This window comes from Mesorhizobium sp. M0518 (genome assembly GCF_040321125.1).
Classification (GTDB): Bacteria; Pseudomonadota; Alphaproteobacteria; order Rhizobiales; family Rhizobiaceae; genus Mesorhizobium.
This window is the reverse complement of sequence record NZ_JAMYQY010000016.1, coordinates 1-54,574: the sequence shown is the minus strand read 5'-3', so window position 1 is coordinate 54,574 and position 54,574 is coordinate 1. Positions and strand designations below refer to the sequence as shown.

Annotated in this window: 61 protein-coding genes and 1 riboswitch (1 of these 62 cut by a window edge); of the genes, 30 read left to right on the top strand and 31 right to left on the bottom strand. The window is 63.1% G+C overall.

The genetic code is table 11. The features are described from left to right. The 3 genes in view from NKI66_RS22270 to NKI66_RS22260 are tightly spaced (each overlapping or abutting the next) and all read left to right on the top strand, a layout consistent with a single transcriptional unit that may run on beyond the window. On the top strand, nt 1-41 hold the 3' portion of the coding sequence (locus NKI66_RS22270) for a hypothetical protein (protein ID WP_352752964.1). Its footprint begins 403 nt before the window's first position; only the last 41 of its 444 coding nucleotides appear in the window; the start codon falls outside the window, past its left edge; it ends in the stop codon at nt 39-41. After that, nucleotides 38-700 (top strand): lysophospholipid acyltransferase family protein, encoded by a 663-nt coding sequence (locus NKI66_RS22265; RefSeq protein WP_352752962.1) that lies wholly within the window; start codon nt 38-40, stop codon nt 698-700. The genes NKI66_RS22270 and NKI66_RS22265 overlap by 4 nt, the downstream gene beginning before the upstream one ends. Next, nucleotides 700-1,635 carry a phosphatidate cytidylyltransferase gene (locus NKI66_RS22260; RefSeq protein ID WP_352752960.1) on the top strand — a complete coding sequence of 312 codons (936 nt, stop codon included), beginning with the start codon at nt 700-702 and terminating at the stop codon, nt 1,633-1,635. The genes NKI66_RS22265 and NKI66_RS22260 overlap by 1 nt, the downstream gene beginning before the upstream one ends. Before the next feature lie 64 nt (nt 1,636-1,699). Here the strand turns inward: NKI66_RS22260 and NKI66_RS22255 are convergent, their stop codons facing one another. After that, the gene (locus NKI66_RS22255) at nt 1,700-2,128 is read right to left on the bottom strand and encodes a Fur family transcriptional regulator (protein ID WP_023813521.1); all 429 of its coding nucleotides are present in this window, start codon (nt 2,126-2,128) and stop codon (nt 1,700-1,702) included. A 144-nt stretch (nt 2,129-2,272) separates the two neighbouring features. Here NKI66_RS22255 and NKI66_RS22250 point away from each other — a divergent pair, with 144 nt between their 5' ends. The 4 genes from NKI66_RS22250 (at nt 2,273) to NKI66_RS22235 (ending at nt 5,863) form a co-directional block, all read left to right on the top strand. Next, a complete protein-coding gene (locus NKI66_RS22250; protein WP_502900958.1) occupies nt 2,273-3,220 on the top strand; it encodes a metal ABC transporter substrate-binding protein in 948 nt (315 codons plus the stop codon). A 77-nt stretch (nt 3,221-3,297) separates the two neighbouring features. Next, nucleotides 3,298-4,158, top strand: coding sequence for a manganese/iron ABC transporter ATP-binding protein (locus tag NKI66_RS22245; RefSeq protein ID WP_023813519.1), 861 nt, complete (start codon nt 3,298-3,300; stop codon nt 4,156-4,158). After that, nucleotides 4,155-5,015 carry a metal ABC transporter permease gene (locus NKI66_RS22240; RefSeq protein WP_352553882.1) on the top strand — a complete coding sequence of 287 codons (861 nt, stop codon included), beginning with the start codon at nt 4,155-4,157 and terminating at the stop codon, nt 5,013-5,015. The genes NKI66_RS22245 and NKI66_RS22240 overlap by 4 nt, the downstream gene beginning before the upstream one ends. Next, entirely contained in the window at nt 5,015-5,863 is an 849-nt protein-coding gene (locus NKI66_RS22235; RefSeq protein WP_502895153.1) for a metal ABC transporter permease, read from the top strand. Before NKI66_RS22240 ends, NKI66_RS22235 begins: the two co-directional genes overlap by 1 nt. Before the next feature lie 24 nt (nt 5,864-5,887). Here the strand turns inward: NKI66_RS22235 and NKI66_RS22230 are convergent, their stop codons facing one another. The 3 genes from NKI66_RS22230 to NKI66_RS22220 form a co-directional block, all read right to left on the bottom strand. Then, complete coding sequence (locus tag NKI66_RS22230; RefSeq protein ID WP_352753049.1) at nt 5,888-6,874, bottom strand: FecCD family ABC transporter permease; 987 nt, start codon at nt 6,872-6,874, stop codon at nt 5,888-5,890. Between the two features lie 135 nt (nt 6,875-7,009). Further along, entirely contained in the window at nt 7,010-7,957 is a 948-nt protein-coding gene (locus NKI66_RS22225) for an ABC transporter substrate-binding protein (RefSeq protein WP_352629671.1), read from the bottom strand. A 45-nt stretch (nt 7,958-8,002) separates the two neighbouring features. Next, nucleotides 8,003-8,791 (bottom strand): ABC transporter ATP-binding protein, encoded by a 789-nt coding sequence (locus NKI66_RS22220; protein WP_352442481.1) that lies wholly within the window; start codon nt 8,789-8,791, stop codon nt 8,003-8,005. Between the two features lie 162 nt (nt 8,792-8,953). Beyond that, nucleotides 8,954-9,160, bottom strand: a riboswitch (cobalamin riboswitch). 293 nt (nt 9,161-9,453) lie between these two features. On the opposite strand from NKI66_RS22220, the gene NKI66_RS22215 reads away from it, so the two are divergent. Further along, on the top strand, nt 9,454-10,287 hold the full coding sequence (locus NKI66_RS22215) for a GyrI-like domain-containing protein (RefSeq protein WP_352752957.1): 834 nt from the start codon (nt 9,454-9,456) through the stop codon (nt 10,285-10,287). Nucleotides 10,288-10,291: 4 nt separating this feature from the next. On the opposite strand, the gene NKI66_RS22210 is transcribed toward NKI66_RS22215, so the two are convergent. From NKI66_RS22210 to NKI66_RS22200, 3 genes are read right to left on the bottom strand one after another with little or no spacing between them, the layout of a single operon-like run. Beyond that, nucleotides 10,292-11,431: a DSD1 family PLP-dependent enzyme gene (locus tag NKI66_RS22210; RefSeq protein ID WP_352752955.1), complete on the bottom strand. Its 1,140-nt coding sequence runs from the start codon at nt 11,429-11,431 to the stop codon at nt 10,292-10,294. Next, nucleotides 11,428-12,729, bottom strand: coding sequence for a D-arabinono-1,4-lactone oxidase (locus tag NKI66_RS22205; protein ID WP_352752953.1), 1,302 nt, complete (start codon nt 12,727-12,729; stop codon nt 11,428-11,430). Before NKI66_RS22205 ends, NKI66_RS22210 begins: the two co-directional genes overlap by 4 nt. 13 nt (nt 12,730-12,742) lie before the next feature. After that, nucleotides 12,743-13,930, bottom strand: a complete 1,188-nt coding sequence (locus NKI66_RS22200; protein WP_023813510.1) for an MFS transporter — start codon at nt 13,928-13,930, stop codon at nt 12,743-12,745. A gap of 123 nt (nt 13,931-14,053) precedes the next feature. Here NKI66_RS22200 and NKI66_RS22195 point away from each other — a divergent pair, with 123 nt between their 5' ends. Then, entirely contained in the window at nt 14,054-14,680 is a 627-nt protein-coding gene (locus NKI66_RS22195; RefSeq protein WP_023813509.1) for a TetR/AcrR family transcriptional regulator, read from the top strand. Between the two features lie 67 nt (nt 14,681-14,747). Here NKI66_RS22195 and NKI66_RS22190 read toward each other — a convergent pair whose 3' ends face one another. After that, complete coding sequence (locus NKI66_RS22190; RefSeq protein ID WP_023813508.1) at nt 14,748-15,599, bottom strand: ATP-grasp domain-containing protein; 852 nt, start codon at nt 15,597-15,599, stop codon at nt 14,748-14,750. Between the two features lie 72 nt (nt 15,600-15,671). Here NKI66_RS22190 and NKI66_RS22185 point away from each other — a divergent pair, with 72 nt between their 5' ends. The 3 genes from NKI66_RS22185 (at nt 15,672) to groL (ending at nt 18,716) form a co-directional block, all read left to right on the top strand. Beyond that, nucleotides 15,672-16,466 (top strand): class I SAM-dependent methyltransferase, encoded by a 795-nt coding sequence (locus NKI66_RS22185; RefSeq protein WP_023813507.1) that lies wholly within the window; start codon nt 15,672-15,674, stop codon nt 16,464-16,466. A 233-nt stretch (nt 16,467-16,699) separates the two neighbouring features. Then, nucleotides 16,700-16,996, top strand: a complete 297-nt coding sequence (gene groES / locus NKI66_RS22180; RefSeq protein ID WP_006203049.1) for a co-chaperone GroES — start codon at nt 16,700-16,702, stop codon at nt 16,994-16,996. Nucleotides 16,997-17,060: 64 nt separating this feature from the next. Next, on the top strand, nt 17,061-18,716 hold the full coding sequence (gene groL, locus NKI66_RS22175) for a chaperonin GroEL (RefSeq protein WP_352553866.1): 1,656 nt from the start codon (nt 17,061-17,063) through the stop codon (nt 18,714-18,716). Between the two features lie 82 nt (nt 18,717-18,798). Here groL and NKI66_RS22170 read toward each other — a convergent pair whose 3' ends face one another. Then, on the bottom strand, nt 18,799-19,407 hold the full coding sequence (locus tag NKI66_RS22170) for a TetR/AcrR family transcriptional regulator (RefSeq protein WP_023814150.1): 609 nt from the start codon (nt 19,405-19,407) through the stop codon (nt 18,799-18,801). 118 nt (nt 19,408-19,525) lie between these two features. On the opposite strand from NKI66_RS22170, the gene NKI66_RS22165 reads away from it, so the two are divergent. After that, complete coding sequence (locus tag NKI66_RS22165; protein ID WP_023814149.1) at nt 19,526-19,972, top strand: OsmC family protein; 447 nt, start codon at nt 19,526-19,528, stop codon at nt 19,970-19,972. A gap of 16 nt (nt 19,973-19,988) precedes the next feature. Then, a complete protein-coding gene (locus NKI66_RS22160; RefSeq protein ID WP_023814148.1) occupies nt 19,989-20,375 on the top strand; it encodes a nuclear transport factor 2 family protein in 387 nt (128 codons plus the stop codon). Between the two features lie 61 nt (nt 20,376-20,436). Here the strand turns inward: NKI66_RS22160 and NKI66_RS22155 are convergent, their stop codons facing one another. From NKI66_RS22155 to NKI66_RS22125, 7 genes are all read right to left on the bottom strand, one after another. Beyond that, entirely contained in the window at nt 20,437-21,048 is a 612-nt protein-coding gene (locus NKI66_RS22155) for a LysE family translocator (protein WP_031213900.1), read from the bottom strand. A gap of 81 nt (nt 21,049-21,129) precedes the next feature. Then, nucleotides 21,130-21,495 (bottom strand): YkgJ family cysteine cluster protein, encoded by a 366-nt coding sequence (locus tag NKI66_RS22150; protein WP_023814146.1) that lies wholly within the window; start codon nt 21,493-21,495, stop codon nt 21,130-21,132. A 4-nt stretch (nt 21,496-21,499) separates the two neighbouring features. Continuing rightward, entirely contained in the window at nt 21,500-21,667 is a 168-nt protein-coding gene (locus NKI66_RS22145) for a hypothetical protein (RefSeq protein WP_023814145.1), read from the bottom strand. Nucleotide 21,668: 1 nt separating this feature from the next. Further along, nucleotides 21,669-22,076, bottom strand: a complete 408-nt coding sequence (locus NKI66_RS22140) for a hypothetical protein (protein WP_013532398.1) — start codon at nt 22,074-22,076, stop codon at nt 21,669-21,671. After that, a complete protein-coding gene (locus tag NKI66_RS22135; protein WP_013532399.1) occupies nt 22,076-22,303 on the bottom strand; it encodes a hypothetical protein in 228 nt (75 codons plus the stop codon). The genes NKI66_RS22140 and NKI66_RS22135 overlap by 1 nt, the downstream gene beginning before the upstream one ends. Before the next feature lie 365 nt (nt 22,304-22,668). Beyond that, nucleotides 22,669-22,878: a cold-shock protein gene (locus NKI66_RS22130; RefSeq protein WP_010915421.1), complete on the bottom strand. Its 210-nt coding sequence runs from the start codon at nt 22,876-22,878 to the stop codon at nt 22,669-22,671. Nucleotides 22,879-23,303: 425 nt separating this feature from the next. Beyond that, nucleotides 23,304-23,957 (bottom strand): glutathione S-transferase family protein, encoded by a 654-nt coding sequence (locus NKI66_RS22125; RefSeq protein ID WP_023814142.1) that lies wholly within the window; start codon nt 23,955-23,957, stop codon nt 23,304-23,306. A gap of 195 nt (nt 23,958-24,152) precedes the next feature. On the opposite strand from NKI66_RS22125, the gene NKI66_RS22120 reads away from it, so the two are divergent. After that, nucleotides 24,153-24,332, top strand: coding sequence for a CsbD family protein (locus tag NKI66_RS22120; protein WP_023814141.1), 180 nt, complete (start codon nt 24,153-24,155; stop codon nt 24,330-24,332). A gap of 57 nt (nt 24,333-24,389) precedes the next feature. Here the strand turns inward: NKI66_RS22120 and NKI66_RS22115 are convergent, their stop codons facing one another. Beyond that, nucleotides 24,390-25,520: a metallophosphoesterase gene (locus NKI66_RS22115; RefSeq protein WP_031213899.1), complete on the bottom strand. Its 1,131-nt coding sequence runs from the start codon at nt 25,518-25,520 to the stop codon at nt 24,390-24,392. Nucleotides 25,521-25,577: 57 nt separating this feature from the next. Between NKI66_RS22115 and NKI66_RS22110 the strand changes: the two genes are divergently transcribed. Continuing rightward, entirely contained in the window at nt 25,578-26,153 is a 576-nt protein-coding gene (locus tag NKI66_RS22110) for a hypothetical protein (RefSeq protein WP_031213898.1), read from the top strand. Nucleotides 26,154-26,412: 259 nt separating this feature from the next. Here NKI66_RS22110 and NKI66_RS22105 read toward each other — a convergent pair whose 3' ends face one another. Continuing rightward, on the bottom strand, nt 26,413-27,087 hold the full coding sequence (locus tag NKI66_RS22105) for a TetR/AcrR family transcriptional regulator (protein ID WP_023814138.1): 675 nt from the start codon (nt 27,085-27,087) through the stop codon (nt 26,413-26,415). A gap of 156 nt (nt 27,088-27,243) precedes the next feature. On the opposite strand from NKI66_RS22105, the gene NKI66_RS22100 reads away from it, so the two are divergent. Next, the gene (locus NKI66_RS22100) at nt 27,244-27,963 is read left to right on the top strand and encodes an NIPSNAP family protein (RefSeq protein ID WP_245273314.1); all 720 of its coding nucleotides are present in this window, start codon (nt 27,244-27,246) and stop codon (nt 27,961-27,963) included. On the opposite strand, the gene NKI66_RS22095 is transcribed toward NKI66_RS22100, so the two are convergent. Both NKI66_RS22095 and choX read right to left on the bottom strand, forming a co-directional pair. Further along, a complete protein-coding gene (locus tag NKI66_RS22095; protein ID WP_023814136.1) occupies nt 27,960-28,802 on the bottom strand; it encodes an alpha/beta fold hydrolase in 843 nt (280 codons plus the stop codon). The two genes, NKI66_RS22100 and NKI66_RS22095, sit on opposite strands and share 4 nt — an antisense overlap. Further along, a complete protein-coding gene (choX, locus tag NKI66_RS22090; protein ID WP_023814135.1) occupies nt 28,799-29,737 on the bottom strand; it encodes a choline ABC transporter substrate-binding protein in 939 nt (312 codons plus the stop codon). The genes NKI66_RS22095 and choX overlap by 4 nt, the downstream gene beginning before the upstream one ends. 115 nt (nt 29,738-29,852) lie before the next feature. Here choX and betI point away from each other — a divergent pair, with 115 nt between their 5' ends. Then, entirely contained in the window at nt 29,853-30,455 is a 603-nt protein-coding gene (gene betI, locus NKI66_RS22085; RefSeq protein ID WP_031213897.1) for a choline-binding transcriptional repressor BetI, read from the top strand. A gap of 122 nt (nt 30,456-30,577) precedes the next feature. Further along, the gene (locus NKI66_RS22080) at nt 30,578-31,336 is read left to right on the top strand and encodes an SDR family NAD(P)-dependent oxidoreductase (protein WP_128306039.1); all 759 of its coding nucleotides are present in this window, start codon (nt 30,578-30,580) and stop codon (nt 31,334-31,336) included. On the opposite strand, the gene NKI66_RS22075 is transcribed toward NKI66_RS22080, so the two are convergent. Next, nucleotides 31,321-32,319: a LysR family transcriptional regulator gene (locus NKI66_RS22075; protein ID WP_128306040.1), complete on the bottom strand. Its 999-nt coding sequence runs from the start codon at nt 32,317-32,319 to the stop codon at nt 31,321-31,323. The genes NKI66_RS22080 and NKI66_RS22075 overlap by 16 nt on opposite strands. Before the next feature lie 111 nt (nt 32,320-32,430). Here NKI66_RS22075 and NKI66_RS22070 point away from each other — a divergent pair, with 111 nt between their 5' ends. The 4 genes from NKI66_RS22070 to NKI66_RS22055 all read left to right on the top strand — a co-directional run bounded on the left by NKI66_RS22070 (nt 32,431) and on the right by NKI66_RS22055 (nt 35,794). Then, a complete protein-coding gene (locus NKI66_RS22070; protein WP_023814131.1) occupies nt 32,431-32,904 on the top strand; it encodes a cupin domain-containing protein in 474 nt (157 codons plus the stop codon). Between the two features lie 276 nt (nt 32,905-33,180). Continuing rightward, nucleotides 33,181-34,578, top strand: a complete 1,398-nt coding sequence (gene fumC, locus NKI66_RS22065; protein WP_023814130.1) for a class II fumarate hydratase — start codon at nt 33,181-33,183, stop codon at nt 34,576-34,578. Between the two features lie 235 nt (nt 34,579-34,813). Continuing rightward, entirely contained in the window at nt 34,814-35,233 is a 420-nt protein-coding gene (locus tag NKI66_RS22060; protein ID WP_023814129.1) for a DoxX family protein, read from the top strand. A 156-nt stretch (nt 35,234-35,389) separates the two neighbouring features. Continuing rightward, nucleotides 35,390-35,794, top strand: coding sequence for a DoxX family protein (locus NKI66_RS22055; protein WP_031213894.1), 405 nt, complete (start codon nt 35,390-35,392; stop codon nt 35,792-35,794). 235 nt (nt 35,795-36,029) lie between these two features. Here the strand turns inward: NKI66_RS22055 and ppx are convergent, their stop codons facing one another. Together ppx and NKI66_RS22045 are read right to left on the bottom strand one after the other, a co-directional pair. Further along, nucleotides 36,030-37,565, bottom strand: a complete 1,536-nt coding sequence (gene ppx / locus NKI66_RS22050; RefSeq protein WP_023814127.1) for an exopolyphosphatase — start codon at nt 37,563-37,565, stop codon at nt 36,030-36,032. Next, nucleotides 37,565-39,766: an RNA degradosome polyphosphate kinase gene (locus NKI66_RS22045; protein WP_023814126.1), complete on the bottom strand. Its 2,202-nt coding sequence runs from the start codon at nt 39,764-39,766 to the stop codon at nt 37,565-37,567. Before NKI66_RS22045 ends, ppx begins: the two co-directional genes overlap by 1 nt. A 246-nt stretch (nt 39,767-40,012) precedes the next feature. Here NKI66_RS22045 and NKI66_RS22040 point away from each other — a divergent pair, with 246 nt between their 5' ends. Both NKI66_RS22040 and NKI66_RS22035 read left to right on the top strand, forming a co-directional pair. Continuing rightward, nucleotides 40,013-40,258 carry a zinc-finger domain-containing protein gene (locus NKI66_RS22040; protein WP_023814125.1) on the top strand — a complete coding sequence of 82 codons (246 nt, stop codon included), beginning with the start codon at nt 40,013-40,015 and terminating at the stop codon, nt 40,256-40,258. A 19-nt stretch (nt 40,259-40,277) separates the two neighbouring features. Beyond that, a complete protein-coding gene (locus tag NKI66_RS22035) occupies nt 40,278-41,519 on the top strand; it encodes an FAD-dependent monooxygenase (RefSeq protein ID WP_352752950.1) in 1,242 nt (413 codons plus the stop codon). Between the two features lie 228 nt (nt 41,520-41,747). On the opposite strand, the gene NKI66_RS22030 is transcribed toward NKI66_RS22035, so the two are convergent. From NKI66_RS22030 to NKI66_RS22000, 7 genes are all read right to left on the bottom strand, one after another. Then, a complete protein-coding gene (locus NKI66_RS22030) occupies nt 41,748-42,416 on the bottom strand; it encodes a TIGR02117 family protein (RefSeq protein ID WP_031213893.1) in 669 nt (222 codons plus the stop codon). Between the two features lie 102 nt (nt 42,417-42,518). Beyond that, nucleotides 42,519-43,268: an amino acid ABC transporter ATP-binding protein gene (locus NKI66_RS22025; RefSeq protein WP_031213892.1), complete on the bottom strand. Its 750-nt coding sequence runs from the start codon at nt 43,266-43,268 to the stop codon at nt 42,519-42,521. Between the two features lie 80 nt (nt 43,269-43,348). Further along, on the bottom strand, nt 43,349-44,506 hold the full coding sequence (locus NKI66_RS22020; protein WP_127289116.1) for an amino acid ABC transporter permease: 1,158 nt from the start codon (nt 44,504-44,506) through the stop codon (nt 43,349-43,351). A gap of 9 nt (nt 44,507-44,515) precedes the next feature. Then, nucleotides 44,516-45,703 (bottom strand): amino acid ABC transporter permease, encoded by a 1,188-nt coding sequence (locus NKI66_RS22015; RefSeq protein ID WP_128305379.1) that lies wholly within the window; start codon nt 45,701-45,703, stop codon nt 44,516-44,518. A gap of 63 nt (nt 45,704-45,766) precedes the next feature. Beyond that, nucleotides 45,767-46,795: an amino acid ABC transporter substrate-binding protein gene (locus NKI66_RS22010; RefSeq protein ID WP_023814120.1), complete on the bottom strand. Its 1,029-nt coding sequence runs from the start codon at nt 46,793-46,795 to the stop codon at nt 45,767-45,769. 441 nt (nt 46,796-47,236) lie between these two features. Next, nucleotides 47,237-48,082 (bottom strand): DUF2182 domain-containing protein, encoded by an 846-nt coding sequence (locus tag NKI66_RS22005; protein WP_352752947.1) that lies wholly within the window; start codon nt 48,080-48,082, stop codon nt 47,237-47,239. Nucleotides 48,083-48,091: 9 nt separating this feature from the next. After that, a complete protein-coding gene (locus tag NKI66_RS22000) occupies nt 48,092-48,727 on the bottom strand; it encodes a DUF1326 domain-containing protein (protein ID WP_023814117.1) in 636 nt (211 codons plus the stop codon). Nucleotides 48,728-49,240: 513 nt separating this feature from the next. Between NKI66_RS22000 and NKI66_RS21995 the strand changes: the two genes are divergently transcribed. From NKI66_RS21995 to NKI66_RS21975, 5 genes are all read left to right on the top strand, one after another. Then, nucleotides 49,241-50,419 (top strand): cystathionine beta-lyase, encoded by a 1,179-nt coding sequence (locus NKI66_RS21995; protein ID WP_352752945.1) that lies wholly within the window; start codon nt 49,241-49,243, stop codon nt 50,417-50,419. A gap of 232 nt (nt 50,420-50,651) precedes the next feature. Continuing rightward, complete coding sequence (locus NKI66_RS21990) at nt 50,652-51,713, top strand: HPP family protein (RefSeq protein ID WP_023814115.1); 1,062 nt, start codon at nt 50,652-50,654, stop codon at nt 51,711-51,713. A 130-nt stretch (nt 51,714-51,843) separates the two neighbouring features. After that, complete coding sequence (locus NKI66_RS21985; RefSeq protein WP_023814114.1) at nt 51,844-52,518, top strand: RNA polymerase sigma factor; 675 nt, start codon at nt 51,844-51,846, stop codon at nt 52,516-52,518. A gap of 117 nt (nt 52,519-52,635) precedes the next feature. Further along, nucleotides 52,636-53,160 (top strand): DUF4142 domain-containing protein, encoded by a 525-nt coding sequence (locus NKI66_RS21980; RefSeq protein ID WP_023814113.1) that lies wholly within the window; start codon nt 52,636-52,638, stop codon nt 53,158-53,160. 11 nt (nt 53,161-53,171) lie between these two features. Further along, nucleotides 53,172-53,480, top strand: a complete 309-nt coding sequence (locus tag NKI66_RS21975; RefSeq protein ID WP_023814112.1) for a cupredoxin domain-containing protein — start codon at nt 53,172-53,174, stop codon at nt 53,478-53,480. 67 nt (nt 53,481-53,547) lie between these two features. On the opposite strand, the gene NKI66_RS21970 is transcribed toward NKI66_RS21975, so the two are convergent. Beyond that, nucleotides 53,548-54,402, bottom strand: a complete 855-nt coding sequence (locus NKI66_RS21970) for a LysR substrate-binding domain-containing protein (RefSeq protein WP_023814111.1) — start codon at nt 54,400-54,402, stop codon at nt 53,548-53,550. Nucleotides 54,403-54,574: the final 172 nt, after the last annotated feature.

The following is a 54,574-nucleotide window of genomic DNA, read 5'->3' as shown; positions in this document are numbered from 1 at the left end:
CCGCAGCACTTCTGGCGGCAGGGTTTTGGGCGCCGCGATGAACAGGCTTTCGCTCAAGACCTTCACCTTGCTGCAGACGGTAACCTCGGTCGGCCTGTCGGCGCTGGCCCGGATGGTGACGGGCGTGCGGCCGATCTGGAACGGCAGCCTGCCCTCCGACCGCCAGCGCATCTATTTCGCCAACCACACCAGCCATGGCGACTTCATCCTTTTGTCGGCCTGCCTCAGCGAAAGGGAGCGCGCGATCACCCATGCTGTTGCCGCAGGCGAATATTGGGGGAAGTCGCGGCTGCGCCGCTTCATCGCGCAGGACATGCTGTCGTCGGTGCTCATCAACCGGCAGTGGACGAGACCTGAGGAAAATCCGATCAAGATCATGCTGTCGGTTCTCGACCAGGGGCACTCGCTGATCCTGTTTCCCGAAGGCACACGCAACATGACCGAAGAGCCGCTGCTGGCATTCCGCTCCGGGCTCTACAATTTGTCGACGGCGCGGCCTGAGGTCGAGCTGATCCCGTGCTGGATCGAGAACATGTCGCGCGTGCTGCCCAAGGGCCAGTTCCTGCCGGTGCCGCTGCTGTGCCGCGTCGTCTTCGGCGCGCCGGTGGCGATCGGTCCGGGAGAAGAACGCCGCGCCTTCCTCGAACGCGCCCACGCCACGCTTCTGGCGCTCAACCCGCGTCCCGAGCGAGACGATTGATGCGCCACGAAATCTCCATCCTGATCATCGGCCTGCTGGCGGTTTTGACCACCGCCAGCATCGTCGCCACCCTACTTTCGGCGCGAGCGCCGAAGCCGCTCAGTTCGACGCTGGTCAATCTCACCCAGCGCATCAACGCCTGGTGGGTGATGGTGGCGCTGATGACGGTCGCCTTCTTCTTCGGGCGTTACGGAATGACCATTCTGTTCGCTCTGATCTCCTTCGCCGCGCTGCGCGAATTCGTGACGCTGACGCACACCCGCCGCAGCGACCATTGGGTGCTGCTTGGCATGTTCGGCATCATCATCCCGTTTCAATACTGGCTGGTGTGGACCGCCTGGTACGGTCTCTTCGTCATCTTCATTCCGGTCTATTGCTTCCTGCTGATGCCGGCCATAACGGCGCTGCATGGCGACACCGAACGCTTCCTCGAGCGGATCGCCGCGCAGCAATGGGCGGTGATGATCTCGGTCTATTGCGTCAGCCATGTCCCTGCCCTGCTGACACTCGAGGTGCCGGGCTTCGAAGACCGCACCCTGCTGCTGATCGCCTTCCTGATCATCGTCGTGCAAGGCAGCGACGTGCTGCAGTACATCTTCGGCAAGCTGTTTGGAAAACACCGTTTCTCGCCGAACGTCTCGCCGTCGAAAACCTGGGAAGGCCTGATCGGCGGACTGGTGTCGGCGAGCCTGCTCGGCGCGCTGCTATCGTTCGTGACACCCTTCTCGCCGCTGCAGGCAGCAGCCGTGGCCTTCGTCGCCTGCTCGATGGGATTTCTCGGCGGGCTGGTCGCCTCGGCCATCAAGCGCGATCAGGGCGTCAAGGACTGGGGCCATCTCATCGAAGGCCATGGCGGCATGATGGACCGCACCGACAGCCTGGTCTTCGCCGCCCCGGTGTTCTTCCACATCGTGCGCTATTTCTGGACCGTGTGATCCGGCGATCTGTTGCCGCGCTCAAAGCGGTTGCGGATGAGCATGGTGACGACCAGAAACCACGCTATTTAGCGCGTTTCCTGACATACAGTTCCAGCTTGTGGCGGACGATTTCGAAGCCAAGCTCCGACGCTATCTCGGCCTGCAGTTTCTCGATTTTGTCGGAACGGAACTCGATCACCTGACCGGTGTCGAGGTCGATGAGATGGTCGTGATGTTCACGGTCCGCGTTTTCGAACCGGGCGCGGCCCTCGTCGAAGGCATGACGCTGGATGGCGCCTTTCTCCTCCAGGAGCCGCAACGTCCGGTAGACGGTCGACAAGGAAATGCTGCCGTCGATCTGGTGGGCACGAGAATACAATTCGTTCGCGTCCGGATGGTCGTGCGCATCCGCCAGCAGCCGCAAGATCACCTTGCGTTGTTCGGTCATCCGGACACCGGCGGCTTTCAAATTGCTCCGGAATCGCTCGAAAAGGTCGTTGTCCGCTTTCATCCGTCATACTTAGCCGCGTTGCCACGCGACTGCAATTAGCTACTTGCAAATCAGTTGCAACTGCAATATCAGATGCAAATCACTTGCATTAGCATGACGCGAGCAGCGCATGGGCGACGATCAACTCCAGTCGAAAGGCATCCGATGACTGTTTCTGCTTCCCCAACCCGCAGGACGATGCTGCGGGCGCTTGGCGGCCTTGTGGCCATCGGTTTTGCGACGATGGCGAGCCTCGTTCCGGTCATGGCACAGGAGACCCGGCCTGCGGCAGGGAAGGTTCTGCGCATCGTGACGACGTTCACGATCATCCAGGATATCGCGCAAAACGTAGCCGGGACCGCGGCAATCGTAGAGTCGGTGACCAAGCCCGGCGCTGAAATCCACGATTATCAGCCGACGCCGCTCGACGTGGTGAAGGCGCAATCGGCCGACCTCGTGCTCTGGAACGGCATGAACCTCGAACGCTGGTTCGAGAAATTCTTCGACAACGTGAAGAACGTGCCGAGTGCCGTCGTCACGGAGGGCATAGAGCCGATGGGGATCAAGGAGGGACCTTACGAAGGCAAGCCCAATCCGCATGCGTGGATGTCGCCGAAGAACGCCCTCATCTATGTCGAGAACATCCGCAAGGCGCTGTCCAAGGCGGATCCGGCAAACGCCCCGGTCTATGCCGCCAATGCCGCCGCCTATTCGGAAAAGATCAAGGCAATCGACGAGCCCATGCGCAAGCGCCTGTCGGCGATCCCAACGGACCAACGCTGGCTGGTTACAAGCGAAGGCGCTTTCAGCTACCTGGCACGCGACTTCGATCTGCGCGAAGCCTATCTGTGGCCGATCAACGCCGACCAGCAAGGCACCCCGCAACAGGCGCGCAAGCTGATCGACCTGGTGCGCGAGAACAAGATTCCGGTGTTGTTCAGCGAAAGCACCATTTCCGACAAGGCGGCCAAGCAAGTCGCGCGCGAAACCGGAGCCACCTATGGAGGCGTTCTCTACGTCGATTCGCTGAGCGAGGAAGACGGCCCGGTTCCGACCTATCTGAAGCTTCTCGAAACCACCGTCGAGACGATCGTCCAGGGGTTCGGCGGGTGACCGGGGTTCGCACCGCGCTCGCTCCGGACAACAGCCATGATCGAACATCGACCGGTAGCGGCCGGGTCGTTGCCTCCATCGACGTGGACGACGTCACCGTCAGCTATTCAAGCGGGGTCACGGCCGTACACTCCGCCTCTTTCAGGCTCGGCGCCTCCACCATCTGCGCGCTGGTCGGCGTCAACGGCTCCGGCAAATCGACGCTGTTCAAGGCGCTGATGGGCTTCCTGACGCCGTCGACCGGAACAGTGCTTATCGCCGGATTGCCCGTCCACGCAGCGCTGAAGCGCGGCCTAGTCGCGTATGTGCCGCAGAGCGAGGATGTCGACTGGAACTTTCCGGTGCTGGTGGAAGATGTCGTCATGATGGGCCGCTACGGCCACATGAATTTTCTGCGTATCCCAGGCAGAGCCGATCGCATGGCGGTCGACGCGGCACTGGAACGGGTCGGCATGACCGATTTTCGCAAGCGCCAGATCGGCGAACTGAGCGGCGGCCAGAAGAAGCGTGTGTTCCTGGCGCGCGCTCTGGCGCAGGGCGGCGAAATCATCCTGCTCGACGAGCCGTTCACCGGCGTCGACGTGCAGACCGAAGCAGCGATCATCGATCTCCTTCGGTCGATGCGCGACGACGGCAAGCTGATGTTGGTGTCGACGCACAATCTCGGCAGCATCGTCAATTTCTGCGACCATGTCGTCATCTTCAACAAGACGGTGCTGGCCTTCGGACCAACAGAGACAACGTTTACGCAAGCCAATCTTGCGAAAGCTTTTGGCGGCGTGCTGAGGCATCTGCGCCTCGGCGGCGCCGATCTTCATGACGACCCCGACGCTCGCCACCTGACCGTGCTGACCGATGACGAGCGTCCTCTGGTGCTTTACGGCGAGCGGGATCAAGAGAAGATGATGAAGCCCGACAGCGGATCGCCAGCCCCGTGATCGACATCCTGCTGGAACCCTTCACCTACAACTACATGGCCAAGGCCATCTGGGTCAGCGCCCTGGTCGGCATGGTCTGCGCGTTCCTGTCCTGCTATCTCATACTAAAGGGCTGGGCCCTGATGGGCGACGCGCTTGCCCACTCGGTGGTGCCGGGCGTTGCGGCCGCCTACATGCTGGCCCTTCCCTATGCCGCCGGCGCATTCGCCTCCGGCCTCATCGCCGCACTCGGCATCACCTTGGTGCGGCGCGTGACGCAACTTCGCGAGGACGCCGTGATCGGCCTTGTCTTTACAACGCTGTTCGCTGGCGGGCTGCTGATTGCGTCGATCAGTCCGACCTCCGTAAACATCCAGTCCATCGTACTCGGCAACATCCTCGCAATCTCCGACGAGGATGTAACCCAGGTCATCCTCATCGCAGCGGTTTCGCTGGTTGTATTGGGGCTTCGATGGAAGGATATGATGCTGGTGTTCTTCGATGAGAACCATGCGCGCGGCGTCGGCCTGAATCCGTGGCGGTTGCGGGTCCTGTTCTTCGTGCTGCTCAGCGCCTGCATCGTCGCCGCGCTCCAGACCGTCGGCGCGATCCTCGTGATCGCGATGGTGGTAACGCCTGGCGCCACCGCCTATCTGCTTACCGATCGGTTCGGCGTCATGATCCTGCTCGCGATGGCGATCGGCGCGGCGACGAGCGCGGTTGGCGCCTATCTCAGCTTCTTTCTCGATGGCGCGACTGGCGGACTGATCGTGGTGCTGCAGACCGTGGTCTTTCTGATTGCCTTCGTCTTCGCACCCAAACATGGGCGGCTCGCCGCACGCCGGGCGGCACGTGCCGCATCGCAGGTCGCGTCATGATGACGATCTGGTCCTGGATCGCCGAACCGCTCAGCCACGAATTCATGCGTCGCGGTCTCGCCGTCGCCGTTCTGGTCGGCGCCATTTGCGCGGTGTTGTCCTGCTATCTCGTCCTGAAGGGCTGGTCGCTGATGGGCGACGCCGTTTCGCATGCCGTGCTTCCGGGTATCGTGCTCGCCTATATCGCCGGGATCCCGCTTGCCTTCGGCGCCTTCGTGGCAGGACTTGGCTGCGCGCTGGCGACGGGCTACCTCAAGCAGCACAGCCGGATCAAGGAGGACGCAGTCATGGGCATCGTCTTCTCAGGCATGTTCGCGTTTGGCCTGGTGCTGTTCGTCAAAGTCGAGACCGACCAGCATCTCAATCATATCCTGTTCGGCAACATGCTCGGCGTCCAGTGGCGCGACGTGATCGAGGCGGCGGTCATCGTCGTGCCGGCGATCCTCATCGTTCTGGCAAAACGCAAGGATCTGCTGCTTTATTGTTTCGATCCGGCCCATGCGCGCGCGATCGGCCTGCCCGTCAACCTGCTGCATTTCGGGCTGCTGACGCTGCTCGCGTTGACCATCGTGGCCTCGCTGAAGGCTGTCGGGATCATCCTTGTCATCGCCATGCTGATCGCGCCGGGAGCGATCGGCTTTCTTTTGACGAAGAGCTTTGAGCGCATGCTCGCCATTGCCGCCGCGGCCGCCATCGGGTCGAGCGTCGTGGGAACGATCCTCAGCTATCACATCGACGCAGCCACCGGCCCGACGATCGTCGTCGTTCAGGCCGGCGTTTTTTTGCTTGCCCTGTTCCAGTCGAAGCGCCCAAAGCAACGGGTGCAACTGGGCATTTCGGGAGAGTAATCGCGGCCCTGACCCAGGCCGCACTCAAAGCCGGTTGCGGATCAGCATGGTGACGACGAAGAACGCGCCGACCGAGCTGGTGATGATGCCGATCGGCAGTTCCTGCGGCGGCAGCAGCGTTCGGGCCAGAAGATCGCTGGCCAGCAACAGCACGGCGCCGAAGACGGCGCAGCTGGCAACCAGGCGCAGGTGCAAGGGGCCCGCCAGCGGCCGCGACAGATGCGGGATCATCAGCCCGACGAAGCCGATGACGCCGGCGACCGAGACCAGGATCGCCGTCGAGAAGGCGGCGACGAGAAAGGTCATCCTTCGCATCCGCGCCACCGGCACGCCCAGGCTTTCGGCGGCGTTTTCGCCGGCCAGGAAAGCATCGAGCCGGCGGTGGTTCCACAGCGCGTAAGCCAGAATGGTGCCTGCTCCCAGCGCGCCCAGCCAGATATTATCCCAGCGCGCCAGGCCAAGGCCGCCCATGGTCCAGAACAGCACGGAGTGGGCGGCGCGCTGATCGCCGGCAAAGACAAGATAGTTGGTCAAGGCGGTGAACATGAAGGACACGGCAAGGCCGGCAAGGATCAGCCGCTCCGGGCCTTGCCCCCTCACCCGCGCAACCAGCAGCAGCACGACGCCGGCAGCCAATATGCCGCCGGTGAAGGCCGCGACCGGCAATGTCCAGATGCCGAAACTGTCGCCGAAGACGGTGATGACGGAAACCGCACCCGCGGCGGCGCCCGACGACAGGCCGAACAGGAACGGGTCGGCAAGGTCGTTGCGGGTCACCGTCTGCAGCAGCGCACCGACGACGCCGAGACCGACGCCGACGCAGATGGCCAGGATCGTGCGCGGCAGCCGCAGGTCGACGACGATCTTGCCGACCGGTCCTGCCACGTCGTGCCCGCTGAAGCCGACTGCACGGCCAAGTGCTGCAACAACGTCGGTCAGCGGGATCAGCGTCGAGCCATAGGCGATCGACAGCAAAGCGAGAGCGGCGATCGCCGCCGCTCCCACCATCATGGCCAGTGCAAATGCCGGATGACGCAAGCCTGGAAATGCGTCGTGTCTGTCAGGACGCGTGCGACGTACTTCCAGGATCTCTTGTTCATGCATGTCGTTGCCCCAAAACCGCTGCGCACTTTTGGGCGACAGGCATCAAAACGCTTCCGGATGCATGGCCTTGGCGATCTTGTCGATGGCTTCGATGTTGGCCGGTCCCGGCGTCAGTTCGGCATAGCGCAGGGCGACGAAGCGCTCGTTCTTGACCGCGTCGGTCTCCTTCATGGCCGGATGCGCCTTCAGGAAATCGAGCAGTTTCCTGTAGCCACCGCCATCCTGGTAATCGAGCAGGATGAGGAATTGCGGATTGCGCGACGCCACCGTTTCCCAGTCCGTATTGCCCCAACTGGTGTCCATGTCGGCCATAATGTTGTCGCCGCCGGCGGCTGATATCATGGCGCTGGGGATGGCGAATTTGCCTGCGGTGAACGGCTTGTCCTCGCCGGAATCATAGAGGAAGACCCGCGTTCCCTTGGCGTCGCCGACCTTGGCGGTGATGTCGGCGAGCCGCGTCTTCCAGCCGGAGACAAGCTTCTCAGCTTCGGCCTCCTTGCCGAAGATCTTGCCCAGCTTTTCGACGTCGCCATAGAGCAGGTCCATCGAGGCGGCGGGGCGGCTCTTGTCGAGATGGACGCAGCTTTCCGTCAGCACCAGCGTCTTGATGCCGTGCGGAGCAAGCGTGTCGGGCGTCACTTCACCACCCGGCTTCATGCCATAATACCAGCCGGCGAAGAAAAAATCGGGCTCGACCGCGACGAGGTTTTCGAGCGTCGGATATTTCGGCGCCAGTTCCGGGATCGAACCCTGCTCGGCCTTGAACTCAGGACCCACCTTGTACCATCCGGTGATGCCGGTCAGGCCGACGATCGACGGCTGCAGTTTCAGCGCGAAAGCCATCTCGGCCATGTTGAGATCCTGGATGACGGCGCGCTTCGGCGGCGCATCGAAGGTCAGCGGCTTGCCGCAGCTGTCGACAGTTACCGGGAAGGCCAGGGCTGTCGAGGCCAGCAGCGAGAAGGCAAGCGAAAAAGCAAGGCGTTTCAAGGGTTTGCTCCTGTGGACGGGATGATCGATATGGGACGGCTTCAATCAGGATGGCGGCGCGGCACGGTTCGGAACATCGAACACCGTCAGTTCGCGGTCTTCGGTCGGATGGCGCAGACGCAGCACATCGATGCCGAAAATTTCGCGAATCAGCTTTTGGGTCAGCGCTTCGCGCGGTGCGGCGAGCGCTTGCAGACGGGCATGGTTCATCACCGCCACCCTGGTGGCGAACGGTGCCACCAGCGCCAGATCGTGCAGCACCGCGATCACCGTCATCTCGAAGCCTGCCACGAGGTCGAGCAGTTCGCCGCGGGCGCGCGGGTCGAGATGGTTGGTCGGCTCGTCGAGGAACAGGATCTTTGGCTGCTGGGCGATGGCGCGGGCCAGTTGGGCGCGCTGGCGCTCGCCGCCCGACAGCGAGCCGATGGTGCGGCCAAGCAGCGGCAGCAGGCCGGTCCGGCGCAGCGCATCGACGACAATGTCACGCTCCTCGCTCCTGCGCCGTAGCCGAGCGTGCGGGACCCGGCCCAGCTCGACATAGTCGATCACCGCCAGCCGCGGATCGGGCTGGTCGGTCTGGCCGACCACGGCGATATGCAGTGCCCGCTCGGCGGCGGAAATCCTGTCCAGCCGGCGCCCGCCGAGGTTCACCTCGCCGGAACTTGGCCGCAGCATGCCCGACAGCATGCGCAGCAGCGTCGTCTTGCCGGCGCCGTTGGGACCGATGATGGCTAGGCGATCGCCAGCGGCCACCGAGAAGCTGACCGCCTGGACCAGATCCCGCCCGTTCGCCATGGCGCAGAGGTCACGGGCTTCGAGAAGCGCTACGGGCATCGGCTGCCCGCCAGATTGCCGGGATGGCAAAGCGTGCACACGATGATGCGATGATCGATAGAGCCGTCCAACTTTCCGTCACTTTCCAAAACTGGCGACGGAAGGAAGCTGGCGAAGCGGCCGACAAGACCGGGATTCGCGTTTCCTCCCGGCACACCCCGTCCGGTCAACTCAGTGATGGCAGGTCTCCTGGCTCGCGGGTCGTTGCGCCATCCTGCCTTCCCAGCCTTGCCGGCCAGTGGCATTCACGGATTTTGCTCGCCGCTTACAGTTGCGGGGGCAGCCACGGCCTCGACCCCTGGGGATCTCACCGTGTTCCCTTTTCACCCCTCGCCTTTCGACTCGGGGACCATCACCGCTTCAGCGTAGATTTCCCCCAATCGCTTCGCAATGGATTTCTCGGACGGAGTGGTGGGCCGGCTAGGGGAAACATGCATTTCTCGCTCTCGATATGTAATAACATTACGCATTTAGAGGATGCCGCCTGGCGCTGTCAAGCGAAGCCTGCCGAATTTGGCTCGTCGGCGGCAAGGGGCGCTCCAACGCTGCGCCATATCGGTGCGACTGTGACGGGATCGGTGCGATTGCGCGGGATGCGCAATTTCGATCAAACTGGCCGCGCCAGGAAACGGCAGGATGATCTGGCCAATGCGAGGAGCAAAATGAACCCGACCGAGAAAGCGCTGTGGTTCGTCGAAAGTCATCTGCCGGAGGCTGTTACACTCGACGATGTCGCGCAAAGCAGCGGGGTGTCGCGTTTTCATGTGACGCGGGCTTTCGGGGCCGCCACCGGCCGGTCGGTGATGGGCTACATGCGCTCACGCCGGCTGACCGAGGCGGCGCGCAAGCTGGCCGGCGGGGCGCCCGACATCCTCAGCGTCGCGCTCGACGCCCGCTACAACTCGCATGAGGCGTTCACCCGGGCCTTCCGCGATCAGTTCGGCACCACGCCGGAACTGGTGCGCGCGCAAGGCACACTCGACAAGCTCGACCTCGTGGAGCCGATCCTGATGGACCAGTCCTTCCTCACCAATCTCGAACCACCGCGTTTCGAGACCAGCCGGCCGTTCCTGATCGCCGGCCTCGGCGAACGCTACAGCTGCGAAACCAGCGCCGCCATCCCGATGCAATGGCAGCGCTTCGGCCCCTATATCGGCAACATTCCGGGCGAGGCCGGCGACGTCGCCTATGGCGTCTGCGTCAACGGCGACGATGCCGGCAATTTCGACTACATCGCCGGCGTCGAAGTGTCTGATTTTTCCGACCTGCCCAAGGACTTCTACCGGGTGCGGGTGCCGGCGCAGAAATATGCGGTCTTTGCCCACCGCGAACACATCTCGACCATTCGCCGCACGGTCAACACGATCTGGAACAAATGGCTGCCGGCTTCCGGCCACGAGATATCGGATGCGCCGGAATTCGAACGCTACGGCCCTGAGTTCGACCCACGCAGCGGCAATGGCGGGCTGGAGATCTGGATACCGGTGAAGGCGTAGTCGGTCAGGCCATCGGCAGCGCCGGCCAGCGATCGACTATCCCGCCGCCGGAAAACACAGCGATCGACCCGAACTGCTGCAGCACGGCTTCGCTCTGCGTCGGCCTTAGAAACGCGTAGTCGCCGGGTTTTGCGGTCGCGTCGGCGGGCAAGCCCATGAATTGCTGGTTGGAGGACAGGCCGAGCAGCCCATTCGCCTTCATGCCTTCGGGGAAGACGGGCTCGGCCATCCACTTGCCGCCATAGAGATAGCAGCCCTTGCGCGGGAAGCGGCCGGGCGCCTGCAGCAGGCGGGTGACGGCCGGCGGGCCAGGCAGCATCGGCTCGACCATTTTCAAGATCGGCGTGGCGATGAAGGCCGCCGGCTGGAAGCCGTCGAGGCCTGGCGTATCGAAATCACTGGGCAGCACGAAGGCCGAGCCCATCGAGACCTCGTTGGCCATGCCGCCATGATGAAGCAGCGCGGTCTTGCTGCCGCCGATGTTCAGGATACGGCGCTGGTCGGCGCCGAGACAGGCGACGAACGCCGAGGCCTGCGCCGACGCCTTGGCCAATGCCTTTGCCGGTCCGCCGAAAAGGCCGGGAATGAGCGGCGCATGCGCCTCGTAGGCCATGACGCCTTCGCAATGCAGCCGGGCCGGCAACGCGCTCAACGCCTTCGACAAGGCCTCAGGATTGGCGAACCCGCCGCGATGCAGCCCGACATCGATCTCGAAAGCGATGTGCAGGCCGATGCCGAGTTCGCCAGCGAGGGCGCCATATTCCGCCAGTCTCTCCTCGCTGTCGATCAGCCAGCAGACACGCGACCAGTCGACCGCGCCCCTCGAAAGCACAGCCCTTGCCGCATCGACAGGCATCGGCTTGCCATACAGCAGATCGGCATCCGGAAACGCCTTCAGCACCGCCTCGCTGATCGGCGGATGGAAGGTCATGACATGATTGGTGCCGAGCGCCTTGCCGATATGCGCAAGCAGCGGCAGGCAGGCGAGCGATTTGTCGACCAACCGCACAGCAAGGCCGGGGTCGAGCCTGTCTTTCACCAGGGCAATGTTGCTGTCCAGCCGGTCGCGATCGAGCAACAGGCAGGGCTGGAAGATGCCGGCGGTCTTCAGCGCATCCGAGAGGGTGGAAAAATAGGCACTCATCGTTCGATGCCAAAAGGACTGGGCTCGATGCCGAACAGGCCGGCCATGTAGGGCGAGACGAAGCGGTTTTGCGGATCGATGTCGCGGCGCACCGCCATGGCATCGTCCCAGCGCGGGTAGAGCTTTTTCAGATCCGCCGCCTTCAGGCTGTGCATCTTGCCCCAATGCGGCCGGCCGCCATATCTGCGGAAGATCGGCTCTGCCGCCCGCATGAACGGCAAAGGATCGCTCGCGGCATCATGGTGGATGGCGATGGAGCAGGTCAGCCTGTTGTAGAATGGCGAAAGCCAGAACTGGTCCGGCGCGACCGAGCGCACCTCCATCGGGAAATAGACCTCGGGAAAACGCTTCTCGGTCAGCTCGATGATCTCGGCCAGCGCCTTCGGCCCTTCCTCGAACGGCAAATGATATTCCATCTCGTTGAACTTGGTCTGCCGGTCGCTGGCATAGACGTTGAGCCAGTCCTGCACGTAGTCCTCGGCCGGCAATTTGGCGATGGCGCCCAGGATCAGACGGCCACGCAGCGATGGCAGCCAGGCAAGTGAGGTGCGCAGCCTGCGCAGTGTCCTCAAACCCGACTCGTCCTCTTCCGGCGGCCGTGCGGTGGGTGCGGCGCCGCTGAGATCGCTGGCGATGAACTGCGCGTAGCCGGAAAACGGAATGTAGTAGAATTCGGCCGAGCGATGCGCGGCCATCATCGTCTCGAACTCCCGCAGCATCTCAGTGATCGGCAGCACCCATTTGCGGCGCCGCAGCCGGTAGGTCGCGATGTTGTTCAGCGTCACTTCGGTGAGCACGCCGAAAGCGCCGAGTGCGACGCCGATGGCATGGATCATGTCCTGATCCCCTGCCCGCTTGAAGTCGCGAACCTTGCCAAGCCCGTCGACGATCCGCACTGTCTCCAGCTGCGTGTGATAGGCGCCGAGCGTCGGTCCCGAGCCGTGCGTGGCGGTGCCCAGCGCGCCGCCGATCGCCTGGCGGTCGATATCGCCCATGTTGGGCAGGCCCTGGCCGATGCCTTGCAGGATGCCCATCAGCGCGCCGAGCCGGGTTCCTGCCCGCACCCGCGCCTGATGTTTTTGCGCATCGTGCGAGACCAGCCCTTCCAGCCTCTCCAGGGACAGGATCGTGCCCCGCGATTTCACCAGCGGCGTGAAGGAATGACCGGCGCCGGCGACGCGCACCGGGCCAGGCGCGGTCCGGACGAGATCACCGAGCTCACCGGCATCGCCGGGGCTGGCGATCAGCTTGGGCTCGGCACTTACAAAGCCCGACCAGTTGCTCCAAATGTTTGACATCCCACCTCCCCGCTCAGGCAACCGCACGACGGCGACGTGACACAAGGACGAACAGACCGAGCAGCGCCACGCTGGCCACCGCGCTGGCGGCGGCGAATTCCGGCACCGGCCGGAAATCCTTGCCATCGATGAGCAGCGACGCCGCGATCGGTCCGATCGCCAGGCCGAAAAGCTGGGCCGCCGGCACCAGCAGCACAGCGGTCCGCGTCTCGTCGGCGGTGATCGCCAGACGTATCTGGTAGGGCACGATGAACAGCAGGATAAAGCCCATAGCCAAGGCAGCGACCCAGAACGTCGTCAGGCCAGGGCTACTGGCAAGAACCAGGGAGCTGACAAGCGCGACGACGCCGATCGCCGCGATGGCAAGGCGATAGTCGATGCGTGCTTCGAACGCCGTCGCCGTCATCGCCCCCAGGACCTGTACGGCGAGGCTGGCCGAGACGATCAGGCCGACGGTGCGGGCATCGATGCCATACTGTGCGCCAAGCGGTTCCAGAAAGGCCCAGACCGCGCCGAAGAACATGAAATAGCAGAAGACCGACAGCAGCGCGGTGAGTGAAGGAACCGTCAGCACATTGGCCAAATTCTCCTCCTTGGGCAGGTCGGCATAGTCACCGGGAACAGTGAAGGCGACCGCCAGAGACGCGATGCAGACGACGGCAAGAACGATGAAGCCCCCTGCCGACCCTGCGGCCGGGATTACATAGAGCGCCAGCAACAGGGCGAGCGCGCATTGCGCCAGCGTCTGCATGGTGACGAAATAGCCGCCGATGCGCTCGGCGCGCCGCGAGCGGGCGATCAGTTCGGTGGCGATGGCGACCAGACCGCCCTCGGCGAGCCCGGCCAGGGCGCGGGCCGCAATCAGCGTGCCGGCGCTCGCGGCATAGGCCGTCCACACATTGGCCAGCGCCAGCAGCAGCAGAAGGACGGCACTTTTCCAGCGCATGTGGTGCGCCGAAAGCAGCATCGCCACGACAGCCGAACCGATGGCAATGGCGATCATCTCGGCGGTGGCGACCAGCGCCAGTTCGTCGCCGCTGACATGACCCTCAGTGTAAAGGGCGCCGAGCAACACGGGCTGCAGCCCGAGGATGAGCAGGCCCACCGAACCGATCCACAGGGCCGAGGCAAGCTGCCAGCCGGTCGGATTGCCGACCAGCCAGTCGCCACTGCCTGCATGGCCGGTGTCTGTCGAAGCCAAAGGCGCCTCCCAACGTCCTTGCCGTGCGGCAAAAAAGCTGACAACCTGTCAGTATTTCAGAAACTGATACTTGATCATATTTCTTGTCAACCGGAATTTGAAAACTGTGCGAAAGATCGGTGCATGACCGAATTGAAAAGAATGGCGACCGAGCCGAGGCGCAGGCCCAAGCAGGAACGCAGCCGCGAGCGCATCGACGCGATCCTGTCGACGACCATGCGGCTGATCGGGGAAAAGGGTATCGACGCCGTCACCATGAAGGAGGTCGGCATGCTGGCGGGCGGGCCGATCGCCACCGTCTACCACTATTTTCCCAACAAATCGGCGATCCTGGCGATGCTCTATGAACGGTTTTCAGAGGTCAGCCGGGCACGGCTGACGACGATCATCGCCGAAATCCACGAGGCGAAGGATGTGATCGTGGCCGCTGACCGGCTGCTCGATGATTATCTCAACCGTGTCGCCGGCGATCCGGCCATCCAGGATCTGCAGAACGCCATCCAGGCCGACAAGGCGCTCAAGAACCTCGACATCGCGGAAACCCGGTACCAAGCCAAAATGTTCTGCGACCACGTCATCGCCTTGCTCAAGCCCGAGAGGCGCGAGCAGTTCGAACGCATGGTTCTGCTGATCTTCCAGCTCGCCGGCGGCGTGGTGCGCCTGGCGCTCGCCGAGGGCGAACCGGAAAGCCGCCAGACCATCGAGGATTACCGGTCTATCATTCACACCCAGCTGCGGCTGTTTTTGTAGCCGTGGCGATCGTCAGCAAGCTGCCGCGAATGAGAGGTGTCGGGCATCGCAAGCATCAGAACGCCCGCTATGCGACCTGGCGGACAAGGGCTTCGAAGCCGTCGGCAAGATTGGCATTGCCGGCAGCGAGAAACGCAGAAAGATTGCGGGCGCCACCGGGCGTCTTGTTGGCATCAAGCAGCACCGCCCTGCCCTCATGCATGACGAAATCGAACTTTCCGTAGTCAAAGCCAAGCCGGCGCCTCAACGTGCGAAGCTCGTCGGGAACCGGAACCGGCTCACGTCGGATCGTGTCGTCGCCCTTGACGAGGCTCTGCGGCGAGACATGGCGGGTGCAGCGCTCGCGCTCGCCGCAGAATATCCAGAAGCGGGCTCCAAAGCCGTCCGCCTCCGGCTCGGGAATGAATTTTTCGACGACGAGATCGCTGCGGTCGAAGACCTCCGGCGCAACATCCGAAAGGGATGCATAGACGCGATAACCCTCGATGAGCTCGACGCCGGGAAACGGCTTCGGCTTCCCGGCTCGCAGCGATCGCCGGTTGAGCGCTTGCTCCCGCATCCCGAGATTGTTGAGATTGCTCTTGACGATGACCGGTCCTTGCCAGTCGTCCTCCTTGCCGATCACCGCGCCACTGACGCGTCGCTTGGAGATGTCGGCGGCTCCGATGTTCAGGCAGAAGGGAAAAGCGCGTGCGTATTCGACATATTCGGGGGGCGTCACAGTCGCATCGACGTGCAGCACCGCGATGTCGGCCTCCGGCTTTGCCGACGTTCCGGGGATTATGCGGACGGAATGACCGCGTCGCTTCAGTTCCTCCAGCAAACCGAAAAGCATATAGGAGCTCCGGCGGCGAAACAGCAGGCCACGCCGGCGTTCGAACCTGTCGAACTCATGCGTAATAACCGCGATGCGTGTCATGCGCCCCCCGAGCTTGGCTTCATCAGCGTCCTCCATTATGCCTGCAAATACAATGCCGGCTTGGGGGTGTGGATGACCGACCATTGGAATGCCATTCGAGGGCACTGGCAGTTGCTCGGGCCACCGTTGCGGCCGCCAGCGGAAGCGGTTGAGGCCTATGAGCGTGAGCTCGACCTTTCGAAGGCGCACGTCATTCTGCTCGGCGTGACGCCGGAACTCGCCGGGCTCGGGACGACGATGATGGCCGTCGACGAATCCTCCGACATGATCGCCGGTATCTGGCCAGGCGACACCGCGTTGCGAAAGGCAATCAACGGCGACTGGCTCGACTTGCCGGTGTCGGACGCAAGCATCGATGCGGTGATCGGCGATGGCTGCCTGTCGGCGCTCGGCCTTTCAACCGCGCGCCGGGCGCTGTTTGAGGCGATCGCCGGCGTACTGCGCACCGACGGCCGAGCGGGACTGCGTCTCTTTGCCGGTCCCGAAACACCGGACGATCCGGCGGCGGTGCGGGCGCTTGCACTGTCGGGCGGTGTCTCGACCTTCCACGAACTCAAATGGCGCGTCGCAATGACCGCGACGGGCGATGCGCCCGACCATGCCATTCCGGTCAGGATGATCGCGGAAAGGTTCGATGCACTGTTTCCTGACCGCAAAGAGCTTTCGGCTCGCACGGGCTGGGACCTGCCCACCATCGGCACCATCGATGTCTATCGGAACTCGCCGGCCATCTACACCTTCGCGCCGGCGACTGCATTGGCGAGCGAGGCGGAAGCGTTCTTTGGTGATGTTCGCATCGCTTTGACCGGGAGCTATGGGCTCGCCGAGCGATGCCCGCTGTTGGTGCTGCGGGCGCCAAGACACTGAAGATAGCAGGACGGCGCTCGACCGGGGCAGGCGCAACCCAGGCTTTGTAAAATCGTGCGGCAGCATGAGAAAAATTTCGCTCGCATCGCGGCCTTCGCGCACCTTGACTCTCAAAAGCCGTCAGCCTATTTCAGCGCCACGTTAGCACTCGCCTTTGGTGAGTGCTAACCACATATGTCCGGCGCCGCCGGACGGAGGAACTGTTTCTCACCGTTCTCATCGAGGAAGAAAAAATGGCAAAGTCGAAGTTCCGCCCGCTTCATGACCGCGTGGTCGTTCGCCGGGTCGAATCCGAATCCAAGACCGCTGGCGGGATCATCATCCCCGACACGGCAAAGGAAAAGCCGCAGGAAGGCGAGATCATCGCTGTCGGCTCCGGCGCTCGTGACGAAGCTGGCAAGCTGGTCCCGCTGGACGTCAAGGCCGGCGACCGCATCCTGTTCGGCAAGTGGTCGGGCACCGAAGTCAAGCTCAATGGCGAAGACCTTCTGATCATGAAGGAATCCGACATCATGGGCATCATCGGCTGATATCAGGCCTTTCCCCGTCAACTGAATTCCCGGGCTCGATCAAAGCCCCTGCCAGGAGCTAAAAATGGCTGCCAAAGACGTAAAATTCTCCCGTGATGCCCGCGAGCGCATGCTGCGCGGCGTCAACATCCTCGCCGACGCGGTGAAAGTCACGCTCGGCCCCAAGGGCCGCAACGTCGTCATCGACAAGTCGTTCGGCGCCCCGCGCATCACCAAGGACGGCGTCACCGTCGCCAAGGAAATCGAGCTTGAAGACAAGTTCGAGAACATGGGCGCGCAGATGGTCCGCGAAGTTGCTTCGAAGACCAACGACATCGCCGGCGACGGCACCACGACCGCGACCGTTCTGGCGCAGTCGATCGTCCAGGAAGGCCACAAGGCGGTAGCCGCCGGCATGAACCCGATGGACCTGAAGCGCGGCATCGATCTGGCCGTCGTCGAAGTCGTCGCGGCGCTCGGCAAGGCTGCCAAGAAGATCAAGACCTCCGAGGAAGTTGCCCAGGTCGGCACGATCTCGGCCAATGGCGACGAGTCGGTCGGCAAGATGATCGCGGAAGCGATGCAGAAGGTCGGCAACGAAGGCGTCATCACGGTTGAGGAAGCCAAGACCGCCGAGACCGAACTCGAAGTCGTCGAAGGCATGCAGTTCGACCGCGGCTATCTCTCGCCCTACTTCGTCACCAACGCCGACAAGATGGTTGCCGAGCTCGAGGACGTCTACATCCTCCTGCACGAGAAGAAGCTGTCCAACCTCCAGGCCATGCTGCCGGTTCTCGAAGCCGTCGTGCAGACCTCGAAGCCGCTGCTCATCATCTCGGAAGACGTCGAAGGCGAGGCTCTGGCCACGCTGGTCGTCAACAAGCTGCGTGGCGGCCTGAAGATCGCCGCCGTCAAGGCGCCGGGCTTCGGTGATCGCCGCAAGGCCATGCTGGAAGACATCGCCATCCTCACCGGTGGCCAGGTCATCTCGGAAGACCTCGGCATCAAGCTCGAGAACGTCGGCCTCAACATGCTCGGCCGCGCCAAGAAGGTGTCGATCTCCAAGGAGAACACCACCATCGTCGACGGCGCCGGCAAGAAGGCCGAGATCCAGGGCCGCGTCGCCCAGATCAAGCAGCAGATCGAAGAGACCACTTCGGACTACGACAAGGAGAAGCTGCAGGAACGTCTGGCGAAGCTCGCCGGCGGCGTTGCGGTGATCCGCGTCGGCGGTGCGACGGAAGTCGAAGTCAAGGAAAAGAAGGACCGCGTCGATGACGCCCTCAACGCGACCCGCGCGGCCGTCGAAGAAGGCATCGTTGCTGGTGGTGGCGTAGCCCTGCTGCGCGCTTCGGCCAACATCAAGGCCACCGGCGTCAACGCCGACCAGGCCGCCGGCATCAACATCGTTCGTCGTGCGCTGCAGGCTCCGGCCCGCCAGATCGCGGCCAACGCCGGTGCGGAAGCATCGATCGTTGCCGGCAAGATCCTTGAGAACAAGGGCTTGACCTTCGGCTACAACGCCCAGACCGGCGAATATGGCGACATGATCGCCATGGGTATCGTCGATCCGGTCAAGGTCGTCCGCACCGCTCTCCAGGACGCGGCCTCGGTCGCCGGCCTGCTGGTCACCACCGAAGCCATGATCGCGGAGGCTCCGAAGAAGGAGTCGGCTGGCGGCGGCGGCATGCCTGGCGGCATGGGCGGCGGCATGGGCGGTATGGGCGGTATGGATTTCTAATCCAGCCCTATCAGCCTTCAGATACGGAAAGGGCGGCAGAGATGCCGCCCTTTTTGTTTTGCGCAGCGGTCGTTGTGGCCTCTCAGACGGCGGCATCCGCGCGTTGCTTTACCTCGCCGGCAAGCACCGCGGCTTCGATCAGCGCCGCCACCTCATCGGCCACGGCCTGTACCGGGGCGCGGTCGCGGGTGGCGCGGGCGATCACCATCAGTCCTTCCAGCGACGATTCGACCAGCAGTGCCAATGCATGCGCGCGGCGCTCGGGCACCCCTGCCCTGACGAAGGCGTCCCGCAGCAGGCCTATCCACTGTTCGAAGGCCGAGCGGCACAACTCCGCCAGTTCCGGCACGTCGGTGGGCGAGTCCAGCACGACAGGCGCGACCGGACAGCCGAGCGAAAACTGGTTGTCTTCCAGCATGCGCCCCACCGACTGGTAGATATGATGGACGGCCACCGCCGGATCCTTTTCGGCAGCCAGCGCTTCGCCCAGCCTCTCCGTCACGTCGGCAACGCTAGCGCGCGTCACCTCGATGACCAGTTGGTCCTTGCCGCCGGGAAAATGAAAATAGAGCGAGCCCCGCGGTGCGCCGCTGGCGCTCAATATGTCGTTGAGCGAGGTGCCGTGATAGCCGCGCTGCCTGAGCAGCAGCCCAGTCGTCTCGAGTATGCGGGTGCGGGTGTCGTTGGCCATGTCAACCTCTGTCAGCAGGAATCATTATAGGCCTTGCGCAGAATATGACAATCGGTCTACATAATATGTAGATCAGTCTATATATTCCTGAGGAACGCCATACGAAGGGAGAACGACAATGACAATTCGTGAAGCCTCGGCCAAATGGCAGGGGACGCTGAAGGAAGGTTCGGGACGGTTGCGGCTCGGCAGCGGCGTCTTCGAAGGCGCCTATTCCTTCCCGTCGCGTTTCGAGAACGGTCCGGGCACCAATCCGGAGGAACTGATCGCCGCAGCGCATGCAGGCTGCTTCTCGATGGCGCTGAGCGCCATACTGGGCAACGCCAATCATGTTCCGACAAGCATCAGCACCGTCGCCAAGGTGCATCTTGGCGCAACCGCTGCCGGTCCGACGATCACCCGCATCGAACTCGAAACCGAGGCAGAGGTCGCGGGACTTGCCGAAGATGAATTCGAGCGCCTTGCACAGTCCGCCAAGGCGGGCTGCCTCGTCTCGCGGGCCCTTGCCGGCGTGTCCCAGATCACCCTCAAGGCAACACTCGTCGAAGCCACCAAATCCCAATGAAGCCAGGAGAAAGAAGATGACACAGGAGCTTGTCATGGACGCAGCCGCGTACGACCTGTCCCAGCAGACGGCCGAGATCATGCGGCGCTACAACGACGTATTCCAACGCCATGATCCTTCGGCACTCGCCGAGCTGGTGGCTGAGGATTGCGTGATCGAGAACACCGTGCCAGCGCCGGACGGCGCCCGTTATGCCGGTCAAGCGGCGTGCGTCGGGCTTTGGGCGGCGATAGCAACCCAGGCCGGCACGCGCTTCGATATCGAGGAAACCTTCGTTGCCGGCGACCGGGCAACGATCCGCTGGCGCTATTTCATGACCGACGGCAATTCGCTGCGCGGCGTCAACCTCATGCGCGTGGCCGACGGGCGGATCGTCGAAGCGATGGGCTATGTGAAGGGGTAGCGTGCCCGAGTAGCGCAACAAAGAGGAGCGGATCAGCGAGACTGAACCGCTCCCCGTGGCGCTACCGATCGGCCAGCGCCAGCTTCGCGCCGAGCATGACGAAGGCGCCGGCGAAGGTCCGGCGCATCCAGGTCAACACCATTGGCCGCGAGACGACGTGGCTGCGGATCGAGGCGGCGAAGATGCCGTAGCCGACGAAAACCACGAAGGTCAAAAGCATGAAGACGGAACTCAGTTCCAGCATCTTCGACAGCGCATTGGGCTCGGTGGTGCTGACGAATTGCGGCAGGAAAGCGAAGAAGAAGATCGACAGTTTCGGATTGAGCACGTTGGCGAGGATCCCGGTGGCAATCACCTTGCCGGCCGAGCGCGGCGTCACATCCTGCTCGACGCTGAGGCCGCCATTTTCCTTCAGCGTGTTCCAGGCCATGTAGAGGAGGTAGGCGACGCCGAGATATTTCAGCGTCTCGAAGGCAAGCGCGCTGGTGTGCAGCAGCGCCGCAAGGCCGGTGATGGCGGCGGCCATGTGTGGGATGATGCCGAGCGTGCAGCCGAAGGCGGCGATGACGCTGGCCCGCGCGCCGCGCGAAAGGCCGGCGCTCAGCGTGTAGAGAACGCCGGTGCCGGGCGAAGCCACGACGATCAGCGACGTCAACAGAAATTCGATGCTCACGATGGTTCCTCCGGCACCCGACCCGGCCAGGAACGTATCGGGCTGCGGGTCGGCGCACAAGCGGAGGTGATCGGAGCTTGGCTACACCGGCAATCCGAGCGCTCGGCGTGCCATCAGACACTCCTCGTCGCCGGGCATGCAGGCGCGACAGACGTCTGGCCGGACGTCGTAGATGCCGCAAGCGGTCGACTTGCCGATCTCGCCGGACAGCGCCGAGCAGCGCACGCCCTCGCAGCGCATGCCTGACAGGTCAGATGCGACATATTTTTCCGGGATACGGTCGAGCTGCGCGTCATCCTCGGTGGAAAAGCGCGGCCACTCGGCCGAATAGGAGCAGCAGGCACCGCAGCTTTGGCAATCGAAGGTGCCCTGTTGCGACGACAAAACGCTCGCCACCAGGGCGGACAGCCCTGGCGCGGCGGGGTTGCGATCGGCGTCTTGCGGCAAGGCGCTATTTCTTCTTAGCCGTCTTGCCCTTCGGCGAATCCGCCGGCGACTTGAACAGATCGGTCGCGGCCTCGATGGCGTCGCCGGCCTTCGGCGCGGCAACCGGCTTAGCCGGTTTTGCCGCGGCACCCGAGGCTGCCGGCTGATCCTTGGAGGAGAATTTTATGGCCATGTCAGTCCTCGTCGGCGAAGCGCGATGATGGGGCGCGCGGATTGCGCAGGCGGCCGATCAGCGCCGAAACGGCCGTGATGTTCATTTCCTCGGGCGACCAGTTTTTCACCGCCTCGATGTGATGGGCCGCCAGCTCGCGATGCGTGCTGCCGCTGTAGGCCGCGTCCTGATAAGTCACCCGCTCATGGGTTTTGGCGTCTTCACGGACATATTCGATCAGGTAATTCGGGCATTCGGCGCGGCCGCGCACGCCGACGCGCACCTGGGCATCGCCGTGGGCACGCTTGCAGCGTTCGAGCTTTTCCAGCACACGCCGTACGAATTCGACCGGCTTGTCGAGGCCTTCGACCATATCGGCAATGGTTGCATCGGCGGCGATCGGTGTTGGCGGTACGCGTTTGGTGGCCATCAGCGTCTTCCGGCCCGCTTCGGCAAAGCGGCTAGCGCGGCGGCGGCGGCCATCTCGTCGGCCTCCTTCTCCAGGCGCAATTCGCGCAGCCGCGCGGTCTTGGCTTCGCGTGCCTCGCTGACGGCGTCGCGCTCGGAATTGATGCGGTTGAGCGACATCGACTGGGTTTGCGTCTTGCTGAACAGGGACACGGCCTGATCGACGGTTGTCTTTGAACTGGTGGTCAAATCTTTCTCCTGTCAGGAGCCTGTGCCGATGGAGCGAGACCGGGTCTTCGGTCAGGATCACGCACAAAGCAATACGCGCGGCGAATTCAAATTGCTGGAGCGTCCCTTAGCACGTCCAGGCCGGCGCGCAGCGCACTTTCGGCGGTAAGGCGCGCAAAATGAAAAAGGCCAGGCACCGCCTGACCTTCCATGAGAGCGTCGCGCAACCAGACGACATCCAAAAGGATGCACCGGGGGTGCACGGGAACGCCCTGCTTATGCACATGATATGCCGTGGAAACTCAGGTCTCCGCGGCCATGCGCCCGAATTCGCCACTCACCGGTGCCAGTACATCCGTGGTCACCGGGAGAGCTGAATTCGTTTTTCAGGCCGCCTTCAACTGGTCGGCGGACATCTTGCCCGACTTGTTGTCGCGGACCATCTCGTAGCCGAGCTTCTGGCCCTCGACGATGTCGCGCATGCCGGCGCGCTCTACGGCCGAGATGTGGACAAAAACGTCGGCCGAGCCGTCGTCAGGCTGAATAAAACCAAAACCTTTGGTGGCGTTGAACCATTTAACTGTGCCGGTGCTCATGACGAACCCTTTCCATGGCAAATATTCGTTCGACGCCATGCGGATGCACAACGTCGTTTGTCCCGATTTTTGATGTGGGAAGTTCGTCAAAGGCGCGCTCGAAAGCGCGGATAACAAAAGTCAGTCAAACAAATATCGACGATTTGCTTATAGGCTTCTTTTGGGGCGCTGTCAAATTTGCATAAAGCCACAGCTGCGGAATTCTCCCAAACCACCTGGCCAAAACACCTGACATGACGGCAAATCGGACCCCAAACAGCGCGCTTGCGCCAACTTGAAAAAAGTTTTCCGGCATCCAGGAACCATCTGCGCAGACGCGCATTTATTCGGTGTCATCAGCAGTTCATGAGAGCAATCGAATAACAGTTGATGGCAAAGACGCCCCCCGCACGATAAAAGGTGCGAGGGGCGTTTTCGTTTGGATCCTATTCGTCCGGGCCGGGTTCCGGCCACGTCTCCCTGGCCGCCTCGGCATACCAGTGGCGCATCGCCGGCGTTGCCAGCACGGCATCGACATAGGCGCGCGTATCCTGCGCCAGCGTGCCGCCATAGGTATCGAAACGGGTGACGACAGGCGCATACATGGCATCAGCCACGGTGAAGTGGCCGAACAGGAACGGGCCGCCCTTGCCGTATTTTTCCCGGCACTCGCGCCACAGCGCCTCGATGCGGGCGCGTTGCGCCTCGCCCTCGGCGTCAAGCGGCTTGTGGCCCTTCGGCCGACGCAAATTCATCGGCCAGCCATAGCGAACCTCGCGAAAGCCGGAATGCATCTCGGTCGCGGCCGAACGCGCCAGCGCACGGGCGTCGATATCGGCGGGCCAGAGCTTTTTCTCGGGAAACAGGTCGGCGAGATATTCAAGGATGGCAAGGGTTTCCCAGACGATCTTGCCGTTGTGATTCAGCACCGGCACCTGACCGGTCGGCGACACTTTTGCCAGATTGGCAAAAGTTTCAGGCGTGCGCAGCCGTACGAAACCTTCCTCGAACGGGATCTCCAGATGCCTCATCGCCACCCATGGCCGCAGCGACCATGAGGAGAAACACTTGTTGCCAATATAGAGCGTAAATTCTGCCATTTTTCTCCCCGCACGCACGGCCTCCAAAATCCCATTGCCAACGCGTGTTCACAGCCTAGCCCACCGACCTTGCCCCAGGCGGCGGCCGCGCGACCTGATCTGCCGTCCGGGCGACGCCTGGAACCTAACCGACATCGGCTCGTTAGCTACCGCAATGAATTCCTTCGAATTCAAAATCCCGGGAGATGCGCAAAAATGGTGAACAAGGATCAGGTCGCGGGCGTGGCCAAGCAGGTCAAGGGCTCGGTCAAGGAAGCCGCCGGCAAGGCAACCGGCAACCGGCAGACCCAGGCCGAAGGCACGGCCGACAGGATCGCCGGCAAGGTGCAGAAGGCCTATGGCGACGTCAAGGACAAGGTCAGGAAGGCGCTCTGATCCGCATCGAGGAACGCGTTGTTATCGAGGGAAAGGCGGTCGCGAAGGCCGCCTTTTTCAGGTGCTCCAGCCCTTGCTGAAAGCATTGGTGAACACGACCTCGCCATTATCGCCGATCGCCTCGCCCAGCACCACGTCCATGCCGTTGCTGGTCACCCTGGCCAGGGCGAAACCGCCCATATAGGCAGCCTTCGGCTTGAACAGGTCGATCCCGTCCCTGCGATAGATCAGCGGCGTTTCGTGCTGGTGGCCATGGAAAATGCCGACGACATTGTAGCCCTTGAGCGCCGCCAGCAGCGCCTGCCGGTCGGCCTCGCTCCACCAATGCGGCGCACCGGTGCCGTCATCATCAAAGTGGCTCCTGGCGGCATCCCAGCGTTCCACCGAGAAAGTGTCCCAGCCATAATGCTGGAACAGGACGACCGGGCGGCCGTCCGCCGCATAGGTCGCCAGGTCCTGCTTCAGCCATGGCAGGCTGCTCTCGGCACCGTGGCCGGTATCGCCGGCGAAACGATGCGTCTGGATCAGATGCAGGCCGCCCCAGTCCCAGGAGTAGCAGTCGGTGTCGACATCATAGTCGGTGGCCGGCACTGGCGGCTTGAAGAACACGCCGGCGCGATGGTTGACCTCGACATAGTCGCGCAGTTCGCGCCGGTACCAGTCGACATGGTGCGGCGGCCCGTTCTGGTCGAGATCATGGTTGCCGAGCCCGACATAAACCGGCATGTGCACGCGATCCGGACCGACGCCTTGGCTGTAGCGCTGGCTGAACTGGAGCAGTTGGGTGCCCTCGCTCGGCTGGGTGATCTGGCCGCCGCCATCGTCGGTGATGTCGCCGCCGACGACAAGGCCGAGCGGCGCGCCTATCTTGCCGGCCGAACGCAGGCCGGTGGCGACGCCATTGATCTCGGCCGGCCAGTCCTTGTCGCCAAGCGCATTCAGCACCGCCACGTTGCGCAGCAGCGCGGCGTCGGTCTTGCCTTCTTGCAGGCAGTTGGGGCTCAAGCCGCTCGCCATGCGGCAGGCATGGACATCGGCGATGAACAGGAAGGTGGCGTCGATCGACTGGACGCGTTGCCCGGTCTGGCCTAAGGCCGGCCGCGGCAAGGCGCCGGCCGCGGCAAATCCTGCAGCCTGTACCAGGAAGTTGCGTCGGGAAAGCGGTCCAGTCGAACGGCGATTCATCATCTGCTGATTCAGCATGGACAGCAGCCGGTCGTCCAGCGCCTCTGCGCCATCATCGACATGACGCCACGGGTCTGGCATGTCTCGCTTGCGCAAGCGCATGCCGCCGGTTGCGTCGATGCCAAGTCCGCCAGGAAGGGTTTCGTTCTGGCGAGACCCGGCATCCAGAGCGAATTTCGGCCCGTGGCCGGCGGGATGATGTCGGTTGCCAACACCTACGAATCGCAATCGCCCCAGACCCAATATCTGTTCGCCGGCCTGATCGAGGTGTTTCGCGACAGCGACACCGGCCGCCAGGCGATGATCCCGTTTTCCGATCTGCGCAAGCTGTTCCCGCTGAAGGCGGGGGCAAAGGCCACGATAGAGTTCGTCGAGCTGTCGCTGAACCAGCCGCCGAAGGGCACCAAGACGCTGAGCCTGATCGTCAAGGGCAAGGAAACATTCCGTCTGGGCGATTGCAAATACAATGTCCTGGCGGTCAAGGAGACCTTCAAGAACGGTGCCGGCGAGACGCTGGATTCATTCACCGCGCTCTATGCTCCCGATCTGCAAGCCGCGCTCGCGCGGCGCTACGATGAAGGCACCAGTTCGGAATCCGTCAACGGCTACGAGACGATCAAGCCGCTGGCCGAGTAGGTAAGAGCCCAGGCTTCTTCGCTTCCCCCTCGTGTCAGCCAGAGCGAAGCCGCAAGGTCGAGAGAAGTGGCTGCGTCGCGATCCTGCACACCCCCCTCTGTCCTCCCGGACATCTCCCCCGCAAGGGGGGAGATTGGCTGTCACACCGGCTTTCGCCAATCTCCACCGGTGAAGGTACGAGCGAGCGCCGATGCTGCAGATCTCCCTCCTTGCGGGGGAGATGGCCGGCAGGCCAGAGGGGGGTGCTGTCCCGCCGACATCAAATAATTCTCGGCCGTGGCAGTATCCTGTTGCGTCGCCTGGCAACCAAGCCGCCCTGCGACGGCGCGCTGCGCTCCAACCCTGCCAGGCAATCCCGCAGCACACCGGCATCCTGCGCCGTCTTGGCCATCGACATCGCCCCGGAATAGGCGGCGACCGTCAGCGCGGCGAAGCGTTCGGGGTCCGTGCCCTCGTCCTTGCCCGCCTGCTGGTCGGCACGCACCTTGTCGGCAATCGCCTGCCGCCACCCGCCAAAGATACCGGCAAGGGCAAGGCGGAAATCGGGATCGGCAAGCGACAGTTCGTGCGCCAGATTGTTGAGCGGGCAGCCGCGCACGAACCCCTGCTGTTCCAGTTCCGCCGCCACGGCCTCGAACACCGAGCGCACGCCCTCGCGCACTGACGCCGCCGCCAGCACCGGCGCGATCCATGTCTCTTCGACCGCTGCCGCCACACGCTCGTCGATCACAGCCAGCGCCAGCGCCTTCTTGGTCGGGAAATGGTGATGCAGCGCTCCGCCGCTGACATCAGCCGCCGCCATCAGATCGCCGATGCTGGAGGCGTGATAGCCGCGCGCCTGGAACGCGTCCTCGGCGACATCGAGCACTTTCTTGCGCATGCCTTCAGGGTCGTTGATGCGTTTTCCCGGGCGCGGTTTTGGCTGGACGGTCATCTCTGCTGACATTGCCGAACTTTAGCATGTTGACAAAACAGGACAACCGGTCTGTTTTACAAAACAGGACGATCACCCTGTTTTGGAGAATGTCGGATGAACCTGCCCCAGAACGTCGCGCCGAAACCCACGGCGCTCGCCTCGCCTGTCGTCGAGTTGCGGCAATACACGCTGAAGCCCGGCCGGCGCGACACGCTCATCGGCATCTTCGACGGCAGGCTGATCGAGGGCCAGGAGGACGCCGGCATGAACGTCATCGGCCAGTTCCGGGACCTCGATCGGCCTGACATGTTCGTCTGGATGCGCGGCTTCGACGGCATGGATGCGCGGAAAAATGCTCTCGCCGCTTTTTATGGCGGGCCGGTCTGGGCGGCGCACAGTGATGCGGCCAATGCGACGATGATCGATTCCGACGATGTGCTGCTGCTCAAGCCGGCGTGGCCGGGCGCAGGCTTCGACCTCGCGGGCGCGCAGCGGCCAAGCCTGGCCGATGACGAAAAACCCATTCAAAACAAACCGCTGACCGGCATCGTTGTCATCGCGATTCATCATTTGCAGCCCGGCACAGAGGCTGATTTCGCCACTCGCTTCGAGACTGAGACGGCGTGCCTGATGACGGCCGACGCACGCCTGCTCGCCGCTTTCGTTACGGAGCATGCCGAAAACAGTTTTCCGCGCCTGCCGGTGCGGGCTGATGAAAACGTCTTCATGTCCGTCACCGGCTTCGACAACGCAGAGGCGCATGCCCGCCACAAAGCCGCTCTCGCCGCCTCGCCGACATGGCAGGCCTTTTGGCAGGCCGCGCAAGCTGGTCTGACCAAACCAACGGAGACATTGCGGCTGTCGCCCACATCGCAATCGTTGGTCGGGCGTTAGACTTCAAATGCCTTGACTATGGCCTTCGCGACCAGGGCCGGATCTTCCCAATGCGGGTTGTGGCCACAGGCCTCGGCGCGGACGAGGAGAGCTTCAGGAAGAGCGGACCGCAACGCCTGCTGGTGCGCCGCGCCGAACAGCGGGTCGCAGGCGCCGGCGATGATCAGCGTCCGGGCCTGCACGGCCCGCGCAGCATCGGTCAGGTCGGCGCGGCGGATTTCCTCGAGAATCGCGCGCCAGCGCGGGATCGGCATCGCCGAGGCCTCTTGCGCCAAGCCGGTGAGAAAGGCTGCGGGCACGTCGGGACGACAGGCATGCCACCAGGCATAGAACGGATCGGTCGGCGATATCGGATCTCGCAGGGCCTCGACGCTCACCACCAGCGGATGACCCGGCGCGAAATCGGGCTTCAACGTGCCGGCCAGGACCACCAGCCCGCCGATCAACTCCTTGTGCCCCGCAGCCAAAGCGACAGCCACCATGGCGCCCAGCGAATGGCCGACGACGACCGGTCGGTCGAGTTGTAAACTCTGGATCAGCCCGGCGATATCCTCGGCAAGATCGGCGATGCCGCAGTTCTTGCCAGCCTGCGAGGCGCCGTGGCCGCGCAGATCCGGCATGATCAGACGGCGGCCGGCCAGATATGGCGCCAGAAGCGAAAAACTGCGGCTGGTGTCGGTGAAGCCGTGCACCAACAGAAGTGCCGGCTCGGCGCCCGATATCTCGACATAGGCGATGTCGAGATCGCCGACAGTGACGAATTGCTTGCGGCTGGCCCAGGCGCCCTGCTCCGCCATCACATCCTGCTTCGGCAAGCCATCGAGCGCGGCCGCTCTCACAGGCCGAGCTTTTCCTTGACCGCGGCGAGGCCCGGCTTGCCGTCAAAAGTGGTGACGCCGGCGAGCCAGGCGTCGAGGCGGCTTTTGTTCGCCATGATTGCCTTCAGCGCACCGTCCTCCGGCTTCATGCCGTCATTGATCAGATAGCCCATGCCGACATTCTCGAAATCGATGTCGAAGACGAGATTCCTGAGGAATTGCGCGACGTTCGGGCACTGCTCAAGATAGCCCTTGCGCACCTGCGTCGTTACCGTCGCGGCACCGAAATTCGGGCCGAAGAACTTGTCGCCGCCGGTCAGATATTTGAAGTCGTACATCGTGTTCATCGGATGCGGCGCCCAGCCCTGAAAGACGATGAACTGCTTTTCCTTGATCTCGTAGCCGACCTCCGACAGCATGCCGGCCTCGCTGGACTCGACCACCTGCCAGCCGTCCAGGCCAAAGGCGGGATCGGCGATGGCGTCCATCATCAACTGGTTGGAGCCGGGCTCGATGCCGTACATTTTCTTGCCGAACTTGTCGGCGAATTTGTGCAGGTCGGAAATGTCCTTGACGCCGGCATCCCAAGCGTAAGTCGGGACGGCGAAGGTGTATTTGGCACCTACGAGATTGACGCGCACATTCTCGACAGAGCCGTCCTTCTTGTAGGGCTCGTAATAGGTGACCATGGCCGGATCCCAGTAGCCCAGGAACAGGTCGAGGTCCCTGTTTTTCATGCCCTCGTAGATGACGTTGATGCCGAGCACCTGGCTTTGCGGCTGATAGCCGAGCGCCTCCAACAGGACGTTGGCGACCCCGGTGGTGAAGGCAAGGTCGTTCCAGCCGGGTTCGGCCATGCGGACCGTCTTGCACTGCTCGGCCTCGGCCGCTTGGGCCGCATGAGAGGCCAACATGAGAGCGGCAAGGCAGACGCCATTTGCAAGGATGCGGAACATTTCGGTTCTCCTCATTGTCATCAAATTGACCAATCGGTCTTTTTATTGTCCCATGGGTCAATTGTTGATCTGATCGGACGAAAATGTCAACGTGGATTCGAAATGGACCGATCCCGTGAAACTCAAGCGTCTCAGTGATATCCGCCGCAAGGAGCTGCGGCAGGCGGCCTTCGCGGTGTTGGAGCGCGAAGGCATTGCCGGCGCGACCCTGGAAAAAGTGGCCGCCCAGGCAGGTGCCTCCAAGGGCATCGTGCTGCACTATTTCCGCAACAAGCAGGAATTGTTCGAGCACGCGATGCGCGAGGCCAATGCCGTCCTGTGCCAGGCGGTGATCGCGCGGCTTCGCCGGGCGCGTACGCCGATGGAGCGCCTGGATGCGGTAATCGAGGGCAATTTCGAGACGCATCTGTTCCAGCCTCCCCTGTGCCATGCCTGGCTGTCGCTCTGTGCCGAGGTGCCGCGCGACGAGAAGATGGCCCGTATCCAGAGAGTGATCCATGCGCGCATGCGCTCGAACCTGTTGTCGGGCCTGCGCGGCCTCGCCTCGCCTGGAGATGCCGACGACATCGCGCTTGGCGTCACCGCGCTGATCGACGGGCTTTGGCTGCGGCTCGGCCTGCAGCCGGGCAGCGTCTCACGCGAACAGGCGGTCCGCCAGGTCAAGAATTATGTCGCGGGCCGGCTGGCCCTGCGGGAGCTTGCGACCGCCGGCGCGTAACCGGCCTCGGCTGGCCTGCCGGCCGGCGGGCGTCGAAGTTCATACCCGGGGATAGGCCGACGGCTTGACCACGGCCGCCACAATACGGTGCTCTCGACGAGGCAGAAATCTCGGAGCGTCGAATGAGACTTCACAACAAGCGCGCGCTGGTCACCGGTGGCTCGGACGGCATCGGCCTGGCGATCGCCGAGGCCTTTTCGCGCGAGGGCGCGGACGTCCTGATCGTCGGCCGCGACACCAAGAAGCTCGACGCTGCCCGCGAGCAACTCGGCGGCACTATCGAGACGCTGTCGGCCGATCTTGCCACATCGGCCGGCATCGCGGCCGTCGTCGAGCAGGTGAAAAAATCCGGCAGGCCGCTTGATATCCTCGTCAACAATGCCGGAGTGGCTTTCCTGGTGCCGTTCGAAACCGTCAGCGAGGCGCAGTTCCAGCAATCCTTCGCGCTCAATGTGACGGCGGTGTTCTTCCTCACGCAGGGCCTGCTGCCGCATCTGGCTGCCGGCGCATCGGTGATCAACATCTCGTCCTACTTCGCCAACAAGATGATCCCGAAGCGGCCGTCGAGCCTCTATTCCCTATCGAAGGGCGCGTTGAACTCGCTGACCAAATCGCTGGCCTTCGAACTCGGCCCGCGCGGCATCCGCGTCAACGCCATCGCGCCCGGCACGGTCGACACAGCCATGCGGCGCAAGACCGTCGACAATTTGCCGGCCGAGGCAAAGGCCGAGCTGAAAGCCTATGTCGAGCGCAGCTATCCGCTCGGCAGAATCGGCCGCCCTGACGATCTGGCCGGTATCGCGGTTTATCTGGCCAGCGAAGAGGCCGCCTGGACCAGCGGCGGCATCTTTTCGATCGATGGTGGCTATACCGCGGGCTGATCCGTCCGGCCACCAGACCAGGCGCCGGCATTTTCTGCGGCGCCGCTTTCCACGAATCCGAGTGCGCCTACCGCCTCCAGGATCTGATCGCGAACCCAGCGATGGGGTGGCTCGTCGTCGTGGCGCGCGTGCCAGTACATCCTGATTTCCGGAACAGCAATGGGAAGTGGCGGTTCAAAGATGACGAGCGGCAGGGTCTTGGCCGCCCAAACCGCGAACTGCCTGGGAACTGCCGCGAGGTGGTTTCCGTTTGCCACTGCCAATGCGACAGCCTGAAAGTGCGGCAGGGCCAGGCTTACACGGCGCGTTCGTCCGATCTTGCGGAGCGCCTCGTCGGTGGAGCCCGACATCGAGCCATCGATAGAACGAAGAACATGGGGCAGTTCGCAGAAGAGCTCGATCGGTAGAAGCTCGCCTTCCATGATCCCCGCCTGCCTGATCGCAGCGTTGTCGCTCGCGGCGATGATGGCGAATGGTGAATGGAACAGAGGCGTGCTTGAGACCCAGTCGGAGACCTCCAGCGGACGCTCGAGCGCTACGTCGATTTCATCGTCCTGGAGCAGCCGCGAGACGTCGCCGCGCGCGCTGTCGAGAAACCTTAGCGACGCGCGCGGCGCGGCACCCGCGATGCGCGCCGCTAAAGTTGGCATCAGCATCATGGAAAAGAAATCCGCACCCATGAACGTGAAGGTTCGCTCCAGTTCCACCGGATCGAACGCCTTGGCCGAGTGGAAGACGCGTTCGATTTCACGAAGCGCCACGCGTAACGGCTCGGCCATGCTCTCGGCGCGTGGCGTCGGCATCATGTCATTGCCCCGTCGCACGAACAGCTGGTCGTTGAGGAGATGCCGCAAGCGATTGAGCGCAGCGCTGACGGCAGGCTGGCTGAGGCCGATCTGCTCGCCGGCACGCGTAACGCTTCTCTCCCGCAGAAGGGCGTCGAACACCCTGATGAGATTGAGGTCGAGCGCGTTCAAATTCATCGCATCAATTCGCCCCATACGATCATTCGATTTCCGTTGTCGGCATATCCCTGGCTAGATCGTCATCGGCCCAGCAGGCACAGGCAACAGGAGGATCAGACGGCCATGACAATGACCCCCGGCACGATCACAGGCAAGGAACTCTTCTGGTTCAACAACACGCTTGTCGCGATCCACGTCTCGTCGGCGGCAGGAGAGGACGGCACCTGCGTCGTCGAGCATCGCATGCCCTATGGCGACTCCCCGCCCCTGCATGTGCATCGCAGGGAGGACGAAGTGTTTCACATCCTGGACGGGAGACTGCGCTTTCAGATCGACGGCCACGAACGCATTGCTGAAGCCGGCGAAACCGTCATTGCGCCGAAAGGCCTGCCGCACACCTACCGGGTCGAATCGCGCGAAGGCGCGCGTACGCTCACCATCACGCGCGGTTCGGATTTCGAGACGATGCTGCGTCAGGCGAGCCGTCCCGCCGAACAGCCGGAGGTGCCGCCGCAGATGCAACCAACACCGGAAATCATCGCGGCACTGGTGCAGCTCTGCGCAGAAAACGGCATCGACATTGTCGGTCCGCCGCTAGGGTAAGAGGCCGAAACCGCGCATTCTTTCCCTTCTCCCCTTGTGGGAGAAGGTGGCCGCGAAGAGGTCGGATGAGGGGTGTTCCAGCTTGGCGCCGACGGCACTCCGTCACCCACCCCTCAACCGTCTCGGCGCTGCGCGCCGATCCACCTTCTCCCACAAGGGGAGAAGGCGAGAAGCGCCGCACCTTCAACCGATTCGCATCCTCGCCGCCCGCAATCTCCGCTTGAAGCCGTTTGTGCAACGCGATACGCCGTTGCCGACTTCGACAAGGAGAGACCCGTGACCGCTGCAAAGACCAGAACCGAAACCGACACGTTCGGCCCGATCGAAGTCGCCGCCGACCGCTATTGGGGCGCGCAGGCGCAGCGTTCCCTTGGCAATTTCAAGATCGGCTGGGAAAAGCAGCCGGCATCGATCGTGCGCGCGCTGGGCATCGTCAAGCGGGCCGCGGCCGAAGCCAATATGGACCTTCAGCGGCTCGACCCGGCGATCGGCAAGACGATTGTCGAGGCGGCACAAGAGGTCATCGACGGCAAGCTCAACGACCATTTCCCGCTGGTGGTCTGGCAGACCGGCTCGGGCACGCAGTCCAACATGAACGCCAACGAGGTGATCTCCAACCGGGCGATCGAGATGATGGGTGGCGTCATGGGCTCCAAGAAGCCGGTCCATCCCAACGACCACGTCAATATGAGCCAGTCGTCGAACGATACCTACCCGACGGCCATGCACATCGCCTGCGCCGAGCGCATCGTGCACGACCTCTTGCCGGCGCTGAAACACCTGCACAAGGCGCTCGCCGCCAAGAGCAGAGAGTTCAATCACATCATCAAGATCGGCCGCACGCACACGCAGGACGCCACCCCCCTCACGCTTGGCCAGGAATTTTCGGGCTATGCCGCGCAGGTCGCCTCGTCGATCAAGCGCATCGAGCTGACGTTGCCCGGCCTGCAGGAACTGGCGCAGGGCGGCACCGCCGTCGGCACCGGCCTCAACGCGCCGGTCGGCTTCGCCGAAAGGGTGGCGGATCGCATCGCCACCATCACCGGCATTGCCTTCGTCACCGCGCCGAACAAGTTCGAGGCGCTGGCGGCCCATGATTCCATGGTGTTTTCGCACGGCGCCATCAATGCGGCGGCCGCCGCGCTGTTCAAGATCGCCAACGACATCCGTTTCCTCGGTTCCGGCCCGCGTTCGGGCCTCGGCGAGCTGTCGCTGCCGGAAAACGAGCCGGGCTCGTCGATCATGCCGGGCAAGGTCAACCCGACCCAGTGCGAGGCGCTGACGCAGGTCTGCGTGCAGGTGTTCGGCAACAATGCGGCGCTCACCTTCGCCGGCAGCCAAGGCCATTTCGAGCTCAACGTCTACAACCCGCTGATGGCCTACAACTTCCTGCAGTCGGTGCAGTTGCTCGCCGACGCCTCGGTCTCCTTCACCGACAATTGCGTGGTCGGCATCGAGGCGCGCGAAGACAACATCAAGGCGGCACTCGACCGCTCGCTGATGCTGGTGACGGCGCTGGCGCCGACCATCGGCTACGACAATGCCGCCAAGATCGCCAAGACCGCGCACAAGAAGGGCACCACGCTGCGCGAGGAAGCGCTCGCCACCGGACTGGTCAGCGAGGCCGATTACGACCGGCTGGTGCGGCCGGAGGACATGACGCATCCGGGGTAAGCAATTCCAGGAAAAATGTCTTGCGGTTTTCCGTCCGGAATTGCATCAGCCAGAAGCCCAGTGTTCGTGATGGGAGAATTTACTCCCGTCACGACCTGACCCGAAGCGAATTTTGCGCGGGCCGCCCGATCACGGAAACGTAAGTACTGTGAACAATGTGTCGCCAGTCTGGTGGCTTTGGTGAACAGTCGGCTTGCTCTATCTCCCCGGTATCAACCCATCCCGGAGAGCCACCATGTCCATCAACACTTCAGTCGCCGGTTCCGGCGCATCCAATGCCTCGACCACCATCCTCATCGGCCGCGTCCTGCTTGCGGTCATCTTCCTGCTTTCAGGTTTCGGCAAGCTGACCGCCATCACCGGCACGGCCGGCTATTTCGGCAGCCTCGGCCTGCCCTTGCCGACCGTAACGGCCATTGTCGTAGGCCTGATCGAGCTTCTCGGCGGCCTCGCCATCCTCGTCGGCTTCAAGACCCGGATTGTCGGCTGGGTGCTGGCGGTCTTCACGGTCGCTACCGGCTTGGTCGCCCACACCGGTTGGGCCGACCAGATGCAGATGATCCAGTTTCTCAAGAACCTCGCCATCGCTGGCGGCTTCCTCGTGCTGGCTTCCTCGGGCGCCGGTGCCTATTCGATCGACGCCAAGCGCGGCTGAGCCAAAATCTGGCGATAGCCGAACGAAAGAGCGGCGCGGAATTTTCCGCGCCGCTTTTTCGTTGTTGGTACATGCCCGCCGATCTGTCGGCCGGAGTTTTCTGATAGGATCGGGGCATCGGACGAGGCCGGCCGGCGGCCGATAACGGAGGTGAACATGCCCCGCAACGCGCTGCTCCTGCTCTCCCGGCTGCTGCTCGCCGCCCTGTTCGTGCCCTCCGGTTTCCAAGCTTTGAGCGATATTGCCGGCACGACAGGCTATTTCGCCGGCCTCGGCCTGCCGCTGCCGACGCTTGCCGCCTGGGGCACGGGACTGTTCGAACTGATCGCCGGGCTGCTCATCCTGGTCGGTTTCCAGACCCGGATCGCGGCGCTGCTGCTCGCCGCCTTCTGCATTGCCGCCGGTTTCATCGGCCATTACGGCCAGGGCGGCGGCGACGCGATGCTCGCCTTCCTGCACCAGCAGATGCTGATGAAGGACATTGCGATAGCAGGCGGGTTCGTTGCGCTGGCGATGGCTGGCGCGGGAGCCTGGTCGGTCGACGGGCGCGGTTTGGCCTGACGGACTGGGTTGGAAACGTCAACGGGACAGCACCCCCCTCTGTCCTGCCGGACATCTCCCCCGCAACGAGGGAGATCGGATGTCATCCAGGCTTTCGCCAATCTTCAATGTTGCAAGAAAAAAGCACCGACGACGAAGCAGCCAATCTCCCCCCTTGCGGGGGAGATGTCCGGCAGGACAGAGAGGGGTGTGAAGAAACTCGACCGAGCAGGTTCTAATCCGCTCTGCTCCGACTCTACTTCACCGACCCACTGGGCCCACCTTCGACGGCCAGCACCAGCCGGCGGTTGGTGATCCTGGCCAGTTGCGCCAGGCGCCCGGCCGGCCGCTCGCCATAGAGATCGGCCAGCGATGCCGGCAGGACCAGCGCCAGCACGCCGTTGGCGCGTTGTTCCCATTTCAGCCTGGGCATGATGCCGGGCATCGACGCCGTCAGCAGGTAGACGACGCGCATCATCGCGGCGAGCACGCGGGCGCGCTCCAGATAACGCGGCGGCGCCAGCGCCTTGATCTCGGGGGCGATGGCTTCGTTGAAGATGCCGTCGTGACGATAGGCGTTGGCCATGGCCAGGAAAGCACGGCCGGGATGGTCGACGCCGAAGAAGGAGGCGTGCGCAATGATGTTGAGCGATTGCTTGCCGCGATATTCGGGATGCGCGCGCCAACCGATATCGGCCAGCAATGCGGCCGCGTGGCGGTAGCGCGCCTCGTCTTCGGTCTCCTCGATGCCGAAAGCGGCAAAGGTTTTGGCGGTCCAGTCGACGAGTTCATGCGCATGGGCGACGGAGCGTGAGCGCAGGCGGGCGAGTTCCTCCGAGGCCGAAATCAGCGGATCGGCCTTCTGCTCCGCCTCATCGAGCAGCGAATAGAGAAAGCCTTCGCGTACACCCAGAGCCGAAACGATGATCTTCGACGGCTGCATCGCCGCCATGATCTCCTGCAGCACGACGGCGCCATAAGGCAGCAGCGAACGGCGGTTCTTGGAAACGCCTTCGATGCCCTTGACCTTCTCGATCTCGGCCTTGGCCACCTGCTTGAGGAAATTCGCCGCGCTTTCGGCCGAGATCTCGTAATGGTGCATGACACCAAGCGGATAGTTGGTCATTTCCATGTGCAGCCGGGCAAGATTTCGCCAGGTGCCGCCGACGGCGTAGAAGGGCCTGCCCTGCCCGCCTTTCAACAGCTTGGCCTTCGCCAGTTCGTCACGCGCGATCTTCGCCGCCTGAGCCAGCGAGTTCTTCGCCATGTCCTGCAGGCGCAGGCCGCCCAGCGGCAGCGTGATGCCGTCACCGATCGCTTCGCCGCTGACGTCGACCAGCTCGAGGCTGCCGCCGCCCAGATCGCCGGCGATGCCATTGGCCGGGTGGAAGCCGGAAATGACGCCGAGCGCGGAATAATAGGCTTCCTGACGGCCGCTGATGACACGAATCTCGGTCTTCAGCACATCCTCGGCGCGGTGGATGAAATCGGGGCCGTTGACCGCCTCGCGGGCGGCGGCGGTGGCCAGCACATACATATGCTCGGCGCCGGCCTGGTCGGAAAGCGCGCGAAAGCGACGGAACTCTTCCATCGAGCGCGTCACCGCCTCGGGGTCGAGCTTGCCGGTCGAAACGATGCCACGGCCGAGACCGGCCAGCATCTTTTCGTTGAACAGCATGGTCGGCGAGCGCGCCAGCCCCTCATAGACGACGAGACGGATCGAGTTCGATCCGATGTCGATGATGGACAGCGGTCGGCGGTCCTGCAGCCGGCCCTGGGAATCAGACAGCATCAGCCGGACGCTGCTGCGTTCTTCTTGCGGCGCTTGAACTGCGCGATGCGCTTGGGCGCATGCGACTTCAGCGCGTCACCCCGTCCCGACAGGCTCGGATTGGTCATGAAATATTCCTGCGCGTTGAACGGTTCCTCGCCCTCCTCCAGCACGACGCGCCGGGAGGTTCCATCAGCCAATACGTCGAAACTTTGCTGATTGTCCATGATGTTGCCCAGCATGATCTGGCCAAGGATCTGTTCGTGCACAGTTGGATTGGTGATCGGCACCATGGTTTCGACGCGGCGGTCGAGATTGCGCGGCATCAGATCGGCCGAGGAGATGTAGACGATCGCCTCGTCCGACGGCAGGCCGTAACCATTGCCGAAACAATAGATGCGGCTGTGCTCGAGAAAACGGCCGACAATCGATTTTACGCGGATGTTTTCCGACAGGCCCGGAACCTGAGGCCGCAGGCAGCAGATGCCGCGCACGACCAGGTCGACCTCGACGCCGACCCGGCTGGCATCGTAGAGCGCGTCGATAATGATCGGATCGACGAGCGCGTTCATCTTCATCCAGATGCGCGCCGGTTTCCCCTGGACCGCGTAGGCAATCTCGTCGGCAATGTGCTTCAGGATGCGGCTTCTCAGCGTGAACGGCGAGATCGCCAACCGCATTTCATCCGTCGGCTCGGCATAGCCGGTGATGAAATTGAACAGCTGGGCGACATCGCGGGCGATCGTCGGATCGGTGGTGAAGAAGGACAGGTCGGTGTAGATGCGCGCCGTTACCGGATGGTAGTTGCCGGTGCCGAGGTGCACGTAGTTGCGCAGCTTGCCGTCCTCGCGCCGCACCACCAGCGACATTTTCGAATGGGTTTTCAGCTCGAGAAAGCCGAACACGACCTGCACGCCGGCGCGCTCCAGGTCGCGCGCCCAGCGAATGTTGGCTTCCTCGTCGAAGCGCGCCTTGAGCTCGACCAGTGCGGTGACCGACTTGCCGGCTTCGGCCGCGTCGACCAGCGCACGCACGATCGGGCTGTCGTTGGAGGTGCGGTAAAGCGTCTGCTTGATCGCCACCACTTCCGGATCGGCCATCGCCTGGCGCAGGAACTGCACCACGACGTCAAACGATTCGTAGGGGTGATGGACGACGATGTCCTTCTCGCGGATGGCGGCAAAACAATCGCCGCCATGCTCGCGGATGCGCTCGGGAAAACGCGGATTGTAGGGCGTGAATTTCAGGTCGTCGCGGGGAACGGCGACGATCTCGGAAATCTGGCTGAGCGCCAACGGACCGGTCAAGACGCTGATGCGGCTGGACGACACGCCAAGCTCGCCGGCGACGAAGTCGCGCAATTCATCAGGCATCAGCCTGTCGAATTCGATGCGGATCACCGAACCCCGCCGCCGCCGCTTCAGCGCCGTTTCGAACAGGCGAACCAAATCCTCGGACTCCTCCTCGACCTCGATATCGCTGTCGCGAATGATGCGGAACGTGCCGGAGCCCTTGACCTCATAGCCGGGGAAGAGCTTGCCGATATAGAGGCCGACCGCCTCTTCCAGCGGGATGAAGCGGACGTGATGCTTGCGGTCCGGCAGACGGATGAAGCGCTTCAGCGCTACCGGCAGGCGCAGCAGCGCGCTCATCTCTTCGCCGTTCTTGCGATGGCGCAATTGCAGCGCCATCGAGAAGCCGAGATTGGGAATGAACGGGAACGGATGCGCCGGGTCGATCGACAGCGGGGTCAGCACCGGGAACACCTGCCCCTGGAAATGGTCTTCCAGCCAGATTTTCTCGTCCTTGGTCAGCGCATCGCGGGTGATGCTCTCGATGCCTTCCTTGTTGAGCAGCACAGTGAGCGCCGAAAGGCTCTTCTGCTGGTCTTCCTGCAGCCGCTCGACCTCACGCAGCAGCTGTTCGAGCTGCTGTTCGGGGGTGCGGCCGTCAGGGCTCTTCAGCGTGATGCCCTCGCGCACCTGGCCGGCGAGGCCGGCGACGCGCACCATGAAGAACTCGTCGAGATTGGCCGCCGAGATCGACAGGAAGCGGACGCGCTCCAGCAGCGGATGATTGAGGTTCAGCGATTCCTCGAGAACGCGCCGGTTGAACTGCAGCCAGGAAAACTCGCGGTTGACAAACCGGTCCGGATTGCCGCCCTCCGGGCGAGCCACCTCGACATCCACGAATTCGTTCTGCACCGGCTTCAGTTCGTTCATGATTCCCGCTCTTCCACATCGTCAGCCAGCTAAAGCGCCGCGCGTCATTCAGGACGCGCAAAGGACGCTCTACCACTCCAAGGCGACGCATGGTCCTTGCCGAAAACCGGTGTCGGTCTTCGGGGCCATGCGTTAACCGGCTTAACTTATCCTCTGACAGGCTTTTGCGACAGTTTGATTTCATCGAACTTGCAAAGAGGCCTGATATGATCCAGATGCAGACGAGACTGCGTTAAGGAGACGACGATGGCAGGCGGTTCCATTCCCCATTTTCAGAACGATGCGGGCTATCAGGCAATCGACATCGGCGTGAAGGAATTCATGTGCACGGGCGCCAATCCGCCTTTCGACCACCCGCATGTGTTTCTGGACATGGGCGACGACAACGAAAAAGTCTGTCCCTATTGCTCGACGCTCTACCGCTATTCGCCGAAGCTGAAGGCAACCGAAACGCTGCCGGCCGGCTGCATCTACATCGATCAGGCCGCCTGAGTCTTTCGCGACCAGCCCGATGACCGACACGCGCTCCCGGCAAATTGTCATCGCCGGGGCGGGTGTCGCCGGATTGACCGCAGCCCTTGCATTCGCCGAACGCGGCTACCCTGTTCGGGTGTTCGAACAGGCGCAGCGCCTGGAAGCTGCCGGCGCCGGCATTCAGCTTTCTCCCAACGCGACCCGCATCCTTCGCCAGCTTGGCGTACTCGACCGGCTGCTGCCGGCGGCGGTGCGGCCGGAAGCCGTGGTGTTGAAGGAGGCCGCGACCTTGCGCGAACTGGCGCGCGTGCCGCTGGGGCAAGCCGCCGAAACGCGCTGGCAGGCACCTTATCTCGTCGCGCACAGGGCCGATCTGCAGCGCGCACTGACCGCGCGCGCTGCCGAGATACCGGATATCCATCTCACCACCGGCGCCCGCATGGGCGGCGTTGACACCGGCCCGCACGGCATCACCGCGACGGCCGAGATCGGTGGCAAAACCGTCGAGGCGGAGGGCTTCCTGCTGGTTGGGGCCGATGGCGTCTGGTCGTCGGTGCGCGCACTTGTCGATTCGGCCAAGGGGCCGGCTTCGCCAAGAAACCATTTCTCCGGCGAACTGGCCTGGCGCGCCACCGTCGCGGCCGAGAGCGCCGCCGGTCAGAGCTTTGCCGCCATCGGCGCCAGGGACTGCGTCACCACCTTCCTGCATCCCGGCTTCCATATGGTTGCCTATCCCGTCAGCAAGGGTGCGGCCTTCAATCTCGCGGCCTTCACCAGGGGCGACCGCATAGCCGAGGGCTGGTCCGGCAACGCCGACGCCGGGATCCTGACCCGAGCCCTGCGCGGCACCGCGGCAGAACTTGCCCGCCTGGTCGAGCAGGCCGGCCCATGGACCGCATGGCCGATCCACACTGTTGAGCAGCGACAGCCCTGGACAACGCCGAACGGCATCGCGCTGATCGGCGATGCCGCGCATGCGATGACCCCGTTCGCGGCGCAAGGTGCGGCGATGGCGATCGAGGATGCGGCGACGCTTGCCGATATCATTGCCGACTTCCCCGCCGATCCTCTGGCCGCAATTGCGACCTGGGAGCAGTCACGGCGACCGCGCGTCGCGCAGGTCGCCCGACGCGGCGCTGTCAACCGGCTGGCCTGGCATGCCGTGGGTCCAGTGGCGATTGCGCGCAATGTGTTCCTGAAGGTGCGCTCGTCGGAAAAACTCGCGGCGGATCTGGACTGGCTCTATGGGTGGCAGGCTCAGAAGATCATTCGACGCTGAGCGTACAAGCACAATCGGTTGGTGGGACAGCACCCCCCTCTGTCCTGCCGGACATCTCCCCCGCAAGGGGGGAGATCAGCCGTCACCACTGCTTTCGCCCATCACCGACGTCGCGAAGGGAAGTGAGGCGTCGCAACTGCCAATCTCCCCCCATGCGGGGGAGATGTCCGGCAGGACAGAGGGGGGTGTGAAGGAACGCGATGCTTGCCAATTCGCGGAATGCCCACGCTAATTGTACAAGCTCATCGACAGCCCGAGCGATGCAGGCAGCGGGTTCCACCAGCCGGTGCGCAGGCCGGCGGTGCGCAAGGCGGCCGCCGTCCAGGTGTTGCAGCCGACCAGTGCGTTGAAATGGCCATTGGCTTCGTAGAAGCCGTCGAACCTCGAATAGGCTGCGTCCGGAACGAGGATCGGGCCTTCCGGTCCCCGCTGGAAACTCGCATCGATGAAATCGAGCAACGCCGTGAACCGATCCTCGGTGATGTCGAACCCCGCGATATCAGGGCGCGGTTCGACGATGTCACCGGCGACATCGACATGCATGACCGACGCGTCGAGTGTCAGTGCCTTCATCACCGGCACCGCCTTCAGCTCGGACCATGTCGGCGTCTCCAGGTAGAAGGCGCGGCCGCCCCAGCCGAAGACGATGTAGCGGACCTCCGGCCTGTCGGCCGGTATGCCCGCGTCGACCAGGAAATGGAAACGCCGGCGCACGGCGTCGTCGATCGGGATGGCGATATCGGTGTGGATCGGATTGTTCAGCACCAGGATATGGCGCGTCGTAGCGGGCATGGCGGCGGCCGCGGGCCACAGCGGCCGCGGCACGAGGGTGCCCGTCGTCACGGCGAGTGCGACGACAAGCAACAGAAGGCCTAGAAAACGTCCCAGTCTTTTCATGAAAGGCGGCCCTGCAAAAGCGCTCCAGCGCGACACGCCTGTTATCCCATACGCAAAAGAGCCCGGCAGTGTTTCAGCCGGGCTCTTCGTGGCCGTCGAGGCCTAGTGCAGGATCTGCGACAGGAACAGCTTCGTGCGCTCGTGGCGCGGGTGGTCGAAGAACTCGGCCGGCGTGTTCTGCTCGACGATCTGGCCCTGGTCCATGAAGATCACCCGGTTAGCGACCTTGCGGGCAAAACCCATCTCGTGAGTGACGCACAGCATGGTCATGCCTTCCTCGGCCAGGCCAACCATGGTCTCAAGCACTTCCTTGATCATCTCCGGATCGAGCGCCGAGGTCGGCTCATCGAACAGCATGATGCGCGGGTTCATGCACAGCGAACGGGCAATCGCCACACGCTGCTGCTGGCCGCCGGAAAGCTGGCCGGGATATTTGTTGGCCTGTTCCGGAATCTTGACGCGCTTGAGGAAATGCATGGCGATTTCCTCGGCCTGCTTCTTCGGCGTCTTGCGCACCCAGATCGGCGCCAGCGTGCAGTTCTCCAGGATGGTCAGATGCGGGAACAGATTGAAGTGCTGGAACACCATGCCGACCTCGCGGCGCACCTCGTCGATCTTCTTGAGATCGTTGGTCAATTCCTTGCCATCGACAATGATCTTGCCCTTCTGGTGCTCCTCCAGACGGTTGATGCAGCGGATCATCGTCGATTTGCCGGAGCCGGAGGGGCCGCAGATGACGATGCGCTCGCCGCGCATCACTTTCAGGTTGATGTCCTTCAGCACATGGAACTCGCCATACCATTTGTGCATGGCGATGATGTCGATGGCGACATCGGTGGTGGAAATCTGCATCTTGGCGGCGTTGACCTTGATCTCTTCGGCGCTGACGGCATTTTCGGTGGCCATGACAGGGGGTCCCCTTGTTCTTTTGTTTAACGTTTGTGGCCGGTGTCGAGCCGGCGTTCGGTGTACATTGAATAGCGCGACATGCCGAAGCAGAACAGCCAGAAGACGAAGGCCGCGAAGATCAGGCCGGACCTCGCCGTCTGCGCGGTTGCCCAGTTTGCATCGGAAAAATTCTGTTTGACGATGCCGAGCAGGTCGAACATCGAAATGATGATGACCAGACTGGTGTCCTTGAACATGCCGATGAAGGTGTTGACGATGCCCGGAATGACCAGTTTCAGCGCCTGCGGCATGACGATGAAATACATTTTCTGCCAATAGCCGAGACCGAGCGAATCGGCACCTTCATACTGGCCCTTGGGAATCGCCTGCAGGCCGCCGCGCACCACTTCGGCCATATAGGCGGCGGCAAACAGCGACACACCGATCAAAGCGCGCAGGAACTTGTCGAACGAGACACCCTCCGGCAGGAACAGCGGCAGCATGACGCTGGCAAAGAACAGCACGGTGATCAGCGGGATGCCGCGCACCGTCTCGATGAAGACGACGCACAGCGTCTTGATGATCGGCATCTTGGAACGGCGGCCGAGCGCCAGCACGATGCCGAGCGGCAGCGACACGGCAATGCCGACGAAAGACAGGCTGAGCGTTACCAAGAGCCCGCCCCACAGCGAGGTCTCGACATGCGGCAGGCCGAACATGCCGCCGACCAGCAGGACGAAGGAGACGACCGGCAGCACGAAGAACAGCAGAACCGCATTCAGCCCTTTGCGCGGCACTTTCGGGATAAGCATCGGCACCAGCAGTGCCACGAACAGTATGGCGACCAAAATCGGCCGCCAGCGCTCCTCGATGGGATAGCGTCCGACCATGAACTGGCCGAATTTGGCGTTGACGAAAGCCCAGCAGGCGCCGGTCCAGCCATCCGGCTGGATGCCGCCTTGCGCCACCGTGGCGCATACGGTCCGGTCCGGTCCCGTCCACACGGCGTTGATGAACGCCCAATTGATGATTTGCGGCAGGATCATCGCCACCAGGGCGATGCCGACGATGGTCAAAATGGTGTCGCCGGCAGAAGCGATCAGGTTCTTGCGCACCCATGCGCCGAGGCCGGTGACGCTGGCGGGCGCCGGCTGCGCCAGCACCATTTCGGTTCGCACCCAGGACATATCATGTTCTTGCATGTCCTTACCTCACCTCTCCACCAGCGCCATCTTGGCGTTGAACCAGTTCATCACAAGCGAGGTCAGGAGGCTGATGGCCAGATAGATCACCATCATGATCACCACGCCTTCGACGGCCTGGCCGGTCTGGTTTAGCACCGTCCCGGCGGTCGCCGTCAGGTCCGGATAGCCGATGGCGATAGCCAGCGACGAGTTCTTGGTCAGGTTGAGATACTGGCTGGTCAGCGGCGGAATGACGATGCGCATGGCCTGCGGCACGACGACCAGCCGCAGGATCGATCCGGACCGCAAGCCCAACGCACCGGCGGCTTCCGTCTGGCCCGCGCTGACACCCCTGATGCCGGCGCGCACGATCTCGGCGATGAAGGCGGCGGTATAGCAGGACAGCGCCAGATAAAGCGACAGGAACTCCGGCCGGACCTGAAAGCCGCCGGCCAGGTTGAAAGTCGACTGCTTCGGGTAGTCGAAGCTCAGGGGAAAGCCGCTCAGCGCATAGGCGAGCAGCGGAAGCCCGACGATCAGCGCGGTGGACGTCCAAAACACTGGAAATTGCTGGCCGGTCGCCATCTGCCGTTGCCGCGCCCTGCGCGCGACGAACCACGCCATGGCGATGCCGACGAGCAGGGCGACGAAGATCAGCCATGAGCCGTCGCCCCACACGGCGCGTGGAAAATAGAAACCGCGCTGGTTGAGGAAGGAGCCGAACGGCAAACCGATGCTGTCGCGTGGCGCCGGCAGCACGGCCAGCACGCCGGAATACCAGAAGAAGATGACCAGCAGCGGCGGGATGTTGCGGAAAACCTCGACATAGACCGTGCAGATCTTCCTGATCAGCCAGTTCTGCGAGAGCCGGCCGATGCCGATGACGAAGCCAATGATTGTCGCGGTGATGATGCCGACGATGGCGACGATCAAGGTATTGATGAGGCCGACCAGAATCGCGCGGCCATAGGTCGAATCCGATGAATAGGCGATCGCGCTCTCGCTGATGTCGAAGCCGGCGCGGCCCTTGAGGAAGCCGAAGCCTGAAGCGATGCGCAGCCGCGTCAGGTTGTCGATGACGTTGTGGGCAATCCACCAGACGCCCGCCACCAGCAGCACGACGACCAGCACCTGGAAGAATATGCCCCGGATTTTCGGATCGTTGATGAAGGAACCGCGGCTGGGCTCCTCGCGAAGTACGTCCTGCGATGCCATTCGACCGTCCCCTGGAAAGAGAAACCGGGAGGCAGATGATCTGCCTCCCGGATCACATTTCGATCAGCGGATCGGCGGCGCGTATTGCAGGCCGCCTTTGGTCCACAGCGCGTTGATGCCGCGCGCGATCTTCAGCGGGCTGCCCGAGCCGACATTGCGCTCGAACATTTCGCCATAATTGCCGACTGCCTTGACGATGTTGACCACCCAGTCATTGGAGACGCCGAGATCGGTACCGATCTTGGTATCGGCTTCCTGGCCGAGCACGCGCTTGATCTCGGGGCTGGCCGAGTTCTTCATCTCATCGACATTGGCCTTGGTGATGCCGAGCTCTTCAGCCTGCAGCAGCGCGAAATAGGTCCACTTGACGATGTGGTACCACTGGTCGTCGCCCTGGCGAACGGCCGGTCCGAGCGGCTCCTTGGAGATGATCTCGGGCAGCACGACATGGTCGGCCGGCGCTCCCAGCGTCAGGCGGATGCCATAGAGGCCCGACTGATCGGTGGTGTAGACGTCGCAGCGGCCGGCATCATAGGCGGCGTTGACCTCTTCCAGCTTTTCGAAGACGACGGGATTGTACTCCATCTTGTTGGCCTTGAAGTAGTCGGCGAGGTTCAGCTCGGTGGTGGTGCCGCTCTGCACGCAGACGGCGGCGCCCGAAAGCTGCAATGCCGAATTGACGCCCGGCAGCTTCTTGGCGTTGATCATGAAACCCTGGCCGTCATAGTAGGTGACGCCGATGAAATTCAGGCCAAGCGCCGTATCGCGGTTGATGGTCCAGGTGGTGTTGCGCGAGAGGATGTCGATCTCGCCCGACTGCAGCGCGGTGAACCGCTCCTTGGCGCTGAGCGGCGTGAACTTGACCTTGGAGCCGTCACCAAAGACGGCGGCCGCGACAGCGCGGCAGAAATCCGCATCGATGCCTTGCCAGTCACCCTTGTCGTCCGGCGCCGAAAAGCCGGCCAGGCCGGTGGAGACGCCGCACTGGATGAAGCCCTTCGCCTTGACGGTGTCGAGCGTGGCCGCCGACGCGGCGGACGCCATCAATCCAAGCGTGGCGGCGCCTAGAATGCCGATAGCAATATGTTTCATGACCCACAGACCCTTTTCTCTGTTTTTCAGGAGTAAATCCTGATTTTTTCTCCCGTGTGAACGCGGCTCCCATCCCGGCCCATCCCGGAACCCCGCATCGTAACCGACGCGCCGCCTCCCGTTCACAAATGTCATCGAAGGCGATAATTCCTGTGAGGTCAAGGAAAATGACCGAAACCCAAAGAGTTTGAAAACCGATTGCCGCAAATGCCCGATTTACAGACAAACACGCCCGCGATTTAGCCAGCAGGGCTAATAAAGGCGGCAAATCTCATGCAACGCCAACGCCGGGCCAATACGGGCTGCGGCAGCGAAATCCATCCCGGGCAATACCTCGTCGTTGTTGACCTCCCCGTGCGACGAACTACCAGGTTCCAAGATTGTCATCTGACGATTTACTGACGGCTGCATACCAATACAGACCGCCGACGAAGACTGCTCTCAAAAGGCTTGAAAGACGATCCAGGTCCCGACGGCGGCCATCAACGCGCCTGAAACGCGCGGAATCAGCTGCCCGGTCGGCACCGTCTTCTCCAGCAGAACAAGGATGGCGATGCCGGCGATCCACAGCACGTTCATGACGCCACCGACGAACAACAGAGCCATCAGCGCCCAGCAACACCCCAAGCAATAAGCGCCGTGATCCATGCCGAGCCGAAGCGCGCCGAGCGGAGCGGAACGGAATCCGCCATGGCTGGCCAGGAACGCGATCGGTGCCTGACATTGGCGCAGGCAGACGCCCTTCATCGGCGTCCATTGATAGAGACCGGCGGCGATCAGGACGAGGCCGCCGAGGATCGCGCTGACGGTCGCCATCAAGGGATCGAGCAAGGCTACACGGGCGAGAAGCCATTGCGCACCGGTCGCCAGGAGGCTGAAGACGACCCAGACGGCGAGATAGCCGGCAAAAAACCATCCCGTCGAAGCGATGGGCCGGCCATCCGCCCGCGCCTTGCGGCCGACACCGGCATAGAGCAGCAACATCGGCGCGACCGAAGGCGTCATCATGCCAACCATCATCACTGCCCACATCGTGAAGGTGAAAGCGAAATCGCCCATCGCCCAGGCCCGGAAGCCGGGCGCCATGGCGGCGCCCATATCCATGCCGCCCATATCCATGCCGGCCATGTCGTCGCCTCCGCCGTCCGGCAAAGGGGAGCCGGGCATGACCATGGTGGCGGCGAGCCACAGCACATAGGCCCAGGCGAGCACGGCAATCACGACGAGCGCGACCGTCACGACCGCGCGATCGCGCCTCAGCACCGCCTCGAGGGCCGTATCGCCCATTGGATCAGGTCAATGCACGATGCCGCTCTGCGTGAGATGCAGATTGGCGAAATGGCTGTGCGTATCGGCCAGCTCGAACTTGATCGGGCCCGTCGCCTTGGTCCAGCCGCGCCCGACCTCGGCGATCGCGTATTCGAAGCCGTGCGGCAAGTCGATGCGCGCCTGGTGCGCGGCGCCGGTGACCGGATTCCGGATCGGCTCGCCGCGACCGTCGGTTATACCCTCGACATGCAGCTGACTGGTTCGCGCGTCGACGTCGATCTTGAATTCGATCGGCGCGAAGATCGGATCGTGGAATTTCTCCAGCGTGGTCGAAAAGACCTGAAATATCGTTGCACCTGGCTCGGTGTCCAGACCGCCCAATATGCGAAGCAGCGCGCCACGTTGGGCTTCCGTCGCCCTCTCGTCGATGACCACCGCGGCTTCGCCCCCGCCCTGGTGTATGGCGCCGGGCCAGCTGAAAATCCCGACGAACCGCAACCCGTCGAGCTTGGTGTCGCCGTGATGGCCGCTCTCGATTTCCATGCCGGCGACTGCCTGGCAGAATCCGTATGTCGGCATGGCGTTGAACTGGCACGGGCAGCCATAGGCGCAGTTGCAGTTGATGAATTCGCTCGCCTTCATGGCCCATTTGACGTCCGGCATGGCATTCCTCCCTTGCCGCGCTCACGCTTCGTGAGCGCGATCCGGATCGTGGAGGACCAGAAGTCAACCGGCAGCAACCATCCGGCAGCATCTGATCGAAGCAATCCGGCGATTAATATTAGCCGACAATCATATACCATTCACCGCCGCCCACAATAGACCGATCGGCGGGGACAAGGGCTCCGAACACAGGTCAACAAAAGACCTGACGACAACCAGTTCGGCGGCGGCAGCAGCTTTTTGTGCCGGTAGCTTTTGTGCCTGTCGCTTTTCTTGATAGGAATTTTTTCTTGACTCCCTGCCCTCAGCTATGGTACATATTCGTCCATGGTGCTGGTTTGCGCCGATAACCCGCCGCACAGGCGGGTTTTTCGTTTAATACTCCGTCCCCGCATCGCTGTTTTTGCCGCGACGAATTGGCATATTCGAAGTCCGCCTCCTGGCGGGCGGTGGCTGTTGCACGGTCCATAGCGCCGCACTATGGCTAGCGGCTTATCAAACAAGGCGACGCAGATGGCGAAAGACGGCAGCGAGCACGGCGGGATGGGCATCAACACGCGGCTTGCCCATTCGGGCAACAATCCGCACGACTATTTCGGCTTCGTCAATCCGCCGGTGGTGCATGCTTCGACCGTGCTTTTCCGCGACGCGGCTTCGATGGCGGCGCGAACCCAGAAATACACTTACGGCACGCGCGGCACACCGACGACCGATGCGCTTGCCCATGCCATAGACGCGCTGGAAGGCTCGGCAGGCACGATCCTGGTGCCGTCGGGCCTTGCGGCGGTGACGGTGCCGCTGCTCGCCTTCGTCTCGGCCGGCGACCATCTGCTGATCGTCGATACCGTCTATCATCCAACCCGCAATTTCGCCGACACGATGCTGAAGCGGCTGGGCGTCGAGGTCGAGTATTACGCCCCCGATGTCGGCGCCGGCATCGCGGCGTTGATCAAGCCCAACACCAAGGTGGTGTTCACGGAATCGCCGGCCTCCAACACGTTCGAGGTGCAGGACATCCCGGCCATCGTCAAGGCGGCGCACGCCGCGGGCGCCATCGTCATGATGGACAACACCTGGGCGACGCCACTCTATTTCCGCCCGCTCGACCACGGTGTCGACATATCTATCCATGCCGCGACCAAATACCCGGCCGGCCATTCCGACGTGCTGCTTGGCACGGTGTCGGCCAATGAGAGTTGCTGGACGCACCTCTACGAAAGCTTCTGCACGCTTGGCTGTTGCGCCGGGCCCGACGACGTCTACCAGGTGCTGCGTGGCCTGCGCAGCATGGGCGTGCGCCTCGAACACCATCAGCGCAGTACGCTTGCCATCGCCTCCTGGCTCGAGGGCCAGAAGGGCGTGGCGCGCGTGCTCCACCCGGCCCTGCCCAGCCATCCGGATCACGCTCTGTGGAAGCGCGACTTTTCCGGCTCGAGCGGCATCTTTTCCATCGTTCTTGCCGGTGGCGGCCAGAAGCAGCAGCACGCCTTCCTCGACGCGCTGCGGATCTTCGGCCTCGGTTATTCCTGGGGCGGCTATGAGAGCCTTGCCGTACCGGTCTGGCTCGGCGACCGCGCCGTTGCAAAAGCCCCCTATGAGGGTCCGTTGATCCGCCTGCAGATCGGCCTCGAGGATGTCGACGACCTGAAGGCCGATATTTCGCGCGGCCTGACCGCCGCAGCAGCGGCCTAAAGCGTGTCGCGCCTGAAGATTTTCAGGCGACCCGCTTCAGGTTTTGTTTTTGTGCATGTCGTTCTCCCAAAACCGAGGTCACTTTTGGGCGACATGCACTAGCGGAATTCTATTCCCTAAAATTGCGATTTCGCGGATCAGTTTGGCTTTCAAATTCAACGATGCCGCGTCATTGCGGTGCAATCAGCACATTTTCGACGTCCCCTGGAATACCGGCAGAGTTTTCGACCCCATGGCTTTCCGCCTTTTTGTTCCCATTCTTGCCGGCGCGACGCTGCGTGAGCGTCTCGTAGCCTGTATCGGCGCAACGATCGGCATTGCACTCACCGGCGTGATCGCCAGCCTTGTGCTCGGCAACGGCCCGCATGTGCCGCTGCTGGTGGCGCCGATGGGGGCGTCGGCGGTGCTCCTGTTCGCCGTGCCCGCCAGTCCGCTGGCACAGCCATGGTCAATCATCGGCGGCAACACGATATCGGCGCTGGTCGGCGTGATCGTGGCGCATTTCATCCACGAAACCGCCCTTGCCAGCGGCATCGCGGTGGCACTGGCCATCGCCGCCATGTCGTTCACGCGCTGCCTGCATCCGCCGGGCGGAGCGGCCGCGCTGACCGCGGTGCTGGGAGGGCCTGCCGTCATCAGCGCCGGCTTCCTGTTTCCATTCGTGCCGGTGGCGCTGAACTCGATCCTGCTGGTGGCGCTCGGCTACGGCTTCCACAGGCTGGCCCGGCGCAATTATCCGCATGTACCGGTTGCAGCGCCGGCGAACAGCCACGGCACCGGCGATCCGCCGGCGCAGCTGCGCGTGGGCTTCCGGTCCGAAGACATCGATGCCGCGCTTGGCGCACTCGACGAGACGTTCGATATCGATCGCAACGATCTCGACCGGCTGCTGCGGCAGGTCGAATTGCAGGCGATGGTGCGCGCGCACAAGACGCTTCTGTGCGAGGACATCATGTCGCGCGATGTGATCTCGGTCGATACTCACACCTCCACCGAGGCAGCGCGCCAATTGCTGCTTGACCACAACATCCGGACCCTGCCGGTCGTCAATGCGGAAGCCAGGCTGGCAGGCACCGTGGGGTTGCGCGAACTCACCCAGGCCTCCGGGACAGTCGGATCCGTCATATCACCCGCGGCAACAGCCGCCGCAGGTTTTGCCGCCATGGGTCTGCTGCCGGTGCTCACCGACGGCCGCAGCCATGCGGTCATCATCGTCGACGACGACAAACGGATTCTCGGGCTGATCACCCAGACCGATCTGTTGGCGGCCACGGCGCGCCTGCAGGCTGCCTGACAAGCCTTCACTCGCGCGGTAGGGTACCGCCGCCAGGCCCCGCGAAAAGTCTTCGGGAACCTTTTGCCGGCGACAGCGTCCAATCTCTCAATCGAGGTCCGGTCCGGAGATTGGGTTGAGGAAACTGGCCATGCCTGCTGTCTTGACGGCCGTGCCTTCCGCTGTGCCAGGCGAGATGCAGCTTGTGCGCCGCGCCTTGGCGCGCGACGGCGATGCCTTCCGCACCATCATCAAGACACACAATCAGCGGCTCTACCGGATCGCGCGCGGCGTCGTGCGCAATGACAGCGAGGCCGAGGACATCGTGCAGGAGGCCTACGTCAAGGCTTTCGCCCATCTCGATGCGTTTCGCGGCGACTCCTCGCTCGCCACATGGCTCTCGCGCATCGTCATCAACGAGGCGCTTGGTCGCCTGCGCAACAGGCGCAGAACGGTGGCACTGCCGGAAAATCCGCAAGCCGAGATCATCCGGTTCCCTCTCAACCCCAGCGACGATCCGGAACGGACGATGGCGCAAAGGCAGATCCTCCAACTGGTCGAACAGGCCACCGACAGCCTTCCCGACGTCTACCGGACGGTGTTCGTGGCGCGGGTGATCGAGGGGCTGAGCATCGAGGAGACCGCCGATCTCCTCGGCGTGCGGCCGCAAACCGTCAAGACGAGGCTGCACCGCGCGCGCGCCCTCGTGCGCAAGGCGCTGGACGACCAGATCGGACCGGTGCTGCTCGATGCCTTCCCCTTCGCGGGCCGGCGTTGCGAACGACTGACCAGCGCCGTGATGCGGCGGCTCGGGCTGGAAAGCTGACCCTCACCGGATTTCAGTTCATTTCAGCGGGAACGTTTGCCGCTGACCAGCATCCAATGAACGTCAACCGAAAAACACAGTCCGGCGCGATTTCAGCGTCCGGACGAAGGAGATGCCATGTCTATCCGACACACTGCCGCGCTCGCCGCCCTGTTGCTGCTTGGCACTGCCCCATTCGCACAAGCCGCCGACAAGCCAACCGATCCGCAGATCGCCCACATCGCCTACACGGCCGGGGTCATCGACGTCGAAGCGGCCAAGCTGGCGATCGAGAAATCGAAGAACAAGGAGGTTGTCGATTTCGCCAAGGACATGGTCCGGGATCACGAGGCTGTAAATGTTCAGGCGCTCGACCTGGTGAAGAAGCTCAAGGTCACGCCGGAAGACAACGCCACCAGCCAGGCGCTGACCAAAGCTGCGGCGGAGGAGCGGGCCAAGCTTGCCAAACTCGACGGCGCTGCCTTCGACAAGGCCTATGTCGACAATGAGGTCGCCTACCACAAGCAGGTCAACGGCGCGCTCGAAACCCTTTTGATCCCGTCGGCGCAGAATGCCGAACTGAAGAGCCTGCTGGAAACCGGCCTGAAGATTTTCCAGGGCCATGAGCAGCACGCCGAGCACGTCGCCGGCATGCTCAAGTAAGGGCCCGGAGCATGCCGAAACGCCATCTGTGGATTGCGTTGGCGCTGGCCGTCGGTACCGTTCCGGCGCGAGCAGAAACCATCCAGGTCATCATCGACAGGCTGGTGTTCTCGCCAGCCACCGTCGAGGCCAAGGTCGGCGACACGATCGAGTGGGTGAACAAGGATGTGTTCGCCCACACGGCCACCGTGAAAGGCGGCTGGGAAGTGATGATCCCGCCGAAGAAATCCGCAAGCCTGACATTGAAGGCCGCGGGACCGGTCGACTATTTCTGCCGCTTTCACCCCAACATGAAAGGCCGTCTCGACGTGACGCCATGATGGTTTGGAACCGGCGGCGAAGCGATCGCTTTGCCGCCGGTTGTTCCAAGCGTCAGTCCCGGATCGCTCAGCCCTGTGCAAGCAGCCACTCGATCATCTGCGCTGCCTGGGCGGGCGGGCGGTCCGGCGCCAGGATAGAGAGGCTGAGGCCGGTCGGAACGCGCTGCGGGAACGGCGCCACGAGCGAACCGGCGGCGATAGCGCGCGCGACCAGAGCCTCATGCCCCATCAGAACGCCGGCGCCGTCGACGGCCGCCTGCAGCGCCATGCTGTAGAGCGAGAATTCGGAACCGGACTCGATCGACGGACCTTTCAGCCCGGCAGCCTCGAACCACAGGCTCCAGTCGCCGGTCCAGGTCGTGTCCCAAAGCAGAAGCTGCGATGACAGATCAGCCGGCGTTTTCAGCTGCCTGGCGAGCGCCGGCGCGCAGACCGGAAAGATCACGTCGTCGCAGAGCTTGAACGCGCGGCTGCCCCCTGGTGCGTGCCTGGTCAAGAAGATTGCGAGGTCAAAGGGTTCACGCCTGAAATCCGGCGGCTCCTCCAGCGCATGGATGGACGGGCGAAGGGCGGGAAGCGCAGCGCGAAGCGCCGGCAGACACGGAGCCAGCCACAGCTGGGCAATCGACGGCAGCGCGGCAATGCTCACCTGCGGCCTTGGCGCCCAGATGCGCAGTTCCTGGACGGCAAGGCCCATGGAGTCGAACGCCGTGGAGAAGGCCGGCAGCGCCGCGCGCCCAGCCTCGGTCAGATGCAGCCCCTGGGCATGGCGCACGAACAGCGACGAGCCCAGCCACGCCTCCAGCGCCTTGACCTGATACGATACGGCCGCCGGGGTAACGCCAAGTTCATCGGCGGCCTTGGCAAAGCTCTCCTGGCGAGCGGCAGCTTCAAAGGCGCGCAAGGTGTTGAGAGGCGGCATTCGAGGTCGCGGCGGATTTACGGCCATCGTCCGACGTTTCCGGATGGCGTGGGGGGGGGGGGGGGGCGCGGCCCCCCCCCCCCGCGAGGAGTTCTATAGACGCGGGAGCGCCCGACAGGCGGCGGCCGAAAAACAAAAAAAAAAATAGAAAAAAAAAAAACACCCCCCCCCC

Excerpts from the sequence above, each read along its gene's own strand:
- NKI66_RS22265 (WP_352752962.1), top strand. The coding sequence starts at position 38 with ATGAACAGGCTTTCGCTCAAGACCTTCACCTTGCTGCAGACGGTAACC.
- NKI66_RS22260 (WP_352752960.1), top strand. The coding sequence starts at position 700 with ATGCGCCACGAAATCTCCATCCTGATCATCGGCCTGCTGGCGGTTTTG.
- NKI66_RS22255 (WP_023813521.1), bottom strand. The coding sequence starts at position 2,128 with ATGAAAGCGGACAACGACCTTTTCGAGCGATTCCGGAGCAATTTGAAA.
- NKI66_RS22250 (WP_502900958.1), top strand. The coding sequence starts at position 2,273 with ATGACTGTTTCTGCTTCCCCAACCCGCAGGACGATGCTGCGGGCGCTT.
- NKI66_RS22235 (WP_502895153.1), top strand. The coding sequence starts at position 5,015 with ATGACGATCTGGTCCTGGATCGCCGAACCGCTCAGCCACGAATTCATG.
- NKI66_RS22230 (WP_352753049.1), bottom strand. The coding sequence starts at position 6,874 with ATGATGGTGGGAGCGGCGGCGATCGCCGCTCTCGCTTTGCTGTCGATC.
- NKI66_RS22220 (WP_352442481.1), bottom strand. The coding sequence starts at position 8,791 with ATGCCCGTAGCGCTTCTCGAAGCCCGTGACCTCTGCGCCATGGCGAAC.
- NKI66_RS22215 (WP_352752957.1), top strand. The coding sequence starts at position 9,454 with ATGAACCCGACCGAGAAAGCGCTGTGGTTCGTCGAAAGTCATCTGCCG.
- NKI66_RS22210 (WP_352752955.1), bottom strand. The coding sequence starts at position 11,431 with ATGAGTGCCTATTTTTCCACCCTCTCGGATGCGCTGAAGACCGCCGGC.
- NKI66_RS22205 (WP_352752953.1), bottom strand. The coding sequence starts at position 12,729 with ATGTCAAACATTTGGAGCAACTGGTCGGGCTTTGTAAGTGCCGAGCCC.
- NKI66_RS22195 (WP_023813509.1), top strand. The coding sequence starts at position 14,054 with ATGACCGAATTGAAAAGAATGGCGACCGAGCCGAGGCGCAGGCCCAAG.
- NKI66_RS22190 (WP_023813508.1), bottom strand. The coding sequence starts at position 15,599 with ATGACACGCATCGCGGTTATTACGCATGAGTTCGACAGGTTCGAACGC.
- NKI66_RS22185 (WP_023813507.1), top strand. The coding sequence starts at position 15,672 with ATGACCGACCATTGGAATGCCATTCGAGGGCACTGGCAGTTGCTCGGG.
- groES (WP_006203049.1), top strand. The coding sequence starts at position 16,700 with ATGGCAAAGTCGAAGTTCCGCCCGCTTCATGACCGCGTGGTCGTTCGC.
- groL (WP_352553866.1), top strand. The coding sequence starts at position 17,061 with ATGGCTGCCAAAGACGTAAAATTCTCCCGTGATGCCCGCGAGCGCATG.
- NKI66_RS22170 (WP_023814150.1), bottom strand. The coding sequence starts at position 19,407 with ATGGCCAACGACACCCGCACCCGCATACTCGAGACGACTGGGCTGCTG.
- NKI66_RS22165 (WP_023814149.1), top strand. The coding sequence starts at position 19,526 with ATGACAATTCGTGAAGCCTCGGCCAAATGGCAGGGGACGCTGAAGGAA.
- NKI66_RS22160 (WP_023814148.1), top strand. The coding sequence starts at position 19,989 with ATGACACAGGAGCTTGTCATGGACGCAGCCGCGTACGACCTGTCCCAG.
- NKI66_RS22145 (WP_023814145.1), bottom strand. The coding sequence starts at position 21,667 with ATGGCCATAAAATTCTCCTCCAAGGATCAGCCGGCAGCCTCGGGTGCC.
- NKI66_RS22140 (WP_013532398.1), bottom strand. The coding sequence starts at position 22,076 with ATGGCCACCAAACGCGTACCGCCAACACCGATCGCCGCCGATGCAACC.
- NKI66_RS22130 (WP_010915421.1), bottom strand. The coding sequence starts at position 22,878 with ATGAGCACCGGCACAGTTAAATGGTTCAACGCCACCAAAGGTTTTGGT.
- NKI66_RS22125 (WP_023814142.1), bottom strand. The coding sequence starts at position 23,957 with ATGGCAGAATTTACGCTCTATATTGGCAACAAGTGTTTCTCCTCATGG.
- NKI66_RS22120 (WP_023814141.1), top strand. The coding sequence starts at position 24,153 with ATGGTGAACAAGGATCAGGTCGCGGGCGTGGCCAAGCAGGTCAAGGGC.
- NKI66_RS22115 (WP_031213899.1), bottom strand. The coding sequence starts at position 25,520 with ATGATGAATCGCCGTTCGACTGGACCGCTTTCCCGACGCAACTTCCTG.
- NKI66_RS22110 (WP_031213898.1), top strand. The coding sequence starts at position 25,578 with ATGACGCCACGGGTCTGGCATGTCTCGCTTGCGCAAGCGCATGCCGCC.
- NKI66_RS22105 (WP_023814138.1), bottom strand. The coding sequence starts at position 27,087 with ATGACCGTCCAGCCAAAACCGCGCCCGGGAAAACGCATCAACGACCCT.
- choX (WP_023814135.1), bottom strand. The coding sequence starts at position 29,737 with ATGTTCCGCATCCTTGCAAATGGCGTCTGCCTTGCCGCTCTCATGTTG.
- NKI66_RS22080 (WP_128306039.1), top strand. The coding sequence starts at position 30,578 with ATGAGACTTCACAACAAGCGCGCGCTGGTCACCGGTGGCTCGGACGGC.
- NKI66_RS22075 (WP_128306040.1), bottom strand. The coding sequence starts at position 32,319 with ATGAATTTGAACGCGCTCGACCTCAATCTCATCAGGGTGTTCGACGCC.
- NKI66_RS22070 (WP_023814131.1), top strand. The coding sequence starts at position 32,431 with ATGACCCCCGGCACGATCACAGGCAAGGAACTCTTCTGGTTCAACAAC.
- NKI66_RS22060 (WP_023814129.1), top strand. The coding sequence starts at position 34,814 with ATGTCCATCAACACTTCAGTCGCCGGTTCCGGCGCATCCAATGCCTCG.
- NKI66_RS22055 (WP_031213894.1), top strand. The coding sequence starts at position 35,390 with ATGCCCCGCAACGCGCTGCTCCTGCTCTCCCGGCTGCTGCTCGCCGCC.
- ppx (WP_023814127.1), bottom strand. The coding sequence starts at position 37,565 with ATGCTGTCTGATTCCCAGGGCCGGCTGCAGGACCGCCGACCGCTGTCC.
- NKI66_RS22045 (WP_023814126.1), bottom strand. The coding sequence starts at position 39,766 with ATGAACGAACTGAAGCCGGTGCAGAACGAATTCGTGGATGTCGAGGTG.
- NKI66_RS22040 (WP_023814125.1), top strand. The coding sequence starts at position 40,013 with ATGGCAGGCGGTTCCATTCCCCATTTTCAGAACGATGCGGGCTATCAG.
- NKI66_RS22035 (WP_352752950.1), top strand. The coding sequence starts at position 40,278 with ATGACCGACACGCGCTCCCGGCAAATTGTCATCGCCGGGGCGGGTGTC.
- NKI66_RS22030 (WP_031213893.1), bottom strand. The coding sequence starts at position 42,416 with ATGAAAAGACTGGGACGTTTTCTAGGCCTTCTGTTGCTTGTCGTCGCA.
- NKI66_RS22025 (WP_031213892.1), bottom strand. The coding sequence starts at position 43,268 with ATGCAGATTTCCACCACCGATGTCGCCATCGACATCATCGCCATGCAC.
- NKI66_RS22020 (WP_127289116.1), bottom strand. The coding sequence starts at position 44,506 with ATGCAAGAACATGATATGTCCTGGGTGCGAACCGAAATGGTGCTGGCG.
- NKI66_RS22015 (WP_128305379.1), bottom strand. The coding sequence starts at position 45,703 with ATGGCATCGCAGGACGTACTTCGCGAGGAGCCCAGCCGCGGTTCCTTC.
- NKI66_RS22010 (WP_023814120.1), bottom strand. The coding sequence starts at position 46,795 with ATGAAACATATTGCTATCGGCATTCTAGGCGCCGCCACGCTTGGATTG.
- NKI66_RS22005 (WP_352752947.1), bottom strand. The coding sequence starts at position 48,082 with ATGGGCGATACGGCCCTCGAGGCGGTGCTGAGGCGCGATCGCGCGGTC.
- NKI66_RS22000 (WP_023814117.1), bottom strand. The coding sequence starts at position 48,727 with ATGCCGGACGTCAAATGGGCCATGAAGGCGAGCGAATTCATCAACTGC.
- NKI66_RS21995 (WP_352752945.1), top strand. The coding sequence starts at position 49,241 with ATGGCGAAAGACGGCAGCGAGCACGGCGGGATGGGCATCAACACGCGG.
- NKI66_RS21990 (WP_023814115.1), top strand. The coding sequence starts at position 50,652 with ATGGCTTTCCGCCTTTTTGTTCCCATTCTTGCCGGCGCGACGCTGCGT.
- NKI66_RS21985 (WP_023814114.1), top strand. The coding sequence starts at position 51,844 with ATGCCTGCTGTCTTGACGGCCGTGCCTTCCGCTGTGCCAGGCGAGATG.
- NKI66_RS21980 (WP_023814113.1), top strand. The coding sequence starts at position 52,636 with ATGTCTATCCGACACACTGCCGCGCTCGCCGCCCTGTTGCTGCTTGGC.
- NKI66_RS21975 (WP_023814112.1), top strand. The coding sequence starts at position 53,172 with ATGCCGAAACGCCATCTGTGGATTGCGTTGGCGCTGGCCGTCGGTACC.
- NKI66_RS21970 (WP_023814111.1), bottom strand. The coding sequence starts at position 54,402 with ATGCCGCCTCTCAACACCTTGCGCGCCTTTGAAGCTGCCGCTCGCCAG.